The following is a 43,136-nucleotide window of genomic DNA, read 5'->3' as shown; positions in this document are numbered from 1 at the left end:
CGCCTGCAACTACGCCGCCGCACGCTACGGCTCCATGGACAACGTCAACTCCGCATACTGACCCCCGGGAGCCCGACCCCGCCGACTCGCGCCCGATGGCCCCGACTGCCGCGGTGAGGGGTACACGATCGTCATGCCTGCCAGAACATCTCGATATCGACTCTGAACTGGCGTCAGGTCTGGCTCGCTGCTCGCTGAGTGATGTCATGGGTCGACGCGCCTTCGATCTCGGCGAGTCTTGTTCCACCCGGACAGATTGTGCTGGTCCGCGCCTTGGCGAAAACTCGAGCCGAACCTGTCCTCAACCACATCCGCCCGCGGCACGACCGACTGAATCGACGCCGGGGAGGTCTCGCAGTTCTGGCGAATCTTGTTGGGGCGGCAGCGGATTCGCAGGGCGATCCACTGCCGCGACGCCGCCGCCGACCGCCGGCGTCCGATACCCGGGCGAGCGACCGCTGTGAAGTGCTACGTTGACCCTGCACTCCCGTCGAAACCGCCGTGCGTCTACGACGCCAGGCGCTCCGTTCAGCATCGGAAATCTCTGGTCAGGAGGCATCGCGTGAGTACCTACACGGTCGGCTACATCATCGGCAGTCTGTCCAAGGAATCCATCAACCGGATCCTGTCCAAGGCCCTGATCCGGCTGTCACCACCACAGTTGACGTTCACCGAGATCCCGATCAAGGATCTGCCGCTCTACAACCACGACTACGACGCCGACTACCCGCCGCAGGGCCGGGCGCTCAAGGCGGCCATCACCGCGGTCGACGCCCTGCTGTTCGTGACGCCGGAATACAACCGCTCGATCCCGGGCGCGCTGAAGAACGCCATCGACTGGGCCAGCCGCCCGTGGGGCGACAATTCGTTCACCCTCAAGCCGTCCGCCGTCATCGGCGCCTCGCCGGGCAAGATCGGCACCGCGATCGCTCAGCTCAGCCTGCGTAGCGTCCTGGGCTACTGCAATTCCCCGCAGATGACTTCCCCGGAGGCCTACATCCAGTTCCGCCCGGATGTCTTCACCCCCGACGGCGAGGTCCTCGACGACTCGACGAGGCAGTTCCTCACCCGGTTCATGGCGGATTTCTCCGCTTTCATCGACAGCGTCCACGGCGTGGTCCCCCAGCCCGGCTGACCGATTCGCGCGGCCGGTGGCGCACCCGTGCCGTGTCGGTGGTTTCCCTGCCGCCGCGACCGACCCGCCCGGTGCAACGAGGACGAGGGGAGAAGACGTCATGGCCGATGAGCACTACGACACGATCGTGATCGGAGCCAGCCAGGGCGGTCGGTTCCTTCCCGTCGAGCTGGCGCAGGCGGGCCGAAGGGTGGCGCTGGTCGAGCGTGGCCAACTCGGCGGTGTCTGCGTGAACATCGGGTGCACCCCGACCAAGACGATGGTCGCCAGCGCCCGCCTCGCCCACCAGGCGCGCCGCGCCGCGGAGTACGGCGTGCGGATCGGTCCGGTATCGGTGGACCTGGCCGCGGTGCGCGAGCGCAAACGGGCCATGGTCGCCGGAGCGCGAGAGAACTACGTGAGCCGCCTGGCGCGGGACAGGCTCGACCTGATCGAAGGCGAGGCTCATTTCACCGGGCCGAAGTCGGTCGAGGTCGCCACGATCGACGGCGGGAGGCGGCAGATCAGCGCACCGGTGATCGTCATCGACACGGGTGCCCGGCCCAAGCCGCTGGCGATCCCCGGCGCGGACCAGGTCCCCGTGCTCGATTCGACGTCGATCATGGAGTTGGACCAGCTCCCGGAGCACCTGATCATCGTCGGCGGCGGCTACATCGGGCTGGAGTTCGGGCAGATGTTCCGCCGGTTCGGCAGCGAGGTCACCATCGTCCAGCACGCCGCGCACCTGCTGACGCGCGAGGACGAGGACGTCTCCGACGAGGTCGCCGCTCTCTTGCGCGATGACGGGATCACGGTCTCGACCTCGTCGACGCCGGTCCGGGTCGAGCCGACCGACGGCGGTCGCCTGCGGCTGACCGTTCGCACGGACGACGGTGAGCGACAGCTCGAAGGCTCACACCTGCTCTCGGCCATCGGACGCATCCCGAACACGGAGGCGCTGACCCCCGAGGTGGCCGGCATCCGTCTCGACGACCACGGCTTCGTCGAGGTCGACGAGTACCTGAGCACCACCGTGCCCGGCGTCTACGCGATGGGAGACGTCACGCCCGGCCCAGCCTTCACCCACTCTTCCTACGACGATTACCGCGTTCTGCACGCCAACCTGATCGGGCACGAGAAGGCGAGCACGCGGGACCGGACCGTCCCATACACGGTGTTCATCGACCCCCAGCTCGGCTGCGTCGGCATGACCGAGCGCGAGGCCAGGGCGAACGGACACGTGATTCGGGTGGCGAAGCTCCCGATGAGCGCCGTCATCCGGGCCATCGAGACCGGGGAGACGCGCGGCTTCATGAAGGCCGTCGTCGACGCGGACAACGGTCAGATCCTGGGCTGCGCGGTCCTCGGCAGTGAAGGCGGCGAGATCATGACCATGATCCAGGTCGCCATGCTGGGCAAGCTCACCCACACCGACATGGCCGACGCGATCTTCACCCACCCCCTCCTGGCCGAAGGCCTCAACACCCTCTTCACGATGTTCACCTGAGCCGTGTCGGAGACGACGGCATGAGAAACAACCCACCCAAAGGGCCTACGGCTCAGGGCAACTCGTGAACATGGAAAGGTAGCGTGAGGATGCCATCACGGGGCCGCCGCGCGTCGGAGTCATCGGCGCCGACCCAAATCGCAGCTGGGCCAAGGATTCCCACACCCCGGCACTGCGCAGCCTCCATCATGTACGGCTGGCGGTGGCGACCACCAGCCGTACCGGCGCCCATCGCCGAAGCTATCTCGGGTGGCCGACCTTCGGTCGATCTGCGGCGGTCGGTTCGTGTTGCGCCTGCTTGGCCCGTACTCCTCGTTCGACTCGGTCACCGAGATCCTTGTCGATGTTGCGCAGGTATACGAACGCTCGCGTGAGCACGGGTTGGCTCACTCCGTCGAACAGGTGCGCGACGATGTTGTCGACCAGTCGTGTCCTGGCGTTGTCGTCGAGAACCGTCCGGACCAGGGTGCGAGCCTGTCCCCAGTCGTCGTCGTCCGCGCGCAGTGTGTAGGCGGTTCTGACAATCTCGCCGTCGGCGTACCAACCTGCAGACGGTCCCGCCACAGCGGGATCGGCGTGCGGTCCGCCCTTCGAGTTGGGCACATAGACCGGATCGCCTGGGTTGTGGTGGCGCATGGCGCCGTCTTTCGCCCACGATCGGACCTCGGCGGCGTGTGGCGAATTGACCGGTAGCTCTTTGTAGTTGATACCTATCCGGTGCCGGTGCGCATCGGCATAGGAGAACCAGCGCCCGAGCAGCATCTTGTCGGGGCTGGGGCCCGTGCCGGGTACTGCGTTACTGGGCTCGAATGCCGCTTCTTCGATGTCGGTGAAGTAGTTGGCCGGGTTGCGGTTCAAGGTCATCTTGCCGACGTCGATCAACGGATAATCGCCGTGTGGCCATACCTTGGTGAGATCGAAGGGATTGTAGCGGTAGGTCTTCGCGTCGTCGAACGGCATGATCTGCATCTTCAGGGTCCAGCTCGGATACTCGCCGTGTTCGATCGCTTTCCACAGATCACGCTGGTGGTAGTCCATGTCGATCGAGACCATGTGATCGGCTTCGTGCTGGGTGAGGAATTTGATGCCCTGATCGGTCTTGAAGTGGTACTTCACCCAGAACCGTTCACCCGCGGCGTTGATCCACATGTAAGTGTGGCTGGAGTACCCGTTCATGTGCCGGAAGGTGGCCGGGATGCCGCGATCCCCCATCAGCCAGGTCACCTGGTGCGCCGATTCCGGTGACAGCGTCCAGAAATCCCACTGCATGTCGTTGTCGCGCAGATTGTTGTCGGCGCGGCGCTTCTGTGACCGGATGAAGTCCTGGAACTTCATCGGATCCCGCACGAAAAAGACGGGTGTGTTATTGCCGACCAGGTCGAAATTGCCCTGTTCGGAGTAGAACCTCACCGCGAACCCACGCAGATCCCGCACGGTGTCGGGATATCCCTGTTCGCCCGCGACGGCGGAAAACCGCACCAGCACTTCGGTTTGCGTGCCGGGCTGGAACACAGCGGCCTTGGTGTAGGCACTGACATCGTGGGTGACTTCGAACGTGCCGAACGCCCCGCCGCCCTTGGCATGCGGTTGCCGTTCCGCCAGGCGCTCACGATTGAACGACGCCATCTTTTCGATCAGATACGCGTCGTTCAGCAAGATCGGGCCATCCGGGCCGACCGTCAGGGAATGGTCATCACTGGGTGCCGGAATTCCGGCGGCATCGGTTGTGTAGTTCGGCTCAGACATCTCTCTCCTTGTCCACAGACATAGAGCGACGGCCACATAGTCGTGGGTCGGTGTCGAACACGGCACCGCGGACAACCCGGCCGCGTGCAGGCGGCGAGCACGAGTCGAGTGCTCGTGTCGAGACCGAAACGCATATAGACGCGACGGGTGCTTCTAGAGAGTCATGAACACCGTGTACCCCGTGGCAGCCTGCAGATCGACACCGCGAAGCAGTCCAGTATCTGCCACGACCAACCAATCCCGTCGTGCTCCAATTCGATCACGTCCGAGAGACCCTTTCAACCCACCCGGCAACCGGTCGGCACCGACCCAGCACTGGGCACAGGAGTCCTGGGTACCACCGGCTCGCAGGGGCTAGATCGCGATGCGCCCGCCGTCGACCGGCAGTATCGCGCCGTACACGTAGGCTGCTCGACTGCCGGCCAGGAAGGCGATGGCCTCGGCGATCTCCTCCGGTGTTCCCGGCCGTCCCGCGGGCGTGGTCGCCGCCAGCTCGTCGAAGCCCTCGAATGCCGCGGTGCCCTCGGTGCGGATGGGCCCGGGGCTGACCGCGTTGACCCGCACCCCACGGGGCCCGTACTCGGCGGTCCACGCCTTGGTCAGCAACGCCACCGCGGCCTTGCTGGACCCGTACAGGCCCATTCCGGAGGCACCGAATTCGTCGGCCATGGTGGTGACGTTGACGATGGCGCCGTGGCCGCGCTCGGCCATCTGGGGGGCGAGTTCGGCCACCAGGAAATATGGTGCCTTGACGTTGACGGCGTACACCGCGTCGAAATCGGCTTCCGACGTCTGTTCCGTCGGGCCGAACGGGTAGATGCCCGCGTTCTTGACCAAGACATCGATCTTGCCGAGCCGGGTGACCGCGTCACGGGCCAGCGCTTGCGCGGATGCCTTGTCGCGCAGATCCGCCGGGATGAACACCGCTGTGCCACCGAACGCCTCGATCTCGGCGACCACCTGCTTGCCGCGCTGCTCGTCGCGCCCCGACAGCGCCACCCGCGCACCGCGCCGCGCCAATGTCAGCGCGGTGGCGCGCCCGATTCCGCTGGTACCGCCGGTCACCAACGCAGAGAGTCCAGACAGTTCCGACATCGGATCTCCTCACTTCGTGGTTGATGTGATCGAACCGTTTGCCCGGCATCGGGGATGTCGCTGTCGACTACGACCATTCCCCCGGGTAGTAGCGGACGTTCTGCACCGCACCGGGTTCCGGACTCCCGGATCTCGCGCGACGGCGGTCCAACCCGCATACCGGTCCTTCGGACAAGCCAGATCCCGGACCCACCCACCAGGCTAGCTCCGCCACGATGTCTCGCCGTACGAGGAAGCCGAGATCGGGTGGCTACACCTGGGACTGCCGTGTCATCTGCTGATCGCTCCAATCTCGCCGATCTACGTCAAATGGCGGATGTCTCAGCTGTCGCGCGCTTTATATTCGGTTGTGCCGTATGGCAATTCACTCGCAGAGGGAGAGTTCGAATGACTGCGCAGGACAAGACCGTCGTGCTGGTTCACGGTGGCTTCGTCGATGGTGGCGGATGGCGGGGTGTCTATGACGAGCTGACCCGCGATGGGTTCGCGGTGCGGGTGGTGCAGAACCCGACCAAGTCGCTGGAGGACGACGCCGCGACCACCCGTCAGGTGCTCGACGAAATCGACGGCCCGGTCGTATTGGTCGGGCATTCCTATGGTGGGGCGGTCATCACCGAGGCCGGGACGCACGAGAAAGTGGCCGCGCTGGTCTACATCACCGCGTTCGCGCCCGACAAGGGCGAATCGGTGAACACCCTGCTGGCCACGTTCCCGCAGGACGGCCCGCAGCCGCCGATCCTGCCGCCGGTGCAGGGGTATCTGTTCCTGGACCGGGCCAAGTTCCCGGATTCCTTCGCCGGTGACCTTGCCGCGCCGGACGCCAAGTTCCTGGCCGACTCCCAGGTGCCGTGGGGCGTGGAAGCGCTCGGCGGGGTCATCAGTGAGGCCGCCTGGCGGTCCAAGCCCAGCTGGTACCTGCATGTCACCGAGGACAAGATGATTCCGCCCGCGGCGCAGGCATCCATGGCCGAACGTATCGGCGCGACCGTGGCCGAAACGCCTGGCAGCCATGCCATTTACGTGTCCCGTCCCGAAGTGGTCGCCGCCATCGTCCGAAACGCGGCCGAAGCCGTCTGACCCAGCGGTAAGCAACAACGGGCTGTCGGCCGCACGCTCAGTGGGGCCGACAGCGCACGCATGATCCTCGGGACGCGGATGTACTGCACCGCAACAGGTTCCGGCGCTCATCGCCTGGCGCTGGCCGGCTCGGTATGGATCGTCGCGGAGTATCGCGAAACCCGAAGAGACAAAGTTGGTTTCATCGTGTTCGACTCCGTGTATCGATCGTGGGCCGAGGATCCCGTGCGGTTCTGGGAGACACAGGCGCACGAACCGACCTGGAGCCGCCTGGTGGGTGCCGGCCCAGACAACGAGAAGGCCCCGCTCGACAACTGGTTCACCGAAGGCCGTCTCAATGCCGCGTACTGGCGTGTGGCCCGGCTCAGTCCTGGAAGTAGTGGCGTTCGGCCAGATCCGCGAGCAGCGTTGGGCCGCTCGGCGCCCAGCCCACCGTGGCCGCGGCGGGTCCGCCGTCGCCGGTCATCGGCATGCTCCACATCATGCCCAGCCAACCGAAGTGGCCGACCGCGTCGGCGGGGTCGATCGAGGTGGTCGGCACCCCGAGCCGGCGACCGACGGCCTCGGCGATATCGCGGGTCGCCACGCCCGAATCGGCGACCGCGTGCAACACCGTTCCCGCTTCGGCCTTGTCCACCGCGAGTCGAAACAGCCGCGCGGCGTCGTCCCGGTGCACAGCCGACCAGGCGTGCGCACCGTCCCCGACATAGCCGGACACACCCTTCTCCCGCGCGATCTCGACGATTCGGTGGATGAATCCACGGTCGCCCGCGCCGTGCACCGTCGGCGGCAGACCCAGCACCACCGATCGGATGCCGCGTTCGGCGAGCCGGACCGTGGCGGCGGCCGTGGCGCGGCGGATCATCGGCTCATCGGCCACACCGGGCTGACCGGTGTCGAACGGAACCAGCCCTGAGGCGATCACCAGCGGCCGATCGGAACCCGCGAGAACATCGCCGAACAGGTCGACCACCCGGCGATCGGTGCGCTGATTCTCCTCGAACTGGGAGAAGTCATGGAGGAAAGCCAGGTGAACCACCCCATCGGCCTCGTCTGCGGCCGCACGCAAACCATCCGGATCGAGGAGATCGCCGCGGCGCACCTGCGCGCCGGCTGCGGTCAAGGCCGCGGCCGAGGCGTCCGACCTGGCCAGGCCGACCACCTCGTGACCTGCGTCGAGGAGTTCGGGAACGACGCGGGAACCAATGAAACCGGAAGCTCCGGTGACGAAAAGACGCATGAGAAAGCCCTCTCGACTTGTGATGTCAGCATCTGTCATCAGAATAGCCCTCATGTCAGGCTCTGTCATCACTTCGACGTCAGTTGCTGACGTCACTGTCTTACAATCACGGAATGGGTCGTTGGGAACCGAACGCGCCGGGCCGCCTCGGCCGCGCGGCAATGGAGCTGTATCTGGAGCGCGGCTTCGATCAGACCACCGTCGCCGACATCGCCGAGCGAGCCGGGCTCACCGAGCGCACATTTTTCCGGCACTTCGCCGACAAGCGTGAGGTGCTGTTCGGCAACCAGCAGATCCTGCACGACATCATCACGAACGCCATTGCCGAGGCGGATGATTCAGCATCACCGATCGCGGCGCTGGGGGCGGGCCTGGAGGCGGTGGCCGAACTGATCGGGCAACGCCGGGACTTCGCCCAACAGCGCCAGTCCGTGATCGCCGCGAACCCCGCATTACAGGAACGGGAACTGACCAAGCTCGCCGCGCTCGCGGCAAGCAGCGCCGAGGCGCTACGTCTGCGCGGCGTCCCCGAGCCCACCGCGGGCCTCACCGCCGAAGTCGGCATCGCGGTCTTCAAGATCGCCTACACCGGCTGGGCCGATTCCCCGCCGGACCGCAGCCTGGCCGAGTTCATTCGCGAAACGCTGGCCGAACTCGAGGCGGTCGCCACCGGGACGGCGTGCCAATAGACAACCTACTGGCGGGCGAAGCGCCGTCTCCCCTCGCCACGGGCAGGAGTATCAGCGCCGCTGCGACGACGCGGGCTGCTGTTGTGGCGCGGTTAACGGGCCGACCGACAGTCATGGGCGATGTTGCGGTGCAAGGTGTTCCACGATCCACCCATGGACCGGAACCAATTGTGGCAGACCGGCTTCAGCGAGTTCGAAACGGTCGGCGATGGGATCTGGCGGATCTCAGCCGGAGCCGCACGCCCGAAGATCAACAGGCTGAGATCATCTCCGTGCCGCTCGGGCGGGTGTCGGTGTGGACGAACTCGTGTCCGAGTGGTTCACCGTCGAGGCCTCAGCGGACGACCCGTGCCGCGCGACGGCATTCTTCAAATGCTCACCCAGCACCAGCACCAGCGCCGCTCAGCCTGAGCGATCCTCACCTCGAGCCTCGGGGGCCCTCACTTGCTTTCGCGCACAATCTCATCCGATGCGGCAAGGGCCTCGGGCGTGAAGACGTAGCGAGTGAACCACCGCGGGATCCGGCGGCGCAGCGCCGGGTCGCCGTGCAAGTCGACGCCGGGTTGGTCCTGTAGGTCGTGCCAGGACAACTCACCGATCCACCAGCGGGTGACCTCGGCGGTGGGGGCAGTGAGCCAGACATCGACCGGGGCTCCGGTGTCGTCGCGACACAAGTTGACGCCCGTCGGCGACACGTGCAGCCAGAAGAAGCGGTCGGCGGGCCGTCGGTCGGTGAAGGTCAACGCGAGGACCACGGTGCGGGCGGGCAGCTGGGTAGCGTCGATGCGGCGCTGCATATCCCAAGTCAGGGCCGCGGTGTCCAGGTCGTCCTCGGACAGGGCCGCACTGTCGGTTCGGACCGCCCAGCGGGCCAGTTCCTGCACCACGGGGGCCAAGGCGAGCCCGGCGTCGGTGAGGTTGTAGTCGGCGTCCACGATTCCGGCGGCTCGGAGGCCCCGCAACCGCGCGGATAGCGTAGCTCTGGGAATTCGCGGCAAACCTCGGCGGATATCACTGAACGACGCCGCACCCATCAGCAGCTCTCGCACGATCAGCAGGGTCCAGCGTTCGCCGACCACCTCCAAAGCCCGCGCCACAGCGCAGAACTGGCCATATCCACCCACGCGGCAATGGTAACCGCGAACCGGGCCACCGATCGGTTCAAAGTTTGAACTAGAACGATCCGGGACACTGGCCCAACATGAGTCGCATGAGCAACGAGCAAGCAATTCTCGACCGCGGCCCCAGCGCTTTCGAGGTCGCGTTTCAACCGCAATGGTCGGACATGGATCAGAACGGCCACATGCGCACCACGGGTTATCTCGCCGCCGCCGAGAACTGCAGAATGCAGTACTTCGCCGGGTCCGGCTTCTCCGCCGGCCAGTTCGCGCGGCGCGGGTTCGGCCCGGTCATCCAGACCGACGAGCTGCGTTATCGCACCGAACTACGCCTCCTGGACCGGCACAGCTGTCACTGCACCTCGCAGGCCTGTCCAATGACGGCGCACGCTTCATGATGCGCAACACTTTCACCCGCGCCGACGGCACCGTCGCCGCAACGGTCACCTCCACCGGCGGCTGGCTCGACCTCACCCGGCGCCGCCTGATCAGCCCGCCCGACGACCTCCTGACACTGCTGCGCGACCTTTCCCGAACCGTCGACTTCGCCGACCTCCCCTCACCTCTGGCAAAGCACTGAATAATGCCGCACATTGGCGGGGCGTATCGGTAATGGGAGGCCAGGGAATAGACCCGGTCATGTGAACGCCATGAAAACTGTTCACAGATTCGTTGCTGAAAGATTGCGGATTGGCATAGTGTCGTAGTCGTTCGATCGCGGCACCGACATCGTGAGCGCAGGATCGCCTCCATTCAGCTCCATCGCGCTGCGGATTCGACAGTCGGGGACCCGCCTGCGAAGGATTCACCATGAGCCAATTCCCGCACTCTGCAACAGAATTGACACTGCCGCCGATCCCTGCGGCGCAGTCCGGCAAGGTCCTGGTCGTCGAGAGCAACCCGGCGACCGCGGAGATTGCGACACTTGTGCTGGCCAACGCCGGCCATGAGGTGCTTTCTGCCGGCAACGCGCAGCGCGCTCTAACCGTCGCGCGACGATGGCATCCGGACCTGGTGCTGCTCGAACTGGTCCTGCCGGACCTGCCGGGCGCGCATCTGTGCCGGCAGCTGCGGAATCGTTCACCGATTCCGATCATCGTGAACTCCCTCGATGGCAATCCCGATGCCATCGATGACGCCTACACCGCCGGCGCGTGCGACTACCTACCCAAACCGCTCAGAACCCGCGAACTGCTCGACCGCATCCGTGTCCATCTCACAGCACCACAGGCGGCCTGAAACATCACCGAGCCCGCCTCGGTCGCCACGTGGAAGACCGAACCCGGTTGGGGTGTCGTCTCGGCCGCGGACCACACCATCAATCCCGAGGCGCCGAACTCCGTTTCATTGTTCGATCGCTCGAAATCATCGGGATATCCACCGCAGGCCGGGAAATCGCCGGCGGAGGTTCCGGATCTGCCGGTGGACCTGCGCGAGTTCGACCTCGACGGCCTGATTGGGTTTGTCGTCTCGCCACTGGCTGCACCGGCGAACCAGGCATTCGGCGTGATACTCGAGTTCCGCGAGGAACATACGCGCCTGGGCGAGTTCGGGATTCTCGCTCACCGGCGGCTCGTATCAGCCGGTTGCCGAAAGCCTCCGCAGTGCGCCACGCTCGACCAGCAACGGAATGAAATCGCGAACCGGCCGGCCGTCGAAGCCACGGTGGATTTCGGCGACGACGCCCTCGACGGTGTCGGTATTGATTGTGGGAAACTGTGCGGCAAGGCGTCGGACGAGTGCCGCGATCTGCTGATCTTCGTCATGTGCTGCCATGGTTCATGGTTGTCCGCGACACCCTGCGTCGTCAACCACCGGCATTTTCGGTTCGGGGAATATGTCACGTTCGATCGCGACCAGCACGGCAATCACGTTCTCCGCCAAAGTGATTGACGATGCCGCCGGGGAGGAGGTTCCGGCGGCATCGTGGCAGCAACGACGACTGCTCGCCCGAGGGGGTGTAGACCAGGTTCGCCGCGAGGTCGGAATCCGGGGCGCCGCCCTGCAATTGGCCCAGACTCTCCCCCTCCTCGAGCGCGTAGCCGGAGACGTAGACGAGTCCGGCCACATTGTCCGCGACACCGGCGCGGCCGCCGCACAACCCAAGGGGCGGTTGTTTCAGCGTGTCGACGACGGTGATGACCGCGCCGCCATAGGAGTGACCGGCCAGCAGCACCGGGCCGTCGATGGCCTCGGCGACCGCCCGGATGGAGGCGGCGTCGGCGGACAGGCTGCGATTGTAGACGGGCGGGACCAGGACCGGAATGCCCTGGGCGAGCAGCCGTTCGGTCACCGGGGATCACTGCCGGCATCGGCGAAAGCGCCGTGAACCAGGATTACCGTCGGGGCGGGCACGGGATTCCTTTCGTCGGGTCACGGGCGGAAAGCACCGTGCCCTCCGAGTTTCGAGTTGCCGCGCGGTGGCCGCCCCTGCCTGCGGGCCAGGAATCCGCCGAATCAGGACACCGCCGGCTCCGCTTCGTCGGACATGGCCGCCGACCCGGAAAACGCACGCTCGCCAGCCGACCGGCCGGTGTCCCGAATTCAGGGATTCCTGGCCGATGAAGCGGGGCCGTCGCCCACCGTCGGCGGGAAAGCTGGAGGAAGGCGCGCACCGACGCGTGCGCTCACGACGCGACGCTAGGGAGAACGGACATGGCAGGCAATCCGCACGGCATCTCACTCGAACCCGCCGCCCAGGCCTTTGTGGACGCAACCTCGGAACCGCCCTTCCTGTACCAGCTTTCGCCGGAGGAGGGCCGTAAGACTGTCGACGGGGTGCAGGATTCCCCGATCTTCAAGCCGGAAATCGACGAGGAATGGATCACCGTCGAGGGCGGGCCGACCGGATCGATCCGGGTACGCATCGTCAAGCCCAAGGACGCCACCGGGACCCTCCCGGTCATCATCTACACCCACGGCGCGGGCTGGGTCTTCGGCGACGCCCACACCCACGACCGCCTCGTCCGCGACCTGGCGGTCGGGGTGAACGCGGCCGTGGTGTTCCCCGAGTACGACCGCTCCCCCGACGTGCACTACCCGGTCGCCAATGAGCAGTCCTACCGGGTCGCCCAGTGGGTCACCACCGACGGCGCCGCCAAGGGGCTCGACAGCACCCGCATCGCCGTCGCCGGAGACTCCGTGGGCGGCAATATGGCCATCGCCCTGACCCTCATGGCCAAGGACCGCGGCGACGTCTCCTTCCGCCAGCAGGTCCTGTTCTACCCCGTCACCGACGCCAACTTCGACACCGGCTCCTACCGCGAGTTCGCCACCGGCTACTTCCTGACTCTCGAAGGCATGCAATGGTTCTGGGATCAGTACACGACCAGTGACTCGGATCGCGCCCAGATCACCGTGTCCCCGCTGCGCGCCGGCCTCGACCAACTGGCCGGCCTCCCGCCGGCCCTGGTCATCACCGCGGAGGCCGACGTCCTGCGCGACGAGGGCGAGGCGTACGCCGCCAAACTGCGCGCCGCCGGTGTCCCGGTGACGGCCGTCCGCTATGGCGGCATCGTCCACGACTTCGTCATGCTCAACACACTGCACGACACCCACGCCGCGACAGCCGCGGTGGCGCAGGCGGTCAGTGTTCTGGCCCGGGCCCTGCACGACTGACCCCGACCCGGCCGCCACGGGCAGAATGCAACTGCCGACCCGAGGGTGATACGAACGCGATGGATCGTGACGCAATGACGGTCGTGCCCGAAGCGGCCACGGCACACCAGATTCCGCGACGGGAGCGCGCGAATGCCTTTCGCGCACTGCGGTCGCGCCCGTTCCGGTGGTACTTCGCAGGGCAGATCGCCTCCGCCAGTGGCACGTTCGTGCAGGCGACGGCGGTCGGATGGCTGGTGTTGCAGCTGACCGGATCACCGGCCTCACTGGGTGTGGTGCTGGCCGCGGGCGGGGTGCCGCCGCTGCTGTTCGGACCGTGGGGCGGGGTGGTCGCGGATCGGGTCGATCTGCGACGCTTGCTGATCGGTACGCAGGTGGTCTCCGGATTGCTGGCGGCGATTCTGTGGGCGGCGGCGGTGACCGGGAGGGCGGGGATCCCGCTGGTCATCGGCGTGACCGTGGCGGGCGGCGTGGTACAGATCGTCGATTCGCCCGCACGGCAGGCCTTTGTGGCACAACTGGTTCCGCCCACGGATCTGGCCAGTGCGGCCAGCGTCAACGGCGTGGTGATGAACAGCGCCCGCGTGGTGGGTCCCGCGCTGGCGGGACTGCTGATCGCATTCATCGGCACCACACCGTGTTTCGCGGTGAACGCCATCTCCTACCTCGCGGTGGTCGGGGCGCTGGTGGCGATCCGGCCCACCGCACCGGCTACTGCTGCCGTCCGGGCGCGATCGGACGGGGTGCTGTCCGCACTGCGCTATGCCCGCACCCGGCAGCAACTGTGGCTGCCGCTGACCATGATGGCGCTGGTCGGACTGTTCGCCTTCAACTTCCCGGTGCTGCTCCCGGTGCTGGCGGAGCGCACTTTTCACGGCACCGGCGGCACCTACGGCCTGCTGTCGACCATGCTCAGCATCGGTTCGGTGGGCGGCTCGCTCGCAGTCGGACTGGTACGCCATCCCCGCCGCACCTATCTGGTTACGACCGCAGCCGCCTTCGGCATCAGTCTCGCCGCGACGGCAGTCGTACCGAATCTGGCCACCGCCTGCACAGCCCTGATCGCGACCGGGTTCGCGGGCTTCAGCTTCGTCACCATGGCATCGACCGCCCTGCAACTGCACGCGGATCCGAGCTATCGCGGGCGAATCATGGCGCTGTGGGTCTTCGTCTTCCTCGGCACCACACCCATCGGCAGCCTGATCACCGGGTGGATCATCGACGCCTCCGGGCCACGGGCGGCGCTGCTGGTGGGCGCGCTCTCGTGCCTGGTGGCCGCGGCCATCGCGGGACGGGTACGCACGCCGCCTCATCCGGACGGACCCGACGGGCCCGAGTGAAGTCAACTGTGCCCGCCGCGCAGGTCAGCCGGTGCGGACTGCCTGAGCCCCCAGGCCCGCAGCGGCTGGGGGAATCCGCGCCAACGCAGCGATGCCATCGGGTGGGGTTCCCGGGGCATCGCGAAAGCGGTTGTCGCCGTTGCTGTTTCTTGCAGGGTCCGCCGCTGATCGACGCCGGCTGCGGACCGTTGGCCTGCTGGCACGGGGCAGACCGTTGTGTAGGATCGGGGAGATTGCGGTTCGGTTGCCAAATGTTTTCCGATTAACGGGCATGTGGGATCCGAGAGGAGCTTTCGCGATGGCAAAGGTGCTCTTTATCGTCAGTGGTGCCAGTTACTGGGTGATGAAGGACGGCTCACGGTATGCGACCGGATACTGGGCCGAGGAGTTCGCCAACCCGTATCGGATCCTCATCGACGCCGGGCACCAGGTGGTCGTCGCTACACCGAACGGTGTGATCCCGACAGTCGACATGATGAGCCTGCGCCCTCAGATGGCGGGCGGCATGGACGGGGCCCTGCGGCTCGAGTCGATCATCCGCGAAGCGGAGGCATTGCGGCGGCCGTTGCACTTGTCGGATGTGCGTCTCGAGGATTTCGATGCGGTGTACCTGCCGGGCGGGCACGGTCCGATGGCGGACCTGGCGTTCGACGCTGACTGCGGGCGGTTGCTGACGCAGCAGCTGGCCTCGGGCAAACCGCTTTTCATCGTCTGTCACGCTCCGGCCTCGATCTTGTCCACCAGGATCGGAGGCGAATCGCCGTTCGAGGGTTATCGCCTCACCTGCTTCACCGACGAGGAAGAGGAGGCCGTGGGCGTCGCCGCACTCGCGCCGTGGCTACTCGAGACCGACCTGAGGGAGAAGATCGGCGTCGATTTCAGTCGCGGGCCGATATGGGAGCCGTACATGGTCGAGGATCGCAACCTGACCACCGGCCAGAACCCGGCCTCGGCCGCCGTCCTCGGCAACCGGATGGTCGAGATACTGAAAGGCGCCTGACCGATTCGGCCAGGTTCGAGACGATTCTTTTCGTGACCCCGCGATTCGGAGGAGCACGTGATGTCCATGCGCGAAACCCGACGAATGACGATCGGTGACTTTCTGCTCCGCCGTTTGACGGAGGCCGGGATCAGCCACCTCTTCGGCGTCCCCGGCGACTACAACCTCGAGTTTCTCCAGCAACTCCAAGACCGCAGCGCCATCGAATGGGTCGGCAATTGCGGCGAGCTGAATGCGTCCTATGCGGCGGACGGCTATGCGCGGCTGAAAGGCATGGGCGCACTGCTCGTGACGAACGCGGTAGGCGCGATGAGTGCGATCAACGGGGTCGCCGGCTGCTATGCCGAGCATGTTCCCGTGGTCTGTATCTGCGGGTCGATTCCACTCAGGTCCATCGATCGGGGCCTGGGGATGCATCACACGATGGCCGACGGGACCTGGGACCGCTTCCTCGGCGCGTTCGCGCAGGTGACCGCCGCACAGGCCAGACTGACCCCGTGCAATGCCGCCATCGAGATCGACCGGCTGATCCTTACCGCCTGGCGGGAGAAACTGCCGGTGTACCTGGAGCTGCCGTCCGACATCGCCTACCTCGATATCGAGGTTCCGGTCGAGCCGCTGGTCCTCGAACAGCCATCCAGCGACCCCGAACGGCTGCAGTCGTGCATCGCCGCGGTCGCCGCCCACCTGTCCGGCGCCCGGGCACCGGCGATTCTGGTGGATCTGGACGCGGACCGATTCGGCGTCGCCGCGGAGGTCATGGAACTCGCCCAGAAGATGCGACTTCCGGTCGCGGTGAGCAACACCGCCAAGGCGGTAATCGACGAAACGTTCCCCTATTACGCCGGCGTCTACAACGGCGAAGCGAGTGCGCGGCACACACTCGACGCGATGCAGGCCGCCGATTGCCTGCTCTGCATCGGATACCGACCCATAGAAGCGACCACGGGCGACTTCACGGTCTCGCTGCCCGCCGACACGATCCACCTGCGCGCACACTCGGCCGACGTCGGAAAGGACAACTACCAGGCGGTTTCGCTCCAGGAAGTTCTCCGCGGCGTCATCGACGCGGTGCCGCGCGTTGCCGATCGCGCCACACCCCGGCCCGTGGCAGCGGCGCCACGCGCTCACATCGACCGGTCTGCCAAGCTGACGCAGGCGGCGTACTGGCAAGCCATCCAGGACTACATCCGGCCCGGGGATGTGCTGCTCGTCGATAACGGCACGTCATACGCCCTCTTCGGCCTGAAACTCCCGCAGGGCTGCACCTTCGTCGGATCGGTCAACTGGGGGTCGATCGGCTACTCGGTCGCTGCCCTGCTGGGCACGCTGACCGCGGCACCGGACCGGCGCCACCTATTGTTCGTCGGCGACGGCTCGTTCCAGCTGACCGCGCAGGAGCTGTCGACCATCCTGCGGCACGATCACAAGCCGGTGATCTTCCTGATCAACAACGGGGGATACACCATCGAGCGCGGCTACCTCGGAAAGACCGAGTCCTACAACGACATCGCCCCGTGGGCATACGCGGATCTGCCGAAGGTGCTTCGCCCCGACACCACGGCGCGATCATTCGTCGCAAAGACTCCAGCGGACCTGCACAACGCCCTCTCCGCACCCAATGACAGCTTGATCTTCATCGAATCGATCATGGATCCCTTCGATTCTCCCGCCCCGGTCACCGAAAGCAGCAACAGAGGAGCCGAACTCGACTACGGGCCCCGTGGCCCGCAACACCACGAAGGCACCCAGCTCCGGCCGGTGTGACCCCCAGCGTAGGTCGGTGGATACCAACAGGTGCCGGCACGGAAACCTGCCGTCAGCGCGGCGTGAATGTGGCCGAGCGGCACGGATTCACACCGCCAACGGGAAGCCGGCCCGCTCCACGGCCACACTGTCACCCGGATTCAGCAGCGCGGAGAACAGCAGCGCCTGTCGCTCCGACCACACCGGAGCGATGACTCCTTTCGCGTTCCAGCGAAACAGACACGGCCACAGCGGTGAATCCTTGCGCTCAGCGGAATCGGAATCGGATCGCCCCGTGCCGCGCGGTCGAGCACTGTGCCACCGTCATGTCAGGACCGCGGACGGCCCGCCGGACGCCGCGCCCGCCATCGAGAATTGATGTAGCGCTTCGACTCGTACGAGGGCGGGGTACCGGCGGTAGCGGCCGGCGGAATCAGGCTCGCGACTCCGCTGGCGTCGTCGGTCTGGATCATTCCCGCCCGCAGCGCCAGTTCGAGCAGCAGCCTGTCGCCGGTCTTGAGCCGCAGGCCCCATCGCAGCGCCGTGGCGAGGATCAGCAAGTCGTTGAAGGAGTTCCGGCGATGCTGCTTGAGGTTGATCCTGGCGCGCAGGACCTCCTGCAGCAGATCGACCGCAATGGTGATCTCACTCATCGTCAACGGCAGTGGCGCCACCTCGACGTCGCTGAGGAACCGAGCCCGAACCCCTACGATCCGCCCGATATTGCGGTCGATCGCGACCGACGCCATGCCTTCGATCAGTCCGAACGCCCGCGCATTCTGCACATTCGCCACCGCCTGATGCGACTTCTCCAGGTAGGCGGCGAAACCATGACCCGCGAGACTGGCCGGAAAGTTGATCAGCAACTTGTCGGTGCGGGCCATCCCCGCCTGCCCCTTGAGTATCCGGCCCCGGTACAGCTCGACAAGGTGATTGACATCGGGCAGACCCCACAGATGGTCCCTCGCGAGGCTCGGCAGCAGATACCGATACCCCCAGCCCTGCGGCGCCTGCATGCTGTAGAGCTCCTGCAGGGTCGTGGTGCTCGCATAGTAAGCACCCGGTTCGGGCGCCTCACACGATCCGCTGTGCCACAGGGACAAGAAGTTCGTATCCAGCAGCACTCCGTCAACCACGTGAGGTCTTCTCTCGCCGAAACCAGGCTCGAACACGGTGGCACCGCGACCCGCCTCGATAGAACCTGGACTACTTGATACGTCCGAACCACTCGTACCGCAAGGCTATTCGGTCTGACTGATCCTAAATCTGGACGCGGACGCGAATACCTGGTGCGGCACGCTTCGAGGCGAGTCCACTGTCGACTCCCGCCACGGGCAACGCTTCTCACTCGGTCACGACGCTCACCACCGCCCGCGTGCCATCGCCAGTGGTCTTGCCCGCTACGGCAAGACCTGTCAGCTCCAATTCGTCGGAAATGCTTTGAGCACAACCACACTCGGCCCACGGCAGCGAGCACGCGACGCTGCCAGCGCTCCACCATGGCGACGGAAGACCGTTGGGGCGCCCTCGATACAGCTACCTCACGAACCGCATACGCGAGCAATTACCTTGGGCTGCAGTACTTCAGGTCAGCGCGCGGCCGCGCCCCTGAACCAAGTCAAGACGCTCGTCCAAGTCGATCCGGATGACGAGCAGGTCGGCGCCCAGCGCGCGAACCATGATCGCGTTGAGAATCCGCAGTGGTCGCCAACGAGCCAGTCGCCGTTGCCGTTCCAACGGATCCTCGTCGGGAAGAACTGTCGCCTGGCCGGTGCGCCAGACGAAGCGCCAGCCCTGCCGGAGTTTCACCCGGACGGTGGGTTCGGCCATGAGATTGCGGACGTATCCGGCCCGGTACCCGTGTTCGGCGATGATCCAGAAGACGTCGCCGGCCGATCCGTTGCCCACCGGTGTTCGGTATCGCCGTCCGGTTCGCCGCCCCACCGTCTCCACGAGCGCATAGCCGAAGGGCACGAAGCCGATCCGGAACAACAGGCGTACAACGGGATTGAGCAGATAGCGCTGGAAGGCCGCCACCGCGGCGCGCTTCCGGCTCGGCCACCCGATGGTGAGCGGAATGTTGGCGAGCAGAAGCGCCGACTCCACGGAGGGAACCAGCGGGGACGACGAGGCCGTGGGGTCGACCTTCCACGTGATCCACACCAGGGCGGCCAGGGCCGCGGAACCGGTGATCACGGTGCGCGAGCGGGCTTTTCGAAGTACTTCCATACACTCGTATTGTTCCATACGAGTGTATGGTTGTCGATGTGCGCAAATACGGATCGACCAGCTCGGAGCAGCTCGCCGACGCGGTGTTCGCCATCGCGGGCTCGAGGGGGCTCGACGCCGCGAGCATCCGTGAGATCGCCGCCGCGGCCGAGGTTTCCATCGGCGCCGTTCAGCACCACTTCACCACCAAGGACGAGCTCTACGCCTTCGCCTTCGAACAGCTCACCGCCCGGGTGCGCGCCCGCATGAGCGCCATCGACCCACAGGCCCCCCTCACCGACCGATTGATCACCGCACTGTCCCAACTGCTTCCACTCGACGACGAACGCGAGCACGAGGCCCGGGTGATGGTCTGCTTCGCCGCGCGCGCGGCCACCAACGAAACCCTCGCCGGAGTCCAACACCGCACACTGGCCGAGATTCGCCGGGAACTCGAGACCCAGCTGGCCGCCGCGAACATCCCCGACCCCTCGACGCGATCCGCGATACTGCTCGCCACGGTCGACGGCCTCGCACTCGACGCGGTCAGCAGCCGCGAACTCTACCCGCGCGACGAACTAGCCGCCGCGCTGTCGCTACAGGTACGGTCGCTCATCTCGTAGATGGATGCCCAGATCGAACCGCCACTCGTAGAGACAGTGCAATGGGTGGGGAATTGGACGATTCGGTGCGCTGATTGAACCGCCGGCGTGAGGGTATGCGCGTCATGACCGATATCAGCACCGGAGGGCTTCTCGGGCCCTTCGGCTGCGGCAGCGAAACCAGGTAGTGGCCATGATCATCCTCGGAATCATCCTTCTCCTCGTCGGGTTCATATTCGGCATTCCGATCCTGTGGACCATCGGGATCGTGGTGCTCGTCATCGGGCTCGTGTTACTGCTGTTGGGGTCGATGGGCCGTGCTGTCGGCGGGCGTCGCCATTACTATTGACCCGTCAAATCGCAGACCCGACCGCGAACAGGAAGGCAAGGCCGACCAGCTGAAGTCGGACCTGAAATCCGCAGGACCCTTCAAGCGATGACCGAATTGGCATTCGGCCATCGGCGATCGGAGTGTCGGCCATAGACAGCCATCCCAGCCGCCCATAGCAGTTCGCCGTCCGGCGCGCAGGTCGAATCCACCGCGACGGTACGCGCGCCGGGACACCGCAGTGCGGAATTCTCGACCCAGGTCGGAGAAACCTCAGGATCACTGTCAGGAGCTGCGCGACGGCTGTTCTGGATCAGCCTGGCGCTGCTTCTCACCCGACTTCGAGTCCGGATCGACCTTGTCCGCGCGCTCCCACTCCTTGTCCAATTCGGTTCGCGAATCCGCTGCCTCGCTGCGATGCACGCCCGCCTGCTGGGCAAGCTGTTCGGCCTGTGCCGCCTTGATCTCACCTTCGGCCTGTGCCGCGCGACTGCGGGCAGCGATCTCCTGCGCCCGCGCCTCCCGCTGACCGACCTCGAGTTCCTGTTTCGCCGCGCGGTCTCGAATGCCCTTGGCTTCGACCCGCTGGTGTTCGCGCCGTCGGCGCATCAACGCCCAGGCCACAAGCAAAATGACCACAACAGCGACAACAATGATCACGATCACAATGGTGGTGCTCATTTTTCGACTCCTCGCACTCCCCCGGTAATCCTTACGCCACTCGACTACCCACGAGCTGGGAAAATAAGCAACCGGAGCATGCATCGCCCGGCACTGTCCCCGGGACCGCTATCTATTCGCCTCTGGCAACTGCCGCGACACTCCGGCGCGCGCCCTCCTTTGCTTGCATCTCGTTCGCGTAGAGCAGGCCATAGGTGAAGCCGTTCTCACCACCTGCGGTGCCCGCTGTTGTAGCGGTTCGCCACAGGAATTCGGACGAGACGACGCTGTCGTTGTAGTCGCCGAGTAGGCGCTGAATCTTCTTGTAGTGCTTGATATTCGACTTTGCCCGCGCCCGCTTTCGAACAGGTTTGTGCAATTCGGCGGCATAGCGTGCGCGTTTGGCGGCTTTACGCGCGCGATGCAGCGATTCGTGTCGGTGATTGTGCAACGCGGTCACCAACCGGCGGTCGGCTTTGTCCGCGGCGCGGCGGGCCCGCTTCACGAGATGGCGCCGCCGGATCCGTCGCTCGAACGGCGGCTGTGATTTCCATGCCTGCAGGGTCGCGAGCAGTCGCAGGTAGCGAGGCGAGTTCATTGCCTCAGCGAGCGCATTGCGGCTCGGCAACTGCCGAGCCAGCAGCCTCGCGTCGATCCGCGCAGCGACAGGACCCAAGATGAGTTCCGGCGGTAGGGCGTTGAGTTCATCGGCGAGGCGTCGGCGTTGGACGTGACAATCGCGTATGTCGCCGAGCAGCGCTGCGTACCATTTCAGCTCGTTGTCGATCTCGCCGACGGCATAGCGGTCCATCAGCTTGCCGAACACGCGCAGCGTGCTGCGCAGTCGCCGCGTCGCGACACGGGTGTCGTGGATTGGTTCCTCGCCTCGGCGTAGCCCGACGTCACCGGCGAAGATCAGGTCGATCTGTGTGGTCATGTAATCGTGCATGGCTTGTGCCGCCCGCGAACTGGTGGCGGACGGTCCGGATCGCTCCGGCAGTACATGAGACAGCTTGGAGCGGTAGCTCGACTCGCGGGCGCCTGCCTCGGCGAGCCGGTCCAGCAGTATCGCCGGGACCTCGTTGGTGTGAGGGCCGAGTTCGACCTCGATCTCACGCCAGGCGACCGGTTCAGCAGGCCGGTCGGCTGCGGTCGAGTCCACCGTGTCGTCATCGATCTCGACGATCAGTTCGCCATCCGAACCGAGGATGCGGTGACGGCGGCGCAATGTATGAACCCTGGCGACCGCGTTCAAAGGTCTACCCAGTGCTGCGCCGTTGACAACCTCGGCGAGTTCTGGCGGCAGCTCGTCCGACAGTTGGGCGGTTACCTCGACGCGACCCGAAGCTTGGGGGATCTTCAATTGCCAGCCGGATTCGTCGTCTCCCTCACGGCGACGCAACGTCAGGTCGTGGGCGAGCAGATCTCGCTCGGCGGTGTCGAAATAGGTACTGGTGAGCTCGACCGGGACCTCCTCGATGCGGCTGTTCGCGACAAGGTCGTCGAGCCTTGGAAGAGCGAAGTCCCGGTCAACCGCCCATTTGCTCTCACGTTCGAGTACGTCCTTCATGTGTTGGCGTATTCCCGGCAAACCACACGTCAAACAGGGAAAAGCGATATCCGGACGGGTATCAGCGGGCCGGAAGGCGCGGGGAAATCAACTTGCGCAGCGTCGGTCCAAGCCGGTGCGGGGTATGGGGACTACCGTTGCCGAGCATGGCGACCAGGGAGATCGTGGTGACCGTCGACGAGAACGATTGGGGCGTCCTTCATCACGCAGCCGACTGCGCGGGAATGTGCGTAGAGGCCTACGCCTCCTGGGGGATGCGCCTATTGGCCCTGCAGGCCCGGTCCGAAGAGACCTCACAGCACCGCGCGCATGCCGGACCGAAGGCCGCGCAGACCGCTGACGAATCGGAGTCGGTGGCATGGGTGGAGACCTTCGCCGAGCGTTTGTCTCACCGCGCCGACCAGTTTCGCAACGACTGATAGACACCGACCCCTCCTACACCACGACCGCGAACGGGCGCGTGACCGACGAGCAGACATGGGATCGCATTCGGGCGCTGGCGATTCCACCCGCGCGGAGCATGGTGTGGATCTGCCCGTACCCGACCGGGCACATCCCAGCGGTCGGGCGGGCCGCGGCCGAGGGCCACCGCTTCCGCGGCACGCACCGAACCCGCCATCTGATCGAGGTGGCTCACCGAGTACCGGTGACGCAGCCCCGTAATCACACGACCATGTGGTGAATAACCTGATCATGCGCGGGTAGGCGAGTGGATATGACGCTGACCGTGCTTTTCACGGCAGGCAACCCATCGTCGTCAGGGGTGTGATCATGAATCCGTTTCCGAGCGATCCGACGGGCGAGCCGGATATACCCTCGACGGCCGAGCAACTCGACGAGGACGCGTTGGATGCCGATCCGATCGAGGAAGCCGCCGATCCTCCCGATCGATGGGAGCCCACGGATGAGGAACTGAGCGACACACCCGGTGATGACAGCCTGGTGCGGCGACTGGCCGCCGAGGAACCGGACGTTACGCCGGATGACGATTGATATCGGCGGTGCGGGACACTGTACTGGGTGACAGCGATGTGATCGACGTGATCGACCGCGACTGGGACGCCTGACTCGTCTTCGCCTCCGGCGCTGGGCAATTGGATGCACGGCACATCGCGTGAGGTGCGAAAAAATGCCATGGTCCGTGGCTGTTGGCCGAGGCCGCAGTGCTCCGGGTCGGACGATGATCAATCGGCCATTTTTGGTGTGATGCGCTTCAGGTCTTCGACGAACTCCGCGTACGCGTGCTCCCGATCCGGGCTGCGCAGGACCGACGCCGGGTGCACCGTGGTGAGCACCAGATAGCCGGCGTGTGGGATGAATCGTCCCCGTTCGGCCGTGACCCGGAAGTCGGGCCCGAGGATCGACTGAGCCGCGATCCGTCCCAGGCACACCACCAGGCGTGGCCGGATGGCCTCCACTTCGGCCTCGAACCAGGGCGCGCACGCGACCACCTCGGTTCGATTGGGCTGCTGATGTATTCGGCGTTTACCACGCCGGGTGAACTTGAAATGCTTGACCGCGTTGGTCAGGTAGACCTGATCACGGCCGATTCCCGCCTCGGCCAGTGCGCGATCGAGCAAGCGCCCTGCCGGTCCGACGAAGGGATGCCCTTGGCGGTCTTCTCGATCCCCGGGCTGCTCACCGACCATCACGATGTCGGAATCCGCGCGTCCCTCACCGAAAACGGTCTGTTCGGCGAACCGGTACAGAGGGCAGCCATGGCAGTCGCGCGCGGCTCTGCGAAGTCCGGAGAGACCAGCGTGAGGAGGAACAAAGTCCGCTGCGCTCGTCATTCTGTTCCGCCTTGTGGTCCGGGATGGTTCTGTTCGGCGAGCAGCCAAGCCAGATGCGCGATGTTCGTCGATGAGCGGTCGGACCGCGAGGCGGCGCTATCTCGGCCGGTGCGGTTCGCCACTGAGCGATTTCCCCGGAACCGGGCTCGACTCCGGATGGGTGCGGGATTTCGCGAGGGCGTAGACGATTGCCGCCACGATCAGAAGAATCGCCCCTACGATGAGCGCGGCCACCCAGGCGGGCACCGCCAGCGTGATCAGCAGCAGCACCGCCGCGACCAACGCGCCCCCGCCGTACAGGGCCAGTATGACCGTCGTCGCATACCACCTGGCTCGCGCACGCAGCTGCGGCATCATTCCATTGGCGGTGTCGCGCATCGCGAGATCGATCTGCTCGCGCAATATCCGATTCACCTCCGAGCCAGTCACGCCCGTCGCCTCGAACAACCGGGACAGGTTCGGTCCTTCGCTGCGGGGTGCCTCCGCCATATCCACACCTCCTCGCTGATCGCTGATGCCACCGACTTACCCGCTGAGCGAACCGGGACACAGGATTCGAGAAAGGAAAGTTCGTGCGTCTATATCTGGTTGCCCTGTGCTTCTGTGCTGTCGCGTTGGCAGTCTCTGCACCTGACGAACTCCGTACGGGCCGCCGAGAGCCGGTATCACGGCAAAGCACGGCGGGTTCGAGGGCCGCGCGGCGTTCTACACGGTGGGAATACCGCGCGGCCCGTAACTACGGCCCGGAGACATCGCTATGAATCGGGCCGTAGCGTCCAGGGTTTCAGGCCGGCACAGCGGCGGTGGACCGCCACCATATTCGATGTCTGGCCAGCGCTTCCGCAAAGTCGGTGACAAAGTCCTCGCCGATATCACCGCCGGTCGACGTGGTCACTATCACCCCGTTTGCCCGATCGAAGCCGGTATCGGACGGGTCGTCCCCTGCGATGCCCGCTGTGCGGAGCAATGTGGCACCGGCACCGAACCCGCCGATCGGTTTGGCATGTTTGAAGGCCTCCAGGACGAAGTGCAGGGCTTGACCACTGCTCGCCAATATGTCGACGGCTTCGGGTCCGCCGGCGACGAGAACGCCGTCATAGAGCACCGACGACACCGTCGCCAAGGCGCGATCCACACGCAGGTCCGCGTCGATACCGTCCGCTGCGTTCACCCGACCTCCGCGCGGCGCAATGACTTCGGAGCTCGCGCCGCGATCCGAGAGCCAGCCACGAACTCGGCGTATGCCCTCGATATCCGCGCCTTCCGCGGCCAGTATCGCGATCTTGCGGGTGGCGATGGTGTCGGCCGCTGTGTCCAGCTGCGACAACGACGGCGACACGATTCCGTCCAAGGAACCTGGGGCTTCGGCCGGCAGGCTCGAATCTCCGAGCTCGTCCGCTACGCGAGTCGCGAGTTCGGGGTCGACGTGGAGCAGCTGCTCGAGAACCGTGGTGCGGATCGCAGGTCGCGTCACCTTCCCGAGTTCGAAGGCGAACGCCGCGACAATGTGGTCAGCCTCCGGCTCGGACATGCTGCGCCAGAACATGCGAGGCTGCTGATAGTGCTCGCGGAAACTATCGGCGCGCCGCCGAATCGCGGCGCCGTACAGCGCTTCCGGCGAGTGCAGGAATGCGCCGCCGCCTCCCACGGCCGGACATCCGCCACCGATCGTGTTGACCGTGTACGCGGCTTCGCCGCGCGGTATGGCGTGCTGCCCATACCCGTCCTGCTGATGATTGCGCACCTCGGCGACCGGCCGATTGATCGGCAGCTGCGCGAAATTCGGCCCGCCCAGCCGGATCAACTGCGTGTCCAGGTAGGAGAAGTTGCGCATCTGCAGCAGCGGATCGTCGGTGAAATCGATGCCCGGCACCAGGTTCGCCGTGTGGAAGGCCACCTGCTCGGTTTCAGCGAAGAAGTTGTCCGGATTCCGGTTCAAGACCATGGCACCAACCGGACGTACCGGAACCTGTTCCTCCGGAACGAGTTTCGTCGCATCGAGCAGATCGAAGTCGAAGTCGAACTCCCGATTCTCCGGGATCAACTGCACGCCCAGCTCCCACTCCGGAAACTGCTCGGCGGCGATGCAGTCCCACAGGTCGCGCCGGTTGAAATCCGGATCGTGGCCGGCGATCTGCTGGGCTTCCTCCCACAGCAGCGAGTGCACACCGAGCGCGGGCTTCCAATGGAACTTCACGAACGTACCCCGGCCATCGGCATCGACGAGCCGGAAGGTGTGCACACCGAACCCCTGCATCATCCGATAGCTGCGCGGCAGCGCGCGGTCCGACATCAACCAGAGGATCGCGTGCAGTGTTTCCGGCTGCTGCCCGACGAAATCCCAGAGAGTGTCGTGGGCGGACGCGGCCTGCGGAATCTCATTGTGCGGCTCCGGTTTCACCGCGTGTACGAAGTCGGGGAACTTGATCCCATCCTGGATGAAGAAGACCGGAAAGTTATTGCCGACCAGATCGTAATTGCCCTCGGCGGTGTAGAACTTGGTCGCGAAGCCGCGTACGTCGCGCACGGTGTCCGCCGAACCTCGCGAGCCCGCGACCGTCGAAAACCGGACGAAAACCGGGGTTTCCACGGAGGGATCGGTGAGAAAACGCGCGGTGGTGTAATCGGAGAGCCAGCTCTGGTAAGGCCGGAAGAAGCCATACGCACCCGCTCCACGCGCGTGCACGACCCGCTCGGGTATGCGTTCGTGATCGAAGTGGGTGATCTTCTCCCTGGCATGAAAATCCTCCAGGAGAGTAGGACCGCGTTCGCCGACCGAGAGCGAATCATCAGTGCTCTCCACACGGACGCCTTGTTGCGTCGTCAGACGCCCCTGTTCACGGTCGACCCGATATGAATCCAATTGGCGCTGTTTGCTGTCGAACTCTCTACCCATTCGATTCTCCTCTGTTCGACGGCCGACCACGGGTGTCGCCCACACGCCCCGCATGCCCTTGAACCGGGCACTCACGCTGCGCATCACGTTCTCCCACTGTCGAATCGACACGCACGAACTCTCTCGGGCGGGCGTCCCGCGGTCTTTGCGTCGACTCCTTCCGCCGTCGCTCTACCGTTTGAAGGCGTCCTTGACCTTCTCTCCTGCGGACTTCAGGTCGGACTTCACCTGCTTGGTCTTGCCTTCCTGCTCGCGCCGGGGGTTATTTGTCGCTCGGCCCGCCTTCTCCTTGGCCTTTCCACCGAGTTGCTGGGCCTTGTTCTTGACCTTGTCCGTAGTGCTCATCACTTTCTCCTTTTCACTGCGGCCGTGTCCGGCCGCGGTTTATATCGCATGCGACACGCTGGTCGGCCACACATGACCGCACTACCCGGGGCGAGGGAGAGAAAACCTCGAAACCGTGATCGCTCGCGATATTCTCGACGGGAATGTCACCCGACGTTAGCGACAGCAGCATCTGCCGATGCGTGCTCGGCCAGCCGGATTGGCTGCGCGCCGCACCAGATTCGAACAGGGGCTTGGGTTCTGAGAGTCGACATCCACGTTGCAGCACCGCCGGAGAGCGAGAATTCGCTACCGGTCGATCTTCAGGGGCTTGCGACAGATTCGTTGCGGTGGTCGTCGGTTCGAGACGCGCGATTGGGGGTCAATAGTAATGGCGACGGCCGCCGACAGCACGGCCCATCGACCCCAACAGCAGTAACACGAGCCCGATGACGAGCACCACGATCCCGATGGTCCACAGGATCGGAATGCCGAATATGAACCCGACGAGGAGAAGGATGATTCCGAGGATGATCATGGCCACTACCTGGTTTCGCTGCTGCGACCGAAGGGCCCGAGAAGCCCTCCGGTGCTGATATCGGTCATGACGCGCATACCCTCACGCCGGCGGTTCAATCAGCGCACCGAATCGTCCAATGTCCCAGCGCCCTCGCAATGTCTTTCGAGTTGCAATGAATCGACGGCCGGCCAGCTCGCACTCGGCCTGTCCCGCCTGCTCGGGCGATCGTTCGTTGCCCCATCGTGGTCACCTGATCGAGGGATCGCACGGTTCACGGGGAAGAGTGTGCCGTGGGGGCCGAGGTCGATATCGAGATCGTCCGGGGCGAGTGCGGAGTGATCGCGTAGTTCGTCCATGGGTTGCTCGAGCAGCATCAGGGTGGTGCCGATGCGTTCGATCCGGGCGTCGGTGAGATAACCGGCGTCGACACGGCGTAGCGCTTGCCGCTCCATCAATTGCCGCAGTAGCTTCGCCAGGGTCGACCTGCGGAAATGCCTTCCTCAGAGGACACCCCGCGAGTCCGCCGACGCACTCGGCCGATACCGCCACCACCCCCGAGCCTGGAAGAAGCTGCGAGCAACGATCGAGGCGGACACCGGTGCACCCGTCACCGCCTTGCCCATGGTCCGGCTGCACGCTCGAACACGTGAATGACCGCCTGCACGGGCGCTGGTAGTTGATCGGCCGGCCAGTCTGGTCGCGATGCCTGTCGCGTCCTCGGTGAACTCGGCCCATGCGGGGAATCGATCCAGGCCGCGCAGGACCGGCAGCGGAATGCACGTGCGGGAATAGCTCGCAGCCGAAGGGGTATCGCGCAGCTGTGATGCCCCTCGGGTGTCAGGTTTTCTACGCAATATCGGCTCGAATCACGTTGCAGGCAAGAGAGAAGGAATAGCCATGGCCGAGCAAGATGTGGTCGACCTGCTGACCGCGCAACACGAACAGATCTCCACCCTGCTCGAACAACTGCGTTCAGGACGGGAGGACCGGCAGGAACTGTTCACCGAGCTGGTCCGGTTGCTCGCAGTACACGAGAGCGCCGAGGAAGAGGTGGTCCATCCTGTCGCCAAGCGCGCCCAGTTCGGCGCCGAGGAGATGGTCGACGCGCGTGTGGAGGAAGAGGATCACGCCAAAAAGGCGCTCGCCGAACTCTATGACCTGGGAGTCGATCACCCGGACTTCTCGTCCAAACTCGCCGATTTCGCCGACGCGGTGGCGAAGCACGCGGCGCACGAGGAGGCTGAGGAGTTCGTGCTGCTGCGTCGCCAATACTCGGTGAGCCAGCTCGAACATTGGGCGGGTTCGGTGCGTGCCGCGGAAGCGGTGGCCCCCACCCGGCCGCATCCGCACGCCGGATCCTCCCCGGCGGCCAACCTGATCGCCGGACCGCCGCTGGCGGTGTTCGACCGGATACGAGACGCGGTGCGCGACTGGCGATCACAGAATTAGCAGGCGCACACGCTGACCTGAAACGGCATACCGTCATCCCGGGTCGCCCGCAAGAACCGAATCACCGCCCGGTCCACTGAATCTCGGCTGCCCGAGGCCGGCACCAGATCGCCCACGCAGTCCATGGCGGGCGAGAAATTCCGGAGAGGGCCGCGGCGCGTGGTGTTTTCGGTCGCGACCTTTCGATGTTCTGTATCCCGCAGCCGAGTTCGACCGCCGCGAAGACTGAACTCCCGACGAGGTGACAGTTGGCCTTTTCGAGGTTCGAAGTCCGATGGGCGGGTAGTGCTGAAACGTGAGTTGCACTGCGAATTCGCAGAGGCAGTGCGAACGAGGAGGTACGTCATGGCGGCCCAGCCGGAATCATCGACGTTCATCGGGCCGACACAGTTGCCTCGATCCGGGCACAGGAAAGCGCACCACGCCAGACGTGGCGTCATCAGCAGCGGCCCCGTCGACAGACTCGGCGAAGGGGCTGCGGCGGTGACCGGGCAATCCGGCGAAAGAGCCGCCAGCAGATGGGAATTCAGCGAACCGGCTGCAGTGTGGCCCGATCCGAGTCCGCTCGACGACTGGTGGAAGACCGTGATGTTGGGCTGCGATCGTGCGGGGGCAGCGGTGCCACAATCTGCCCGCGGCACCAGTGCGGCGAAGCCACCGGATCGAAGAGGCCGTGGTCGGTGATCGTGCACAACCGATGAGCACCCTGGACTCTTGCCACCGCGCTTGCGGCTGACGTTTCACCACTGGCTGCTACGGATCACGAAGGCGGGATGCGTTCGTGGACGGTGAGCAGGATGTGGTCGAACGCGGAGACGGTCGCCGGCGGCGCGGGCGGAATCTGGTCGACTGCCCACCATCGGCCGTGTTCCGGCGATCCGCACCCATTCGGGCACGTAGCCGCACGGTCACCGGGGTTCGGGCACCGTTTCAGTATCCTGCGCCCAGGGATGGTGCCGGCCGAGGAGATCCCGTTAGTCCTGCGTGCGGCTGTGCCCGAGCCCGAAGCGGGGGTCGGGCACAGCCGATTACCGGCTTGGGTGATCCGATCAGGGCAGCGTGCGCGCGGGTGTGAGGGCTCGCGGCCCGGGTGTGCAGGCGGCGGCGATCGTGTGGGTGATTGCCAGGTCGGCGGCCTGGCCGCAGACCTCGAACAGCCGGTCCACGCACCGCGGTCCGGTGACCACCCGCAGGCGGATGTGGTGGCGGCGAGCAGCGTCGTCGGCATCGAGGACGGCCAGCAGCCCCGAGATGCTGAGGAAGGTGATCCGTGACAGGTCCACCACCACGACGCGGCCGCTGGTATCGATGGCCTCGGTGAGGTGTTCGCGGAATGCTTCGACGGTGCAGTAATCGATCTCGCCGGTGGCGGTCAGGACCGTCGTGGACGGCGACGGCCTGCTGTGGGTGATGCCCAGCCGTGTGGGCGGGCCGCAACGCTGGGCTGGTGTGGATCCGGGTGCAACCATGAACGAACTCGACATCAGGATCAAATCCCTTGTCCAGGTGTGTGGGACGACTCGAGAAAATGGAGGTTCTACCACACGGTTTGTCGCCTGCACCGTGACTGTGGCACCGACTGGGCTGGTGTTCTCAACCGTGCATACAGAATACCCGCTACGCCAGCGAGACAAACCCGTTACCTTCCGCCCGGGGCAGGTATCCGATTGCGATCGGCAGTGGCCTTCCGCCTGCGTCAGGGGCGGGATCTGCGGGTCTATCGGGTGGGCAGCCCTGGGCGTCGATGGATGACACCGTCGCATGCACGACGCCGGGTTTCGATGATGGTCGGGGCAAGCTCGACGGTTGGCCAAGGATCGCGCCCCGAGCCGCGACGGGTGAGCCTCGAGACGCGATCCTCGTATCGGCTCGGACACTTGGGTCACGCGCTGCGCCGACATCCTCCGATTTGCCGACGGCCTCGTGCTCAAACAGGGACTCTCCGAAGAAGTTCGAACCTGGACGAGGGCGCGGATCTCGGGCCACCCCAGGACCCGTCGTCCTCGTCTATTTGTCGTGCGCGCGGTCAGTGCCGGCCGTGGCTGTGGTGTCCGCCTTTCGCTTTCGCTTCGGGCGGCTGAGCCTGGGCGCCCTTGCGGCCGGCTGTGTGCGGGTCGGCCGCATGGGGCTCACCGAAGCTGCCGCTGCTGGCCTTGCCGCCCTTGCGCGCCTGCTCCCGGGTGTCGGGCCGGTTGCCGAATTGACCCGGATTGTTCGAATCGGGCATGAGAAACTCCCCTTCGGGTTCTGCGTGCGGGATGCAGGCGATCCTGCGCCGCCACCAGGTCGATCTACCCCCGCTATCGGTCGATAATCACCGGCACTTTCACCCTCATCCGCGAGAGTGCGAGGTGCGAGGTGCGAGTCGAGCCCGAACCACCCGATCCTTATATCACTCTGTGATATTATCACATCATGATATATGAGTCGACGCCGTCTCCGATCCATGGCGGTCGAACATCGCGCCACAGCTCGGGCAGAACGTCGGCCGCGTTTGCGTGACTGCGCGCCGGGTATCGCGCCCGTGTCCAACCGGTTCGCCGCACCCGGCACGGTTTCCTGTCGAGGGATGAACCGCACACAGCACCGACGGCCGCAATCGGCGGAAGCCCTGGGTAAGGACCGACATTCGGAAGGTGGTGAATTCTGATGACCGAATCGAATGCCGTTGCTCTGGACTGCGTCCGGAAGAAGTCATCTGCCGAGTTCAGAGCCAAGACCACCGCGACCCTCGCTCGCAACACCGCACACGTGGCCAAGCTGCTGAGCGGGCACAACTACCCGGGCCAATGACCACCGGTCGAGCGCCGGCGGCTGCCCGCATTCGGGAGGCGTGATGGATCACTCGACTGCTCCGGTACTCGACGCGCTCGCCGACTACAGGCGGCTGGGCCGTTATGGCTTCACCCCGCCCGGACATCGGCAGGGTCGCGGCGCGGACCCGCGGGTGACCGCGGTGCTGGGCGACGCGCTGCGCGCCGATGTGCTGGCATCGCCGGGCATGGATGATCGACTCGCCCGCGGCCATCGGCTGACACGGGCCGAGGAACTGATGGCCGACGCGGTCGGCGCGGACTACGCGTTCTTCTCCACCTGCGGCAGCTCGCTGTCGATCAAGGCGGCCATGCTGGCGGTGGCCGGCGGCGACGGTGGGCTCATTCTCGGTCGCGACAGCCACAAATCCATCGTGGCCGGGCTGGTGTTCTCCGGGGTCCGGCCGTATTGGATCGCACCCAGATGGGATGCGGCACGGCACTTTTCGCATCCACCCTCACCAGAGCAGGTGCGGCAGGCCTGGCAGCGCCATCCGCAGGCCGCCGGCGCGCTCATCGTCAGCCCCAGCCCATACGGCACGTGTGCCGACATCGCCGCCATCGCCGAGATATGCCATGCGTACGGCAAACCGCTCATCGTGGACGAGGCCTGGGGCGCACATCTGCCGTTCCACCCCGACCTGCCCACCTGGGCCATGGACGCCGGGGCCGACATCTGTGTGGTGAGCGTGCACAAGATGGGCGCCGGATTCGAACAAGGGTCGATCTTCCACGTCCAGGGCGATCTGGTCGACCGTGATCACCTGCGCCAGTGCGCGGACCTGCTCATGACCACCAGCCCCAACGTGCTGCTCTACGCCGCGATGGACGGCTGGCGACGGCAGATGGTCGAACACGGCCACGAATTACTCAGCGCCGCACTGGAAACCGCTGATCGCGCACGCGAGGCCCTGGCCCGGATCCCCGGAATCAGCGTCATGCACGACGAACTGCTCGGTGCGGAAGCCTCCCACGATCTGGACCGCCTGCAGGTGCTGATGGACATCGCCGGCACCGGCGCCACCGGATACCAGGTCGCGGACTGGATGCGCGAGAACCGGCGCCTGGACCTGGGCCACATCGACCACCGCCGCATCATGGCCACCCTGTCCATCGCCGACGACCAGACCACCGTCGACGCCCTGGTGGACGCGCTCACAGCCTGGCGGGTTCAGGTGAACAACCCTGTCCCCCACCATATTCGGCTGCCCTCACCACGCGACCTGCAACTCGAGTCGGTACTGCTGCCGCGAGACGCGTTCTTCGGCCCCTACGACACCGTGCCCATCGAACACGCACCCGGCCGTATCGCCGCCGAACAGGTCACCCCCTACCCACCCGGCATCCCCGTGATCGTGCCCGGGGAACTCATCGACATCGCGGTCGTCGACTATCTACGCTCCGGACTCGCCGCCGGCATGAACGTACCCGACCCCGCCGACTCCGAATTACGAACACTGCGAGTAGTCGCCCGCTGAGGCCTACCCGGCTGCCGCGTTTCTCCAGGGCGCACGACTATTTCGGCACCGGCGCCTGCTGGGCCTGCCACATCCAGTGAAGCTGCTCGAGACGGGCGGCGATATCGATCAGCAGGTCCTGGGTCACCGGGTCCGCGGTCGCGGTGCTTTCGATGCGTTGGCGTAGCCGGATGATGATCGTCCACAGATTGCCGACCATGGCGTCGATGACGGCGGTATCGCTCTGCCAGCAATCGGTGATCCCGGCAGCCGCCGATTCCTGTGCGACGGTGGCAGCGCGACCATCCGGACTGACCCCGATCGCGGTCGCCCGCTCGGCAGCGGCGTCGGTGAATTGCCGTGCGGCGGTGACTACTTCGTCAAGGGCCAGATGCAGCGACCGGAAATGCGGGCCGATGACGTTCCAATGCGCCTGCTTGGCAATCAACGACAGATCGATCAGATCGACGACCGTTTCGCGCAGCGCGGTTCCGGCCGCGCGCTGCCGATCGATGTCGAGCGGGCTGGTGATGGGCTGATCGGGCATGCTGTCTGACCTCCTTCGTGAGCACAACGATTCCCTCACGCCCTACCCGCCCCGTCCGGTTTCAACCCAACCGCCCGGTACTCGGAGATTTGCCGGTGATCCAGAATGAGCCCGCCATCACCGATGACCATTCGTCCACGGTGACGCCGGTCAGCGGCGACGTTTGCGGTGGCTGGTGTCGCACAGCGGATAGATCGCCGAGCGGCGACACAGGCACAGTGCCACCACGCACCGGTCGCAAACAATCGTGCGGCCGTCAGCGGTCACCACTCGCACTGGTCCCTCGACCAGCATGGGCCCGTCGACGGTGTAAGTAATTGTTCGTCGGTCATCTTCGGGTTCGATCGGCACGGATCACCACCAGTTCCTCGTGACTCTGGCCGGGGCGCAAGAGCCCGCGATCGACCATCCATCCGGCACGCCGGCGCAGCACGGGGCCGAACGGGACACTCGCCCTCGCGATTGTCGCGGCCTTCAACTCGGCCTCCCGCAGGCGGTTCAAGGTGCTGTCGACGCCGCACAGCGCGGAATGGACCATCAGCAATATTCCCGTTGTGGAAAGCAATTCGGGTGCGAGCCGGCACAGGGAGTCGATCGCCGCCCTGCCGTCTACCCCCGCGTCCCAGCTTCTCGCCGCACCCCGCGGACGCTTGCTGTCCAGGCACGGCACGTACGGCGGATTGGATACCACCACGTCGAAGCGCCGGCCACGCAACACCGAGCCGAAGTCACCGTGGATCAACTCGACCTCGAGGCCCCGCAGCCGGCTGTTCATCCACGCGGACGCCAGCGCGGCACGGGAGATGTCCACGGCAGTGACCGACGCGGCCTTGATCCGGGCCGCTTCGATCGCCAGCACGCCGGTTCCGGTACCCACATCCAGCACACGACCGTGCGGCGGGATGCCCGCAGCGGACATCGCGGTGATGAGCAGGTGGGTGTCGGCCTGGGGCCTGTACACACCTGGTGTCCGAATCAACATCACCTACGGTGAATAGCCACGAATTCGCTGGGTATGCGCAAATGGGCCATCGAATTTTGATCCTTTCCATCGGGTGTTTCCGGGCCGAGCAATGACGTACGGTCGTCACGCCAACAGCTCAACAGGTGATCGGCGAAGCGGTCCTCGAGCAGGTTCGTGGCCCGGATACCGAAAACTATCGGGGCGCGTGTGTCCGGTTCGCGTGCCAGCAGGTCCCCGATCACCTCACGTCGCATGAGCTGCTCGTGCACCGCATCCGCCTCGACATGTTCGCGATAGAACGTGATACAGGCCGAGTCGGCTCCAAGTCTCTCCAATGCTGCGACCATGCGGCGCGACGCCGGCGAGGACGTGATCTCCACGGCCGCGAAGTGACCGACACCCGCAGCCCGCAGGCCACGATGCAGACAGAACAGCGACATCATGTTCACGATCGCGAGCATGGGCGCCGGCACCACATCCAGATAGGCCAGATACGACGGGTCCAGGCCCGCCCCCTCCAACAGATTCGCATACAGCCGCTGATGAATCCTGTCACCGCGGCCACCGCCGAATTCGTCGAACTCGACGGCCACCAGTGCCGCCTTGGCCCGGCCGCGCAACCGCGGAATCAGCCACGCGTACGGATCGGCCTCCTGATGGTGCAGGATCGACCGGTGCACGAAATACTCGCGCACCTGCCAAGGCTTGCCGTGGTCCCGCAGAAACGCCGCGACACCGGACTCCTCGTCGGGAACGATCAACAGTTCCTCGAGTTCGGTCTCCACATCAACGCCATCGGCGACATCGGCGCGCAGCGCCGCGAGGAAATGGCGTTCCAGCTCCGCACGCACGCACAACAGGCCCGGATCCCATTCCCAGCCCGTGTCCACACCGTCGAAACCCTCGTAATACAGGCCATAACACGTGTGCAGCGCCAATTGCAGATCGCGGCCATAGGGATCAGCCGGCGCCGACGTCGCCGGGATCACTGAGCCGGGGGGCTTTCCGAGCGCCTCGACCACGCCCGCCGACAGCTCACCGCACGGGTGCGGAAGCACCCTTCTTCCAGAGGCCTCGGTCCACACGATCAACTCCTCCGAACGCGGACGGGTTGTCTTCCCAGGCTACTCATTTCCCCTGGTGCAAACTGGGTCGCACAACGCCCGCGCGGACAGTGAGCCGTTACCAGCGGTACCAGCGCCCATGGCTGCCTGCTGAATCGGCGGTAGGGAAAACAAATCCGAATACCCAGATCACCAGAAGGGCGATGGCGACCCACCACAGGGCTTTCACCAGGAACCCAAGTCCAGCGAGCACGACGGCGAGCAGCAGAACCAGAAGCAATACCGCCATATCCATCCACCTCCTGCCTGCCGCTTACCCGCCTGCGCGAATACCTAACAGGCACGCCTTTCATCCTGAGGAGAAGGTCACGGATTCGGACGTTCGCCGCGCCAGTATCGACCCGTCCGCGGCGATATCGGATTCTGCGATGCCGCACATCCTCTTTCTCCGCTGGTCACCGCATCGTCACCGGCCATGAACGCCGCCCTCGGCCGACAGTGGGTGAGGTGGCGGTGTAGTGCATCGGCGGAAGCATTTCCTCGGCCGAACACCCGACGGTCGAGGTGGGGATGGCCTATCGTCGGCAGCAGTGGTGAGAGCCCGAGTCGACACACGCGCGGGTTTTGATCGGGGCCATCCGTGCGCACTCGCGGTCGCGAGCTACTCGACGGTGTGGCACACCGTTGTTCTGTCGGGACCGCCCGCCCGACTGACCTGCAGATCCCGCCCCTGAGCCAGGCGAGAAGATCACCGCGGGTCGCAGTCCGCACACCCTGCGCGGCGAGATCCACGAGCCGAGCCGAACCCTCGCCGCGCAGGCTCTACCACCAGCATCGGGCCTCGCCGACGACGAGGAAAAGGCATTGGCCCGGGGGTCTACCGATGTCGGGCCGGATGAACTCCAGTGTCGATCCCGCGAACACGTGCCACCCCCGATCTCACTGCCGATGCCGAGATTCCTTGGACGGCAGGGTCTTCCGTTCGACCGGCATCGATGGGACGAACACCGGGGCCGAGCCGGCCGAGACCGTCGAAGCCCTCACCCGCCCCGGCGGGCGGGACCGGACCGGGATAAGATCGAACCGCTCACCCCGTTTCTGTGCACCACACTCCACGATTGCAGTTCCGAAGAACGAATCGAACGGTGGCTCACATCATGCGTATCGGGAAACTCGCCGTCGTCGCGGTCCTCGCGTGACCCTCGGCGATCTGGTGGCAGGCCACATCACCGCGGGCGTCCGCGGCACGGTCGATTTCGCGCGTCGCCGCCTCACCGGGGATTACCGGCTCGACGAGTTCGGCCTCGACGAGCACCTGCTGGAATCGCTGATCCTGCCGGCCCTGCGGCCGCTGTCGCAGCTGTGGTTCCGGGTGCAGGTCAGCGGCATCGAGAATCTCCCCGAGTTCGACGGCGCGCTGATCGTGGCCAACCACGCCGGCGTGCTGCCGCTGGACGCGCTGATGCTGCAGGTGGCCGTGCACGATCGCCATCCCAAGCAGCGGGCGCTTCGACTGCTGGCCGCCGACCTCGTCTTCGAGCTGCCGATCCTGGGCGAGCTCGCCCGCAAGGCCGGGCACACGCTGGCCTGCCCCACCGACGCCGAGCGACTGTTGCGCACCGGCGAGCTGGCGGGCGTATTCCCCGAGGGCTTCAAGGGCGTCGGCAAGCCCTACAGCGAGCGGTACAAATTGCAGCGGTTCGGGCGCGGCGGCTTCGCCTCGGTGGCCCTCAGGACCGGTGTGCCGCTCATTCCGTGCTCGATCGTCGGCTCGGAGGAGATCTACCCGAAACTGGCCGACCTCACCCCGCTGGCCCGGCTGCTCGGACTGCCGTACTTCCCCGTGACGCCACTGTTCCCCCACCTCGGTGTGCTGGGCGCTATCCCGCTGCCGTCCAAGTGGCACATCGAGTTCGGTGAGCCCATCCCCACCGGCGCGTACGGCCCCGAGGCCGCTGACGATCCGATGACCATGTTCGAGATCACCGATCAGGTCCGCGAAACGATCCAGCACACGCTGTACAGACGGCTGATCGAGCGTCGCAATCCGTTCACGGGCTAGCGATAGACCCGGCACGTCTTGCCTGGCTGACGTGACTCTTCGTCCAGTTCGACCCCGACAGGGCGGCATCGGCGCGATCGAAGACATCCGCGCGGATAGGCGACTCATCAGCGGGTAGCCCCCCGATATCCAGCCGAGCGACAAGGGAGTGACCGTGACCCGATTCGGATACACATTGATGACCGAGCAGAGCGGCCCGCGCGAGCTCGTCCGCTACGCTGTCGCCGCCGAAGAGGCCGGATTCGACTTCCTGGTCAGCAGCGACCACTACTCACCATGGCTCGAGGAACAGGGCCATGCGCCGCACGCGTGGACCGTACTCGGCGCCGTCGCCCAGGCGACCTCGCGGATCCCGTTCATGACCTATGTGACCTGCCCGACCATGCGGTATCACCCCGCGGTCGTCGCCCAGCAGGCAGCGACCCTGCAAATCCTGGCCGAGGGACGATTCACCCTCGGTCTGGGCAGCGGTGAAAGCCTCAACGAGCATGTCGTCGGGGCGGGCTGGCCCGGGCTCGAGGAGCGGCAGGACCGCCTCGCCGAAGCCATCGGCATCATTCGCGACCTGCACACCGGAGCCACGGTCGATCGGCACGGCCACTGGTATCGCGTCGACGCCGCCAAGATCTGGGACCTGCCCCAGCAGCCGGTGCCGATCGCGGTCGCGGTGTCGGGCCCCCGCTCGGTGCAACGATTCGCACCACTGGCCGACGAGATGATCAGCACCAGCCCCGAGCCCGCACTGGTCGAAGCCTGGCATCGCGCGCACGTCAACGACTCCGGCCCGGCTACTTCGCGGGTGACCGGACAGCTGCCGATCAGCTGGGATGCCGACCGCGACAAGGCGATTCAGCGTGCCCACGAGCAGTTCCGGTGGTCGGCGGGCGGGTGGGATGTGAACGCGAACCTGCCGACCCCGGCGAGCTTCGCGGCCGCGACGCAGTTCGTGCGCCCCCACGACATCGCGGACACGATCGCGTGCGGACCCGACCTCGACGCCATCATCGACGCGGTGCGCCCCTTCCAGCAGGCGGGATACACCGATATCGCTCTCGTCCAGGTGGGCGACGAACAGCAGGACCGTTTCCTCGCCGAGGCCGCGCAACCGCTACTGACCAAACTCCACGCCGCCGACGGGTGACCGCGCCCGATGAGAAATCGCGGCGATCGAGTGCCGCCGGGGAGCACACCGGCTGGCTCCATCCCACGGTCTCCGACAAAGCCGACCATCCCGGTGGTCGGTGAGCCGGTCACGGTCGATCCTGTCCCTGCCCGCGGTCTCCGCGCTCGAGCTCGGCCCATTCCCGTTGCAGGGCCGGGTGATTGGAGGCCTCCAGCAGTAGCCCGTGCACGAAGGCCTGGGGCAGATTGCCGCGCAGCTGGCGCTGGGTGACGTCGAATTCCTCGGCGAACAATCCCGGTGTGCCACATGCTGCACGGTTGCGTTCGAAATAGCGCGCCGCGACGACGGGATGATCGAGGTCGGACGCCGCGATCACCATCGCGAAACCGCACAGCAGAAACGCGCCCTCGTTGCTGCCGAGTGGACTATGCCCTTCGCGATAGCGGTACACGTAGAAATCGCTGGACAATTCGCGCGCGATCGCGACCACCGTGGCCCGATCGCGTGGATCGCCGCGCGGTAACGCACCCCGGATGATCGGCAGCAGCAACGCGGCATCCACTTCCGGGTGCTGAGGCGACCGTTGCCAGCGTCCGGCGGGATGCACGCTGGTGCGTGCCGCCTGCGACACCAGCGCCTCTGCCAGGTGCAGGCAGGCCGCTGCGTCGGCTCCGGTGGCGGGAAAATCGGCCACCGCACGCAATCCCGCCGCGCAGATCAGCCGCGAGTGGGTCCAGCACTCGTCGTCGATTTCCCAGATGCCGGCATCGGGGCGATCGCGGTGCGCGGCAATGGCATCCACCGCGAGGGCGACCGCCCGCTGGTATTCGCCGGGCAGATGGTCGTGGCGGGCCGCCGCGGCGAACACCAGCAGTGCTTCACCGAAGATGTCGAGCTGGAACTGCTCTCGCACCCGATTCCCGACCACCGCCCGACCACCCGGATAGCCGGGCAGATCGACGGCCCGACCCGGCGGCACCGGCTCACCGCGCACCGTATAGGCGGGCATCAGGGCCGGCCCGTCAGCGAGAAGCCGTTCCGCGGCGAACCGCACAGCCGAATCGAGCAGCGGCAGCGCCCCGGCCGCGGCGGCCGCCTGCCCGGCCAGGCACTGGTCGCGGATCCACACGTATCGGTAGTCGTAATTGGCTCCCTCCTCCGCCCGTTCGGGCAAGCCTGTGGTGGCCGCGGCGACCATGCCACCTCCGGCACTGGTCATTCCGCGCAGCACGGCATACGCGTGGGTGGCGTCGCGCGGGGCGGCATTCGCTCGCAATGCCGGAATCTCCCGCTTCCATGTGAGATCTGTTGCCTGCCAGCAGGTTCCGGAGTCTGGTGGCGGGCCGGTCCAGCCGGTGTCCGAGAGTTCGAGCACCAGGTCGTGGTATTGCCCGGGCGGCACTCGCACCGGCAATCGCCAACCGGGGCAGCGTGAATTCTCGTGGAATACCGCTGCGGCCCCACCACTCCACCGCAGCCGCAGCCGACCGCACCGCGCCTCCCAGACCCCCGCGGCACACCGAACGTCGCGGAGGGGGGCCGATCCGTACTCGTGGGCCGGGTTCAACTCCACCAGGACCCGCGCTTCACCGTCCAGCGCGCGTATCCGGCGCAGCACCACGACCCGGTGCGCGTCTGCGGGAATGGCCAGCGCCTCGCGGCACTCGATCACCGTGGAGCTGGTCACCCAGCGCGAATTCCAGATCAGGCTGCCGGAGTCGTAGTAGCCGCCCCACACGAAGCGCTCCTCCGGCGTCACCGAGTACACACTCGCGCCCCCGATCAAGGTGTCGAACACCGGGGCACTGTCCCACTGGGGTGCGCACAGCCACGCGATGTCACCGCGCGGACCGATCAGCGCGCCGCGTTCACCGTCGGCGACGAATGCGTACTCCCGCAGCACATGCGGCTGCTCGATCGGCGTCGGCTCCACGCTCACGGGTTACCACGCGATTGCTGCGGGTAATCGCTGAACCACATCGCCCTCGCGAGAGGGGACTGCTGCGTCACGACGTCCGGACGCTCAACTCCGCGGTGATGGCGTCGACGAAATCGGGTAGGTCGTCGGGATTGCGTGAGGTGATGAGCGTCCAGCCGTCGCCATCGCTGCGGACGACCGGCTCGTCGACCCAGGCCGCGCCGGCATTGATCAGATCGGTACGCAACGACGGATACGACGTCACCGTCCTATCCGCCACCACCGCGGCCTCGACCAGCAGCCACGGACCATGGCATATCGCCGCAATCGGACGGCCGGCCGCGACTACGGATCGGACCAGTTCCCTTGCCCCGAAGTCGGTTCGGAGTTTGTCGGCATTGACCGTGCCACCCGGAATGACCAATACGTCGAACGCACCGGGATCCACATCGGCGAGGGCGGCGTCCGGCCGCAGCGTTTCGGACGGAATGAGATCGTGACGGAAGGTGTACACATCGATCGCTTCCACCGCGGCGTGGGTCACGTGCGCGCCGCGGGCACGTAGTTGATCCCTGGGTACCGCTATCTCGTCGCGCTCCACCCCCGTATTGGCGGTAATGATCAGGACGCGGACGCCTTCGAGTTCTACTGACACAGGAGTTCTCCTCTCGTCTCATCGTCTCGCCGGACTCCTTCAGAGCCCGGCGATTGCCACCTCATACTCGAACCGTGACAACGATTGCCGTGCAACGGCACCGGTGAGTGCGATGTGCCGATACGTCATGGCAGTTCCCTTCGTCAGCGATGGGCCGACTCTCCGCCTCAGCTGTCGCGATTCGCTCGCCTACCTCGCCGTTGAGGTACCGCCGCCGTTGCCGGTGCGTCCTATACGGACCGCGACTGCCGCCGGAAGTAGTGCACTGCCAGACCATCTGATCTAGATATCCGTCGGGTACCCAACCCCACCGGCGTCAACCAGCCCCCGGGATTACGTCGCGTTCCTCCGAGCTCGCCGTTGGCGCGCAGGTTCGAAGGCAGGTCTCCGATGGTCTCAGTGATGTCGCCGTCGGCGGCTTTGCTGCTCGGGATGGCCGGCCGTCCGAACGGCGGACATCAGCGCTACTGGGGATTCACTCGGACCGCCCGAAATCCCCTGGCCTTTTCCATTGCAGGCCAGGGGATTTCGATATGGGTACCGCGAGACGCGACGCTAGGCGATGCTGCTCTGCCGACGCCATCCGCGGATGGCGTCACCGATCCGGTCGAACACCGCCAGGGGCAGGCCGATCAGGAGATTCGCGGCCAGGGAGACACCCACCTCCGGATACGGGCGGGTGGGCGAGAGAGCCTCGGCGAGGCGCACCACGGTCGCGAGCTCGTCCTTGTCGTTGGGAGATCGGCCACGACCCGTCACCGATTCTGCTGTGCCCGCTGACGCGCTTCCTGAGCCTGGGCCACGGCACGGTCCTTCTCGGCCTGGGCCTCCCGCTCGGCGGCGTCGCGCTGGGCTCGAGCCTTGTCCTGCTGAGCGCGACCCTCCTCACGCAG

47 protein-coding genes and 3 pseudogenes are annotated in these 43,136 nt (G+C 65.8%); 22 read left to right on the top strand and 28 right to left on the bottom strand.

Features of this window, described 5'->3' with window-relative positions; all coding sequences use genetic code 11:
- Nucleotides 1-562: 562 nt before the first annotated feature.
- Together ACFXKA_RS38650 and ACFXKA_RS38645 are read left to right on the top strand one after the other, a co-directional pair.
- Nucleotides 563-1,135 (top strand): NADPH-dependent FMN reductase, encoded by a 573-nt coding sequence (locus tag ACFXKA_RS38650; RefSeq protein WP_379431220.1) that lies wholly within the window; start codon nt 563-565, stop codon nt 1,133-1,135.
- Nucleotides 1,136-1,235: 100 nt separating this feature from the next.
- Nucleotides 1,236-2,621, top strand: a complete 1,386-nt coding sequence (locus ACFXKA_RS38645; protein WP_379431219.1) for a mercuric reductase — start codon at nt 1,236-1,238, stop codon at nt 2,619-2,621.
- 240 nt (nt 2,622-2,861) lie between these two features.
- On the opposite strand, the gene ACFXKA_RS38640 is transcribed toward ACFXKA_RS38645, so the two are convergent.
- Nucleotides 2,862-4,367: a catalase gene (locus tag ACFXKA_RS38640; protein ID WP_379431225.1), complete on the bottom strand. Its 1,506-nt coding sequence runs from the start codon at nt 4,365-4,367 to the stop codon at nt 2,862-2,864.
- A 354-nt stretch (nt 4,368-4,721) separates the two neighbouring features.
- Nucleotides 4,722-5,462, bottom strand: a complete 741-nt coding sequence (locus ACFXKA_RS38635; RefSeq protein WP_379431218.1) for an SDR family NAD(P)-dependent oxidoreductase — start codon at nt 5,460-5,462, stop codon at nt 4,722-4,724.
- Nucleotides 5,463-5,849: 387 nt separating this feature from the next.
- On the opposite strand from ACFXKA_RS38635, the gene ACFXKA_RS38630 reads away from it, so the two are divergent.
- Nucleotides 5,850-6,539, top strand: coding sequence for an alpha/beta fold hydrolase (locus ACFXKA_RS38630; RefSeq protein WP_379431217.1), 690 nt, complete (start codon nt 5,850-5,852; stop codon nt 6,537-6,539).
- A 60-nt stretch (nt 6,540-6,599) separates the two neighbouring features.
- Nucleotides 6,600-6,875 (top strand): annotated as a pseudogene (locus ACFXKA_RS38625) (acetyl-coenzyme A synthetase N-terminal domain-containing protein); the annotation flags it as partial.
- A 28-nt stretch (nt 6,876-6,903) separates the two neighbouring features.
- Here ACFXKA_RS38625 and ACFXKA_RS38620 read toward each other — a convergent pair.
- Entirely contained in the window at nt 6,904-7,779 is an 876-nt protein-coding gene (locus ACFXKA_RS38620; protein ID WP_379431216.1) for an SDR family oxidoreductase, read from the bottom strand.
- A gap of 113 nt (nt 7,780-7,892) precedes the next feature.
- On the opposite strand from ACFXKA_RS38620, the gene ACFXKA_RS38615 reads away from it, so the two are divergent.
- Nucleotides 7,893-8,468: a TetR family transcriptional regulator gene (locus ACFXKA_RS38615; protein WP_379431215.1), complete on the top strand. Its 576-nt coding sequence runs from the start codon at nt 7,893-7,895 to the stop codon at nt 8,466-8,468.
- A 440-nt stretch (nt 8,469-8,908) separates the two neighbouring features.
- Here ACFXKA_RS38615 and ACFXKA_RS38610 read toward each other — a convergent pair whose 3' ends face one another.
- On the bottom strand, nt 8,909-9,592 hold the full coding sequence (locus tag ACFXKA_RS38610; RefSeq protein ID WP_379431214.1) for a winged helix-turn-helix transcriptional regulator: 684 nt from the start codon (nt 9,590-9,592) through the stop codon (nt 8,909-8,911).
- An 86-nt stretch (nt 9,593-9,678) separates the two neighbouring features.
- On the opposite strand from ACFXKA_RS38610, the gene ACFXKA_RS38605 reads away from it, so the two are divergent.
- The 3 genes from ACFXKA_RS38605 (at nt 9,679) to ACFXKA_RS38595 (ending at nt 10,825) form a co-directional block, all read left to right on the top strand.
- A complete protein-coding gene (locus tag ACFXKA_RS38605; RefSeq protein ID WP_379431213.1) occupies nt 9,679-9,984 on the top strand; it encodes a thioesterase family protein in 306 nt (101 codons plus the stop codon).
- Entirely contained in the window at nt 9,981-10,166 is a 186-nt protein-coding gene (locus ACFXKA_RS38600) for a hypothetical protein (protein ID WP_379431212.1), read from the top strand. The genes ACFXKA_RS38605 and ACFXKA_RS38600 overlap by 4 nt, the downstream gene beginning before the upstream one ends.
- Nucleotides 10,167-10,396: 230 nt before the next feature.
- Nucleotides 10,397-10,825 carry a PleD family two-component system response regulator gene (locus ACFXKA_RS38595; RefSeq protein WP_379431211.1) on the top strand — a complete coding sequence of 143 codons (429 nt, stop codon included), beginning with the start codon at nt 10,397-10,399 and terminating at the stop codon, nt 10,823-10,825.
- Between the two features lie 126 nt (nt 10,826-10,951).
- Here ACFXKA_RS38595 and ACFXKA_RS38590 read toward each other — a convergent pair whose 3' ends face one another.
- The 3 genes from ACFXKA_RS38590 to ACFXKA_RS38580 all read right to left on the bottom strand — a co-directional run bounded on the left by ACFXKA_RS38590 (nt 10,952) and on the right by ACFXKA_RS38580 (nt 11,879).
- Complete coding sequence (locus ACFXKA_RS38590) at nt 10,952-11,152, bottom strand: hypothetical protein (RefSeq protein WP_379431210.1); 201 nt, start codon at nt 11,150-11,152, stop codon at nt 10,952-10,954.
- Nucleotides 11,153-11,164: 12 nt separating this feature from the next.
- Nucleotides 11,165-11,362: a three-helix bundle dimerization domain-containing protein gene (locus ACFXKA_RS38585; RefSeq protein WP_379431209.1), complete on the bottom strand. Its 198-nt coding sequence runs from the start codon at nt 11,360-11,362 to the stop codon at nt 11,165-11,167.
- A gap of 64 nt (nt 11,363-11,426) precedes the next feature.
- The gene (locus tag ACFXKA_RS38580) at nt 11,427-11,879 is read right to left on the bottom strand and encodes an alpha/beta fold hydrolase (RefSeq protein ID WP_379431208.1); all 453 of its coding nucleotides are present in this window, start codon (nt 11,877-11,879) and stop codon (nt 11,427-11,429) included.
- Nucleotides 11,880-12,241: 362 nt separating this feature from the next.
- Between ACFXKA_RS38580 and ACFXKA_RS38575 the strand changes: the two genes are divergently transcribed.
- From ACFXKA_RS38575 to ACFXKA_RS38560, 4 genes are all read left to right on the top strand, one after another.
- Complete coding sequence (locus tag ACFXKA_RS38575; RefSeq protein WP_379431207.1) at nt 12,242-13,204, top strand: alpha/beta hydrolase; 963 nt, start codon at nt 12,242-12,244, stop codon at nt 13,202-13,204.
- 59 nt (nt 13,205-13,263) lie between these two features.
- The gene (locus tag ACFXKA_RS38570) at nt 13,264-14,544 is read left to right on the top strand and encodes an MFS transporter (protein WP_379431206.1); all 1,281 of its coding nucleotides are present in this window, start codon (nt 13,264-13,266) and stop codon (nt 14,542-14,544) included.
- Nucleotides 14,545-14,788: 244 nt separating this feature from the next.
- A complete protein-coding gene (locus ACFXKA_RS38565) occupies nt 14,789-15,544 on the top strand; it encodes a type 1 glutamine amidotransferase domain-containing protein (protein WP_379431205.1) in 756 nt (251 codons plus the stop codon).
- A 60-nt stretch (nt 15,545-15,604) separates the two neighbouring features.
- On the top strand, nt 15,605-17,311 hold the full coding sequence (locus ACFXKA_RS38560; protein ID WP_379431204.1) for an alpha-keto acid decarboxylase family protein: 1,707 nt from the start codon (nt 15,605-15,607) through the stop codon (nt 17,309-17,311).
- 308 nt (nt 17,312-17,619) lie between these two features.
- Here ACFXKA_RS38560 and ACFXKA_RS38555 read toward each other — a convergent pair whose 3' ends face one another.
- Nucleotides 17,620-18,426: a hypothetical protein gene (locus ACFXKA_RS38555; protein WP_379431203.1), complete on the bottom strand. Its 807-nt coding sequence runs from the start codon at nt 18,424-18,426 to the stop codon at nt 17,620-17,622.
- Between the two features lie 448 nt (nt 18,427-18,874).
- Nucleotides 18,875-19,519, bottom strand: coding sequence for a nitroreductase/quinone reductase family protein (locus ACFXKA_RS38550; protein ID WP_379431202.1), 645 nt, complete (start codon nt 19,517-19,519; stop codon nt 18,875-18,877).
- Nucleotides 19,520-19,545: 26 nt separating this feature from the next.
- Between ACFXKA_RS38550 and ACFXKA_RS38545 the strand changes: the two genes are divergently transcribed.
- Nucleotides 19,546-20,121, top strand: coding sequence for a TetR/AcrR family transcriptional regulator (locus ACFXKA_RS38545; RefSeq protein ID WP_379431201.1), 576 nt, complete (start codon nt 19,546-19,548; stop codon nt 20,119-20,121).
- 172 nt (nt 20,122-20,293) lie between these two features.
- The gene (locus tag ACFXKA_RS38540; protein WP_354844059.1) at nt 20,294-20,449 is read left to right on the top strand and encodes a DUF6131 family protein; all 156 of its coding nucleotides are present in this window, start codon (nt 20,294-20,296) and stop codon (nt 20,447-20,449) included.
- A gap of 264 nt (nt 20,450-20,713) precedes the next feature.
- On the opposite strand, the gene ACFXKA_RS38535 is transcribed toward ACFXKA_RS38540, so the two are convergent.
- Entirely contained in the window at nt 20,714-21,109 is a 396-nt protein-coding gene (locus ACFXKA_RS38535) for a hypothetical protein (protein ID WP_354844082.1), read from the bottom strand.
- A gap of 112 nt (nt 21,110-21,221) precedes the next feature.
- Nucleotides 21,222-22,658, bottom strand: a complete 1,437-nt coding sequence (locus ACFXKA_RS38530) for a CHAD domain-containing protein (protein ID WP_379431200.1) — start codon at nt 22,656-22,658, stop codon at nt 21,222-21,224.
- A gap of 146 nt (nt 22,659-22,804) precedes the next feature.
- Between ACFXKA_RS38530 and ACFXKA_RS38525 the strand changes: the two genes are divergently transcribed.
- The 3 genes from ACFXKA_RS38525 (at nt 22,805) to ACFXKA_RS38515 (ending at nt 23,651) form a co-directional block, all read left to right on the top strand.
- Complete coding sequence (locus ACFXKA_RS38525) at nt 22,805-23,077, top strand: hypothetical protein (RefSeq protein WP_379431199.1); 273 nt, start codon at nt 22,805-22,807, stop codon at nt 23,075-23,077.
- The gene (locus ACFXKA_RS38520; RefSeq protein ID WP_379431198.1) at nt 23,017-23,340 is read left to right on the top strand and encodes a hypothetical protein; all 324 of its coding nucleotides are present in this window, start codon (nt 23,017-23,019) and stop codon (nt 23,338-23,340) included. The genes ACFXKA_RS38525 and ACFXKA_RS38520 overlap by 61 nt, the downstream gene beginning before the upstream one ends.
- An 83-nt stretch (nt 23,341-23,423) precedes the next feature.
- Nucleotides 23,424-23,651 carry a hypothetical protein gene (locus ACFXKA_RS38515; protein WP_379431197.1) on the top strand — a complete coding sequence of 76 codons (228 nt, stop codon included), beginning with the start codon at nt 23,424-23,426 and terminating at the stop codon, nt 23,649-23,651.
- Between the two features lie 191 nt (nt 23,652-23,842).
- On the opposite strand, the gene ACFXKA_RS38510 is transcribed toward ACFXKA_RS38515, so the two are convergent.
- The 6 genes and pseudogenes from ACFXKA_RS38510 to ACFXKA_RS38485 all read right to left on the bottom strand — a co-directional run.
- Entirely contained in the window at nt 23,843-24,499 is a 657-nt protein-coding gene (locus tag ACFXKA_RS38510) for a UdgX family uracil-DNA binding protein (protein WP_379431196.1), read from the bottom strand.
- A gap of 48 nt (nt 24,500-24,547) precedes the next feature.
- Nucleotides 24,548-24,940, bottom strand: a complete 393-nt coding sequence (locus ACFXKA_RS38505) for a phage holin family protein (protein ID WP_379431195.1) — start codon at nt 24,938-24,940, stop codon at nt 24,548-24,550.
- 295 nt (nt 24,941-25,235) lie between these two features.
- Nucleotides 25,236-27,347 (bottom strand): catalase, encoded by a 2,112-nt coding sequence (locus tag ACFXKA_RS38500; protein WP_379431194.1) that lies wholly within the window; start codon nt 27,345-27,347, stop codon nt 25,236-25,238.
- A 171-nt stretch (nt 27,348-27,518) separates the two neighbouring features.
- Complete coding sequence (locus ACFXKA_RS38495; protein ID WP_354844062.1) at nt 27,519-27,692, bottom strand: CsbD family protein; 174 nt, start codon at nt 27,690-27,692, stop codon at nt 27,519-27,521.
- A gap of 361 nt (nt 27,693-28,053) precedes the next feature.
- Entirely contained in the window at nt 28,054-28,209 is a 156-nt protein-coding gene (locus ACFXKA_RS38490; RefSeq protein ID WP_354844059.1) for a DUF6131 family protein, read from the bottom strand.
- 257 nt (nt 28,210-28,466) lie between these two features.
- Nucleotides 28,467-28,670 (bottom strand): annotated as a pseudogene (locus tag ACFXKA_RS38485) (gas vesicle protein K); the annotation flags it as partial.
- A 418-nt stretch (nt 28,671-29,088) separates the two neighbouring features.
- Here ACFXKA_RS38485 and ACFXKA_RS38480 point away from each other — a divergent pair.
- A complete protein-coding gene (locus ACFXKA_RS38480) occupies nt 29,089-29,640 on the top strand; it encodes a hemerythrin domain-containing protein (RefSeq protein WP_379431193.1) in 552 nt (183 codons plus the stop codon).
- A 1,049-nt stretch (nt 29,641-30,689) separates the two neighbouring features.
- Here ACFXKA_RS38480 and ACFXKA_RS38475 read toward each other — a convergent pair.
- Nucleotides 30,690-31,109, bottom strand: a complete 420-nt coding sequence (locus ACFXKA_RS38475; protein WP_379431192.1) for an STAS domain-containing protein — start codon at nt 31,107-31,109, stop codon at nt 30,690-30,692.
- Between the two features lie 557 nt (nt 31,110-31,666).
- Nucleotides 31,667-31,867 (bottom strand): hypothetical protein, encoded by a 201-nt coding sequence (locus ACFXKA_RS38470; protein WP_379431191.1) that lies wholly within the window; start codon nt 31,865-31,867, stop codon nt 31,667-31,669.
- A 422-nt stretch (nt 31,868-32,289) separates the two neighbouring features.
- Between ACFXKA_RS38470 and ACFXKA_RS38465 the strand changes: the two genes are divergently transcribed.
- Nucleotides 32,290-32,433, top strand: coding sequence for a hypothetical protein (locus ACFXKA_RS38465; protein WP_379431190.1), 144 nt, complete (start codon nt 32,290-32,292; stop codon nt 32,431-32,433).
- Nucleotides 32,434-32,476: 43 nt separating this feature from the next.
- Nucleotides 32,477-33,931 (top strand): aminotransferase class I/II-fold pyridoxal phosphate-dependent enzyme, encoded by a 1,455-nt coding sequence (locus tag ACFXKA_RS38460; RefSeq protein WP_379431189.1) that lies wholly within the window; start codon nt 32,477-32,479, stop codon nt 33,929-33,931.
- A gap of 37 nt (nt 33,932-33,968) precedes the next feature.
- Here the strand turns inward: ACFXKA_RS38460 and ACFXKA_RS38455 are convergent, their stop codons facing one another.
- The 5 genes from ACFXKA_RS38455 to ACFXKA_RS38435 all read right to left on the bottom strand — a co-directional run bounded on the left by ACFXKA_RS38455 (nt 33,969) and on the right by ACFXKA_RS38435 (nt 36,780).
- A complete protein-coding gene (locus ACFXKA_RS38455; RefSeq protein ID WP_379431188.1) occupies nt 33,969-34,457 on the bottom strand; it encodes a DNA starvation/stationary phase protection protein in 489 nt (162 codons plus the stop codon).
- A 150-nt stretch (nt 34,458-34,607) separates the two neighbouring features.
- On the bottom strand, nt 34,608-34,751 hold the full coding sequence (locus ACFXKA_RS38450) for a CDGSH iron-sulfur domain-containing protein (protein ID WP_379431224.1): 144 nt from the start codon (nt 34,749-34,751) through the stop codon (nt 34,608-34,610).
- Between the two features lie 34 nt (nt 34,752-34,785).
- Complete coding sequence (locus tag ACFXKA_RS38445; protein WP_379431223.1) at nt 34,786-35,439, bottom strand: HemK2/MTQ2 family protein methyltransferase; 654 nt, start codon at nt 35,437-35,439, stop codon at nt 34,786-34,788.
- Nucleotides 35,439-36,509: an iron-containing redox enzyme family protein gene (locus tag ACFXKA_RS38440; protein WP_379431222.1), complete on the bottom strand. Its 1,071-nt coding sequence runs from the start codon at nt 36,507-36,509 to the stop codon at nt 35,439-35,441. The genes ACFXKA_RS38445 and ACFXKA_RS38440 overlap by 1 nt, the downstream gene beginning before the upstream one ends.
- 94 nt (nt 36,510-36,603) lie before the next feature.
- Nucleotides 36,604-36,780: a hypothetical protein gene (locus ACFXKA_RS38435; RefSeq protein WP_379431187.1), complete on the bottom strand. Its 177-nt coding sequence runs from the start codon at nt 36,778-36,780 to the stop codon at nt 36,604-36,606.
- A 777-nt stretch (nt 36,781-37,557) separates the two neighbouring features.
- Here ACFXKA_RS38435 and ACFXKA_RS38430 point away from each other — a divergent pair.
- Entirely contained in the window at nt 37,558-38,547 is a 990-nt protein-coding gene (locus ACFXKA_RS38430; protein WP_379431221.1) for a lysophospholipid acyltransferase family protein, read from the top strand.
- A gap of 154 nt (nt 38,548-38,701) precedes the next feature.
- Nucleotides 38,702-39,688 carry a TIGR03557 family F420-dependent LLM class oxidoreductase gene (locus ACFXKA_RS38425; protein WP_379431186.1) on the top strand — a complete coding sequence of 329 codons (987 nt, stop codon included), beginning with the start codon at nt 38,702-38,704 and terminating at the stop codon, nt 39,686-39,688.
- Nucleotides 39,689-39,797: 109 nt separating this feature from the next.
- Here the strand turns inward: ACFXKA_RS38425 and ACFXKA_RS38420 are convergent, their stop codons facing one another.
- From ACFXKA_RS38420 to ACFXKA_RS38405, 4 genes and pseudogenes are all read right to left on the bottom strand, one after another.
- Nucleotides 39,798-41,609, bottom strand: coding sequence for a glycoside hydrolase family 15 protein (locus tag ACFXKA_RS38420; protein WP_379431185.1), 1,812 nt, complete (start codon nt 41,607-41,609; stop codon nt 39,798-39,800).
- Between the two features lie 67 nt (nt 41,610-41,676).
- A complete protein-coding gene (locus ACFXKA_RS38415; RefSeq protein ID WP_354844024.1) occupies nt 41,677-42,243 on the bottom strand; it encodes a type 1 glutamine amidotransferase domain-containing protein in 567 nt (188 codons plus the stop codon).
- Nucleotides 42,244-42,798: 555 nt separating this feature from the next.
- Entirely contained in the window at nt 42,799-43,002 is a 204-nt protein-coding gene (locus tag ACFXKA_RS38410; RefSeq protein ID WP_379431184.1) for a hypothetical protein, read from the bottom strand.
- Nucleotides 42,999-43,136: pseudogene (locus ACFXKA_RS38405) on the bottom strand (CsbD family protein); the annotation flags it as partial. The pseudogene ACFXKA_RS38405 and the gene ACFXKA_RS38410, both read right to left, overlap by 4 nt.

This window comes from Nocardia sp. NPDC059228, from assembly GCF_042754245.1.
Classification (GTDB): domain Bacteria; phylum Actinomycetota; class Actinomycetes; order Mycobacteriales; family Mycobacteriaceae; genus Nocardia.
This window is presented reverse-complemented; position numbering and strand designations above follow the sequence as displayed.

What these genes read in the sequence shown, in the direction of transcription:
- ACFXKA_RS38645 (WP_379431219.1), top strand. Translation starts at nt 1,236, where the DNA reads ATGGCCGATGAGCACTACGACACGATCGTGATCGGAGCCAGCCAGGGC.
- ACFXKA_RS38640 (WP_379431225.1), bottom strand. Translation starts at nt 4,367, where the DNA reads ATGTCTGAGCCGAACTACACAACCGATGCCGCCGGAATTCCGGCACCC.
- ACFXKA_RS38635 (WP_379431218.1), bottom strand. Translation starts at nt 5,462, where the DNA reads ATGTCGGAACTGTCTGGACTCTCTGCGTTGGTGACCGGCGGTACCAGC.
- ACFXKA_RS38630 (WP_379431217.1), top strand. Translation starts at nt 5,850, where the DNA reads ATGACTGCGCAGGACAAGACCGTCGTGCTGGTTCACGGTGGCTTCGTC.
- ACFXKA_RS38620 (WP_379431216.1), bottom strand. Translation starts at nt 7,779, where the DNA reads ATGCGTCTTTTCGTCACCGGAGCTTCCGGTTTCATTGGTTCCCGCGTC.
- ACFXKA_RS38615 (WP_379431215.1), top strand. Translation starts at nt 7,893, where the DNA reads ATGGGTCGTTGGGAACCGAACGCGCCGGGCCGCCTCGGCCGCGCGGCA.
- ACFXKA_RS38605 (WP_379431213.1), top strand. Translation starts at nt 9,679, where the DNA reads ATGAGCAACGAGCAAGCAATTCTCGACCGCGGCCCCAGCGCTTTCGAG.
- ACFXKA_RS38600 (WP_379431212.1), top strand. Translation starts at nt 9,981, where the DNA reads ATGATGCGCAACACTTTCACCCGCGCCGACGGCACCGTCGCCGCAACG.
- ACFXKA_RS38595 (WP_379431211.1), top strand. Translation starts at nt 10,397, where the DNA reads ATGAGCCAATTCCCGCACTCTGCAACAGAATTGACACTGCCGCCGATC.
- ACFXKA_RS38585 (WP_379431209.1), bottom strand. Translation starts at nt 11,362, where the DNA reads ATGGCAGCACATGACGAAGATCAGCAGATCGCGGCACTCGTCCGACGC.
- ACFXKA_RS38575 (WP_379431207.1), top strand. Translation starts at nt 12,242, where the DNA reads ATGGCAGGCAATCCGCACGGCATCTCACTCGAACCCGCCGCCCAGGCC.
- ACFXKA_RS38570 (WP_379431206.1), top strand. Translation starts at nt 13,264, where the DNA reads ATGGATCGTGACGCAATGACGGTCGTGCCCGAAGCGGCCACGGCACAC.
- ACFXKA_RS38560 (WP_379431204.1), top strand. Translation starts at nt 15,605, where the DNA reads ATGTCCATGCGCGAAACCCGACGAATGACGATCGGTGACTTTCTGCTC.
- ACFXKA_RS38550 (WP_379431202.1), bottom strand. Translation starts at nt 19,519, where the DNA reads ATGGAAGTACTTCGAAAAGCCCGCTCGCGCACCGTGATCACCGGTTCC.
- ACFXKA_RS38545 (WP_379431201.1), top strand. Translation starts at nt 19,546, where the DNA reads ATGGTTGTCGATGTGCGCAAATACGGATCGACCAGCTCGGAGCAGCTC.
- ACFXKA_RS38540 (WP_354844059.1), top strand. Translation starts at nt 20,294, where the DNA reads ATGATCATCCTCGGAATCATCCTTCTCCTCGTCGGGTTCATATTCGGC.
- ACFXKA_RS38535 (WP_354844082.1), bottom strand. Translation starts at nt 21,109, where the DNA reads ATGAGCACCACCATTGTGATCGTGATCATTGTTGTCGCTGTTGTGGTC.
- ACFXKA_RS38530 (WP_379431200.1), bottom strand. Translation starts at nt 22,658, where the DNA reads ATGAAGGACGTACTCGAACGTGAGAGCAAATGGGCGGTTGACCGGGAC.
- ACFXKA_RS38525 (WP_379431199.1), top strand. Translation starts at nt 22,805, where the DNA reads ATGGCGACCAGGGAGATCGTGGTGACCGTCGACGAGAACGATTGGGGC.
- ACFXKA_RS38520 (WP_379431198.1), top strand. Translation starts at nt 23,017, where the DNA reads ATGGGTGGAGACCTTCGCCGAGCGTTTGTCTCACCGCGCCGACCAGTT.
- ACFXKA_RS38505 (WP_379431195.1), bottom strand. Translation starts at nt 24,940, where the DNA reads ATGGCGGAGGCACCCCGCAGCGAAGGACCGAACCTGTCCCGGTTGTTC.
- ACFXKA_RS38500 (WP_379431194.1), bottom strand. Translation starts at nt 27,347, where the DNA reads ATGGGTAGAGAGTTCGACAGCAAACAGCGCCAATTGGATTCATATCGG.
- ACFXKA_RS38495 (WP_354844062.1), bottom strand. Translation starts at nt 27,692, where the DNA reads ATGAGCACTACGGACAAGGTCAAGAACAAGGCCCAGCAACTCGGTGGA.
- ACFXKA_RS38490 (WP_354844059.1), bottom strand. Translation starts at nt 28,209, where the DNA reads ATGATCATCCTCGGAATCATCCTTCTCCTCGTCGGGTTCATATTCGGC.
- ACFXKA_RS38480 (WP_379431193.1), top strand. Translation starts at nt 29,089, where the DNA reads ATGGCCGAGCAAGATGTGGTCGACCTGCTGACCGCGCAACACGAACAG.
- ACFXKA_RS38475 (WP_379431192.1), bottom strand. Translation starts at nt 31,109, where the DNA reads ATGGTTGCACCCGGATCCACACCAGCCCAGCGTTGCGGCCCGCCCACA.
- ACFXKA_RS38470 (WP_379431191.1), bottom strand. Translation starts at nt 31,867, where the DNA reads ATGCCCGATTCGAACAATCCGGGTCAATTCGGCAACCGGCCCGACACC.
- ACFXKA_RS38465 (WP_379431190.1), top strand. Translation starts at nt 32,290, where the DNA reads ATGACCGAATCGAATGCCGTTGCTCTGGACTGCGTCCGGAAGAAGTCA.
- ACFXKA_RS38460 (WP_379431189.1), top strand. Translation starts at nt 32,477, where the DNA reads ATGGATCACTCGACTGCTCCGGTACTCGACGCGCTCGCCGACTACAGG.
- ACFXKA_RS38455 (WP_379431188.1), bottom strand. Translation starts at nt 34,457, where the DNA reads ATGCCCGATCAGCCCATCACCAGCCCGCTCGACATCGATCGGCAGCGC.
- ACFXKA_RS38450 (WP_379431224.1), bottom strand. Translation starts at nt 34,751, where the DNA reads ATGCTGGTCGAGGGACCAGTGCGAGTGGTGACCGCTGACGGCCGCACG.
- ACFXKA_RS38445 (WP_379431223.1), bottom strand. Translation starts at nt 35,439, where the DNA reads ATGTTGATTCGGACACCAGGTGTGTACAGGCCCCAGGCCGACACCCAC.
- ACFXKA_RS38435 (WP_379431187.1), bottom strand. Translation starts at nt 36,780, where the DNA reads ATGGATATGGCGGTATTGCTTCTGGTTCTGCTGCTCGCCGTCGTGCTC.